We start from the raw sequence: 56233 nt of genomic DNA on the forward strand, positions 1-56233 counted from the left end.
TGATTACGGCTATGAGTTCGAGGAGCGGCACCGGGCCTGACCCGGTACGGTAAGGCAGATGGCAGTAGGCATATTCGATTCGGGACTGGGCGGGCTGACCGTTCTGAACGCCGCGCAGACGCGGTTGCCCGATGTGGAGTTCCTGTATTTCGCGGACAGCGCCCACGCACCATATGGCGTGCGGGACGCAGAAGATATCTATCAGCTGACCCGTTCGGCTGTGAATGATCTGTGGAACCGGGGGTGCAACCTCGTGATCCTTGCCTGCAACACCGCGAGCGCCGCCGCCCTGCGCCGGATGCAGGAAGAGGGCGTGCCCGAGGGCAAGCGTGTGCTGGGTGTGTTCGTCCCGCTGATCGAGGCCTTGACTGAACGGCAATGGGGCGACAACTCGCCACCTCGTGAGGTTGAGACCAAGCACGTCGCGTTGTTCGCCACGCCTGCGACAGTCTCGAGCCGGGCCTTTCAGCGGGAACTGGCATTTCGGGCGATCGGTGTCGATGTCGAGGCGCAAAGCTGTGGCGGGGTTGTTGATGCCATCGAGGACGGCGACATGATCCTTGCCGAGGCACTGGTCCGGTCACACGTGGACGCACTGAAGCGCAAGATGCCTCACCCGCAGGCGGCTATTCTCGGCTGCACGCATTACCCGCTGATGGAAAAGAGTTTTCAGGAGGCACTGGGACCGGGGGTCAAGGTTTTCCGTCAGGGTTCGCTGGTGGCTGACAGCCTTGTAGACTATCTGGGCCGGCATCCAGACATGGCCGGCGCCGGCAAGGGTGGGTACCTCACCACTGGAGATCCCCGCAGGGTAAGCGACCGGGCAACGCAGTTTCTTCGACGACAGATCTCGTTTGAAGCGGCCTGAAGCCGGGTCGGCCGTGATCGATCTGACTTAGGTCAAGGCGGACGCCTGCGCGGCGTCCTATTGCAGCCGCAGCACTCCTGCGGTTTTGATGAACACCACGAAACATGAAGAGGTCTGACATGACCCACAAAATCGCGATCCTTGGCGCCAGCGGTTACACCGGCGCGGAACTGGTGCGGCTTCTGGCCGGTCACCCGAATATGGAAATCGTTGCGCTGTCGGCCGAACGCAAGGCCGGTCAGACCATGGCGCAAGTGTTTCCGCACCTGCGGCACATGCAGCTACCAACCCTGTGCAAGATTTCCGAAATCAATTTCTCCGGGATCGACCTGTGTTTCTGCGCATTGCCGCACAAGACCAGTCAGGAGATCATCCGAGAGCTGCCCAAGACACTGAAAATCGTCGATCTTTCGGCTGATTTCCGGTTGCGGGACCCGGCAGAATACCAAAAATGGTATGGTAACCCTCACGTCGCACTGGCCCAGCAGGCCGAGGCGGTATACGGCCTGACCGAATTTTACCGGGATGAAATCCGCGAAGCCCGGCTGGTGGCCGGAACCGGCTGCAACGCCGCGACCGGGCAATATGTGCTGCGGCCGCTGATCTCGGCCGGAGTGATCGACCTTGACGATATCATCCTTGATCTCAAATGCGCCGTTTCCGGTGCTGGCCGGTCGCTCAAGGAAAATCTGCTGCACGCGGAACTGAGCGAGGGCTACAACGCCTATGCAATCGGCGGAACCCATCGGCATCTGGGCGAGTTCGATCAGGAATTCTCAAAAATTGCCGGCCGTTCGGTCCACGTTCAGTTCACACCGCATCTGGTTCCGGCCAACCGGGGCATTCTGGCGACCACCTACGTAAAAGGCGACCCGCAAAGCGTATATGAAACGCTCTGCGCCGCCTATGAGAAAGAACCTTTCATCGAGATGCTTCCCTTTGGAGAGGCGCCGTCGACCCATCATGTGCGGGGCTCGAATTTCTGCCATATCGGCGTCACGGCGGATCGGATCGAGCGTCGCGCTATCGTGGTCGGAGCGCTCGACAACCTGACCAAGGGCAGCAGCGGTCAGGCCTTGCAGAATGCCAATCTGATGTTAGGTGAAGCTGAAACCACGGGGTTGATGATGCCCCCCCTGTTCCCATGAGGACGGTATGAAATCGCTGAAGAAACAACGCCGTATTCAAGTGGTCCTTCTCGCGGTGGTTGCCCTGATCGCGGCGACCGGCCTGATCGGTTACGCGATGCGCGACGGTATCAACTACTTCCGGTCTCCCAGCCAGCTGGTCGAGGAACCGCCAAAATCGACCGAGGTTTTTCGTATCGGCGGTCTTGTCGAAGAAGGCTCTTTGCAGCGTGGTCAGGGGGAAACGGTCCGGTTCTCGGTCACGGATGGCGGGGCCAGTGTGCCGGTTGTCTTTACCGGCGTGCTGCCAGATCTCTTTGCCGAGAATCAGGGAATGGTCGGGACCGGAAAGTTTGTGGACGGGGTTTTTGTAGCTTCGAAAATCCTCGCCAAACATGACGAGACCTACATGCCAAAAGAGGTTGTGGACGCGCTGAAAGAGCAGGGTGTCTATCAGGAGCCGGAAGGCAGCTGACACCTAACCGCCGGGGGCAGAGGCCCATCGGCGGGCAGATGCACATGTCTCCATTCGGGCGTTGCGCGGTCAGGCCGGGCAGCGCCCTTTCTGTTTCACCGTGGTTAACCGGGATGTTTCAGCTTTTGCGCCATCTCATTCCGGAGGGGCTTTGATGCAGGATGTGCGGCAGATGGCAGAAGAGATCGTGACGCGGGAAGGCGGGTTCGTGAACGACCCGGATGATCCGGGCGGCGCGACCCGATGGGGCGTTACCGTGCACACCATGCGGCGGCTTGGTCTGGATCTCGACGGAGATGGTCTTGTCGAAGCCAATGACGTGCGCAGGCTGAGCCGTGCCAAGGCCGTCGAGATCTTTCTGGAACACTATTTCAGACGCCCCCGGATTTCGGAGATGCCGGTGGCCTTGCAGGCCAGCCTGTTCGACATGCAGGTGAATGCTGGGACCAATGCCGTGAAGATCCTTCAGCGGCTATTGTGTGACATGGGATATCGGGTGGCCGTGGACGGTGTGATCGGCCCGCAAACATTGCAGGCGACGCGGGATGCGTCACGGCCGGACCCCGCAGCCTTGCGCGATGCGTATGGGGTGGCACGTCGGAACTACTATTTCCGGCTGGCAGACCGGCGGCCCGCGTTGCGGAAATACGTGCGCAGGCGATCGGGCGGCAAGGGGGGCTGGATCAGGCGTGCCGAAGAGTTCCTGTCACCACAGTTTCACCTGACCGGAAGCCAGTTTCGGGAAAGGATCTCGGCATGGGGATGATCGCGGGTCTATTCGATCTTTTGTTTGGGGGCGGGCGCAACCTTGTCCGCGAAACGGCCGAAGTGTTCGTCGAGAACTCGGAGGCGGAGGCACAGCGCGCCCATGACGCGGGGAATGCGGCCCTGCAGCAGTTTGCGGCCGAATTTGCCAGATCCCAAACTACGGGGTTCGATCGCTTCATGGACGGGCTCAACAGGGTGCCGCGCCCTGCCTTGGCGCTTGGCACGCTCGGTCTGTTTGTGGCCGCGATGGCAGACCCCGTCTGGTTCGCTGAAAGAATGCACGGGATTGCGCTGGTGCCCGAACCTTTGTGGTGGTTGCTTGGGGTGATCGTGTCGTTCTATTTTGGATCCAGGCATCAGCGGAAATCTCAGGAATTTCAGCGAGATATCGCCGCTACTTTATCTCGGACTCCGCAGGTTGTTCGCGGGTTGTCTGATCTTCGGTCTCGGACGGCGCAGAGCCCGGGCGCGGCTGGCAGCGGCACCGAAGCAAACCTGACGCTGGCAGCGATGGAGCCTGAACCGAACCCGGCGCTGGAGGCATGGCGGCGCAAGCGTTCGGCCTGAGCCATCAGTCCGCCCCGTTGAGATTGCGACAATCGGGCCGGGCGGACATGCGGTCACAATGCTGCGTTTGCCATTGGCCCCGCCGAGGTGTCGGACTATACATCCGAACATGATTATCGAGCTCGGACATTTCGCCCTCATCCTCGCCTTTCTGGTCGCCATCGTGCAAACGGTGGTTCCGATGGTCGGGGCCGCCAAACGCTGGTCGAACTGGATGGCGGTGGCCGAGCCGGCCGCAAACCTGCAATTCCTGCTGACGGCCTTTGCCTTTGCCGCCCTGACATGGGCCTTCGTGACTTCGGATTTCAGCCTGCGTCTCGTGGTTCTTAATTCGCATTCGCTGAAGCCGATGATCTACAAGATCTCGGGCACATGGGGGAATCACGAAGGGTCGATGCTGCTTTGGGTGCTGATCGTGACGCTGTTTGGCGCAATGGCGGCATGGTTTGGCGGTGGGTTGCCTCCGACTCTCAAGGCGCGGGTCCTGTCTGTTCAGGCGGCGATCGGTGTCGCCTTTTTTGCCTTTATTCTGTTTACATCGAACCCGTTCCTGCGGGTGCCGGTACCGCCCTTTGACGGACAAGATCTGAATCCGCTTTTGCAGGATCCGGGTCTCGCGTTTCACCCCCCGTTTCTTTACCTGGGCTATGTGGGCCTGAGCATGGCCTTTTCCTTTGCGGTCGCTGCCCTGATCGAGGGGCGCGTCGATGCGGCTTGGGCGCGCTGGGTGCGACCTTGGACCTTGGCGGCATGGATATTCCTGACAATCGGCATCGCGCTGGGATCGTGGTGGGCGTATTATGAGCTTGGCTGGGGGGGCTTCTGGTTCTGGGATCCGGTCGAGAATGCCTCGTTCATGCCGTGGCTGCTGGCGGCTGCGCTGCTGCATTCGGCCATTGTCGTGGAAAAGCGCGAAGCCCTGAAAAGCTGGACTATTCTACTGGCGATCCTTGCCTTTGGCTTTTCCCTGATCGGGACTTTCATCGTGCGGTCGGGTCTTCTGACGTCGGTGCATGCTTTTGCCAATGACCCCGAGCGCGGAGTATTCATCCTGATCATCCTCGCTTTGTTCACCGGAGGGGCCCTGACGCTATTCGCGGCGCGGGCGCAGGCGATGGAGGCCAAGGGTGTCTTTTCAATGGTCAGCCGGGAGAGCGCGTTGGTGCTCAACAACATCCTGCTGGCGGTCAGTGCCTTTGTGGTGTTCTTCGGAACGCTCTGGCCGATTGTCGCCGAGATGTTTTTTGACCGGAAGCTGTCTGTCGGAGCGCCATTCTTCAACATGGCCTTCACCCCGTTCATGGTGGCTATCGGGCTCGCCCTTCCGATCGGAGCGATGCTGCCGTGGAAGCGGGGGCGGCTGGGCCGTGTTGTCTGGTCGCTGCGGTATGCGCTGGGTCTTGCGCTGGCAATGGCAGGCCTTGTCTGGGTGATGCAGACGGGGCAGAGCCTTTTGGGGCCGGTCGGCCTGTTTCTCGGGGCGTGGGTCACGGCCGGGGCGCTCGTGGATCTCTGGTCTCGGTCTGGTCGGGGGATCAACCGGTTTGGCCGAATGTTCCGCCTGCCGCGCGCGGATTGGGGCAAGGCCGTCGCCCATATCGGGCTGGGCGTGACCATCTTTGCCATCGCTGGCCTGACAGCGTGGGAGCGCGAGGATATTCGTGTTGTGCAAACGGGTGAGCCCTATGAGGTTGGCCCGTATACCCTAGTGCTGGAAGGGGTCGAACGTGTGCGCGGGCCGAACTACCTTTCGACAATGGCCTCGGTGCGCCTGTCCCGCGATGGTCGCGAGATCGCGGTGCTGAACCCGGAAAAGCGGGATTATCCTGTTGCCCGGATGCCCACGACCGAGGCGGCCATCGACTATCGCATCATGCGTGACGTTTATGTGGTGATCGGCGACGAACAAGCAAACGGCGGGTGGACAGTGCGCACGTATATCAAACCGTTTGCAAACTGGATCTGGGGCGGCAGTATCCTGATGGCCTTGGGTGGTGCCCTCAGCCTGTCGGACCGGCGATTCCGGGTTGCGGCGGGTGCGCGCAAAACGCCGGCCGGAGGAGTGCCCGCAGAATGAGACTGTTTGCTTTTTGCATCATTCTGGCGTCGTTGGCGGCGATCCTGCTGAGCGTTCCGGCGCATGCGGTGCAGCCGGACGAGGTTCTCGAGGACCCCGCGCTGGAAGCCCGGGCCCGGGAATTGTCCAAGGATCTGCGTTGTCTCGTCTGCCGAAATGAAAGCATCGACGAAAGCAACGCCGATCTGGCGCGCGACCTGCGTTTGCTGGTGCGGGAACGGTTGGTGGAGGGTGACAGCAACGAAGAGGTCATCGACTTCGTCGTGGACCGGTATGGCGAATATGTGCTGTTGCGGCCAACCACCTCGGGCGCGAACTGGATGCTATGGGCGGCGGGGCCGATCATGCTGCTGATCGCGGGTGGCATGGGGTTTGTCTATCTGCGCCGCAGGGAACAGGCACCGCGCTCCGCCGAAGCCGGTTTGAGCGAAGACGAGCGGAAGCGGCTCCAGGAAATTCTCGACGAGTGACGCCGGGTTGGGCTTTTCCGATGCGCGGCTTTGCGGCACCCTGCACTGAAACCGGAGTTTCCGACAGAAACCCGTGCGCAATTGCAATGCAGGGACGACATCATGGAATATGAAACCATCACGCTGGAGCAAACGGACGGCCTTGCGGTTCTGACGCTGAACCGGCCGGACAAGATGAACGCGCTGACCAGCCAGATGCGCGCCGAGATCACCTATGCCATGGGAGAGGCAGCCAACACCGCGCGGGTCATCGTGATGACCGGCGCAGGCAGGGCGTTCTGCACCGGGCAGGATCTTGGCGACGCCGGTGCAACGGGCAAGGTCGATTTGGAGCGCACGTTGCGCGAAGAATACAACCCCATGCTCGAGGCGGTCTATGACTGCAAGGTGCCGACGATTGCCGCCATCAATGGACCGGCAGCCGGGGCAGGGGCCAATCTTGCTCTTGCGGCGGATGTGGTGATCGCAACCGAAAGCGCCTACTTCCTTCAGGCCTTTGCCCGGATCGGCCTGATGCCGGATGCGGGCGGCACCTGGCATATGCCGCGTCAGATGGGCATGGCCAAGGCGATGGGTGCGGCGCTGTTTGCCGACCGGATCACGGCCCGGCAGGCGGAGCAATGGGGCATGATCTGGGAAGTGGCCGAAGACGAAGCGTTTGAAGCATGCTGGCGCGGCCGTGCCAAGTTTCTGGCCGAAGGTCCGACCGAGGCATTCCGCGCGATCAAGGCCGCGATCCGGGGTACCTATGGCAAGACCCTGTCCGAACAGCTGACTGTCGAGGCTCATCTGCAGGGCGGTCTGAACCGGACCCGGGATTTTCAGGAAGGTGTTCTGGCCTTTCTCGAAAAACGGCCTGCGGCTTTCGAGGGGCGCTGAAGAAACCCGCCCGGACGTATCCGGGTTAGCATTTTTTTGATCCGGGTCACGCATCCAGCCCCGGGGACCCGGGAACCAAAAAAATCGGGCGGTCTGTTTTGCAGGCCGCCCGTAGCATTTTTGACATTCTGGAGAAATCCAGGTGTTGCTCAGGCGCGGCGGCGGCGCGACCGGCGCTTTGGAGCCTCCGATTCCCCGGTGCCGTCTGACGCGGACGAAAACGGGCCAATCTCGGCGGCAATCTGATCCAATGTCGGGCGTTCTCCGCGCGGTGTGTTATCGAGTGCGGCGCGCATGGCCCGCAGGTGATCGGGCATGGTGCCACAGCAGCCACCGACAATAGATGCACCGGCATCGCGGGCCAGAACCGCATAGCGGCCCATCAGCTCAGGCGTGCCATCGTAGTGGATGTGGCCATCGACATATTTCGGAATTCCGGCGTTGCCCTTGGAAATGATCGGGCGCTCGGTGCCCTGTGCGGCAAAGCCCAGCACCGTGCGAAGAATGTCGGAGGCGCCGGTTCCACAATTGGCCCCAAATGCCAGCGGGGGATTGGGCAGATCCTCAACCAGTTGCGCAAGATCAGCCGATGTCACGCCCATCATGGTGCGTCCGGCGGTGTCAAAGCTCATGGTGCCGCACCACGGCAGGTCAACCTTCGAGAAGGCCTCGGCAGCGGCGCGAAACTCTTCGGGTGCAGAGATTGTTTCGAGCCACAGGGCGTCGGCGCCACCTTCTTTCAGAGCGTCCGCCTGTTCGTGGAACATCTCGACGGCATCAGCATGGCTGAGCGAGCCCACCGGCTCCATGATGTCACCGGTCGGTCCGACCGATCCGCAGACTGCGATCGTGCGGTCGGCCTTGTCGGCGACCTCGCGCGCCAGCTCGACCCCGGCACGATTCAGTTCCCGCACCCGGTCCTGGGCGTCGTGCAGCTTCAGTCGCGATGCATTACCGCCAAAGGTGTTGGCCAGAAACAGGTCGCTGCCGGCATCTACCGCGCCCTTATAGAGTGCGCGGATCTTGTCCGGCTCGTCAGTGTTCCACAGCTCGGGTGCATCGCCCGATTGCAGCCCCATGTTGAACAGGTTGGTTCCGGTGGCCCCATCGGCCAGCAATGTGCCGCGTGCGGCCATCAATTCGGAAAGGACTTTGCTCATGATCTTGGTTCCACGCTGGGGGCCAAAACGCGCCCTGTTGACCGGGGCAGGTCGGCCAAAATGTGAGACGCCCCGTCTGTCATGAACGGGGCGTTTGATCAAACTCATAATCCTCATGAAGAATATGAGGGCAGCGCTCATGCACCTGAGCCGTCCGGGCAACCGGCCCGGGGCGGGCGCCTAGTCGCTTTCGCTCATCACTTGGGATTTGGCTTCGGGCAGCAACTCGGCCATCTTGGCGCGGACAGTGTCGGCGTCGGACAGCTCGCCCAGATCACCGGCCACCTTGCGCACCACGTCCTCGTGTCCGGCTTCTTCGAAATCAGCCAGCACGACGGTTTTGGCATAGTCTTCGGCGGCGTCGCCCGATTTGCCCATCAGGCCGGCAGCCCAGAGCCCCAGCAGCTTGTTGCAGCGGGCCTGTGCCTTGAACTGCATTTCCTCATCATGGGCAAACTTGGCTTCGAATGCGTTTTCGCGATCGTCGAAGGTGGTCATGTGGCGGACCTCATTTCACAAAATTGGAATATTCTTCATCCGAGATATGGCCTTGCGCGTCGGGCAGCGCAAGAGGAACTTCGTGCGGCAAAGCCGCCCGCGAACGGATGATCAGATCCTGTGGCAACATCTCGGCATGCCGGCCAGCTTGCGGCGCGGGGGCGCTTGCACTAAGAGGGCGCCAGACAGGGGGATTCCGCCTCCAGCAGATCCAGCCCGGAAAGGTCCGCAATGGCGCGTCGCAAGAAAATCTACGAAGGCAAGGCGAAGATTCTGTACGAAGGCCCCGAACCCGGTACCATCGTGCAGTATTTCAAGGACGATGCTACCGCCTTCAACGCCGAGAAACGGGACGTGATCGAAGGCAAGGGTGTGCTGAACAATAGGCTCAGCGAGTTCTTTATGCTGGGGCTTAACCAGATTGGCGTGCCGACTCATTTCCTGAAGCGGCTGAACATGCGCGAGCAGCTTGTGCGGTCCTGCGAGATCGTGCCACTGGAAGTGATCGTGCGCAATTTCGCCGCCGGGTCGATGTCCAAGCGGCTGGGGATCGAGGAGGGCACCCAGCTGCCGCGCCCGATCGTGGAGTATTGCTACAAGGACGATGCGCTTGGCGACCCGCTGGTCACCGAAGAGCATATCGCCGCTTTTGGCTGGGCCAGCCAACAGGACATGGACGACATCCTGAGCCTTGCGCTCAGGGTGAACGACTACCTCTCAGGATTGATGTATGGCGTGGGCATCAAACTGGTGGATTTCAAGATCGAGATCGGCCGGATCTACGAGGGAGATTTCATGCGCCTGATCGTGGCCGACGAGATCAGTCCCGACAGCTGCCGGCTCTGGGACATCGAAACCGGCCAGAAGCTGGACAAGGATGTGTTCCGGCGTGATCTCGGCGATCTCACGGATGCCTATTCCGAGGTTGCACGTCGTCTTGGCGTGATGCCGAAATCGGCGCCGGTGACAAAGCCGACGCTGATCAACTGAAGCCGATCAAATGAGGCCGCGCGCCCGGTGGCGGGCGTCGGCAATTGAGTATTTGGAAAAAGATGAAGCCCATCGGGGCTTCGGGACTGCTGCGAGGGCACGAGATGAAAGCACGGGTTCATGTAATGCTGAAGAACGGGGTTCTGGATCCGCAGGGCGAAGCGGTTCGCCACGCGCTTGGAGCCATGGGTTTTGACAAGGTCGAAGGTGTGCGCCAGGGCAAGGTTATCGATCTGGAGCTGGCAGACGGAGCCAGCGAAAAAGACGTCGCCGACATGTGCGAAAAGCTGCTCGCCAACACCGTGATCGAATCCTACAGCATCGAGATGCAGGGATGAAGGCGGCGGTCGTAGTCTTCCCGGGCTCGAACTGCGATCGTGATCTTGCGGTTGCGTTCGAACAGGCTGGGTTTGATGTGTCGATGGTCTGGCACAAGGATGCCAGCCTGCCCGACGGCATCGATATTGTCGGTGTCCCCGGTGGCTTTTCCTATGGTGACTACCTGCGCTGCGGTGCGATCGCCGCGCAGTCTCCGATCTGCAAGGCGGTTGTGAACCACACCGAGCGGGGAGGGTATGCCTTCGGTGTCTGCAACGGCTTCCAGATCCTGACCGAAACCGGGGTTCTGCCGGGCGCGCTTCTGCGCAACGCCGGGCTGAAATATATCTGCCGGACGGTGGCGCTGAAAGTCGAAACCGGAAGCAGTGCATTTACCGAAGGGTATGAGGTTGGATCGGTGATCGACATTCCGATTGCCCATCACGACGGAAACTACTTTGCCGATGACAGCACGTTGGCCGAACTGCGCGATCAGGACCGGATCGCCTTTACCTATGTCGATAATCCGAATGGCTCTTGCGCGGATATCGCTGGTATCCTCAGCAGCAACCGGCGAGTATTGGGCATGATGCCCCACCCCGAACGGGCGGCGGATGATGGCCACGGCGGAACCGACGGGGTGGCGCTCTTCCGCGCATTGGCGGGGGTGCTGACACCTGCGTGACTTGAGCCCGGCGACGCAGGCGCGTAGCTTGGGGCACATGACGCGTGACATTGAGAAACCGGATCAGGTTTCGGATCAGGTTTCGGGGCGAACTTCGGGCTGGTCCGTGGCCCGCATGTGGCCACAGTCCGGCTCTGTCAGCTGGCGCGTCAGGGCCGCGCTGGTCCTGCTCATGGTTGTGGCAGCCTCGACGGTGTGGATCACCAACAGGCTGCTCACGGATCGTTTCACCGAAAGCACCCGCAACCGGGCCGAGCTGCGGCTGGCGCTGTACGGCGGCAACCTGCTGAGCGAACTGCGCCGCAATGCCATCGTACCGCAGTTGCTTGCGCGCGACCCGAACCTGATCTCTGCCCTGCAATCCAAAGATTACAGCCGTTCGACCCAGCGGTTGATCTCGTTTGTCGAAGAGATCGGTGCGGCTTCGCTGATGCTGCTGGATCAAGACGGGCGCGTGGTTGCAGCCACCGACCGCAACCGGTTGGGTGAACAGCACAGGGCATCATCGTATTTCGTCGATTCGATCCGCGCTAACGCAACGATCTTTTCCGCGATCCAGAATGAGGCCGGGGGCTATCAGTTCGCCTATAGCCGGCGGCTCGAAGACGGTTCCGGCGTGCTCGGGGTAATTGTCGTAGAAGTGGATCTGCAAAAGTTCGAAAGGGCATGGGCCGGGATTTCAGACGCGGTTTTGGTGACGGACAGTTCCGGCACCATCATTCTTGCGACCGAGTCGCGCTGGCGTGGCCTGAGTGTCGACGAAGCGCTCAAGAGGCAGACCCCGCAGGGGGCCATCCAGCGGGCAATTCGGGTGACAACGGACTGGACCGCTCTGCCGCCAGATGCCTATCTGCGCGGCGAAGCAGTGATGCGGATGGAAAACCGCCTGCCGTTCCGCGGCTGGCAGATGACCTCGTTCACCACCTTTGCTTCGATCCGCGAGCGGGTGAATGCCGTACTGGCGTTGGAGATCATGGGCTTTGCCATCCTGCTGGCGCTGGCCTTCTACTTCCTCAGCCGCAAGAATGCGGTGCGAATGGCGTTGTTCCAACGGGAGTCGGCTGAACTTCGTGTTCTGAACGCCCGGTTGCAAAGGGAAATTGCCGAGCGCGAGCGGGTGCAGGAAACTCTCGCGGTGGCCGAGCAGTCGCTGGCTCAGAGTTCAAAGCTGGCGGCATTGGGAGAGATGTCCGCCGCTGTCAGCCACGAACTGAATCAGCCTTTGGCGGCGATGAAGACCTATCTTGCCGGCGCGCGGCTGTTGTTGCGGCGCAACCGGCCCGAAGAAGCGCTGGCGTCGTTCGGCCGGATTGATGACCTGATCGAACGCATGGGGGCGATCACCCGGCAGCTCAAATCCTATGCCCGCAAGGGGGCCGACAGCTTCTCGCCGGTGAATATGCGTGACGCGCTGGCGGCGTCGATCTCGATGATGGAACCGCAGCTGCGGCAGCGCCATGTAAAAATCACCCAGACCCTGCCGGAAGAACCGGTTCTGGTCATGGGCGACCGGATGCGGATTGAGCAGGTTCTGGTCAACCTCTTGCGAAATGCGCTTGATGCCACCAAATCTGTAGAAAGCCCCGAGGTCGAGATCATTCTGGCCAAGGGCGAGACTGCGACCCTGACGGTGCGCGACAACGGCGACGGGATCGAGGATCTCGATGCCCTCTTTGAGCCGTTCTATACAACCAAGCAGCCCGGTGATGGGGTTGGGCTGGGGCTGGCGATTTCCTCGGGGATCGTGAGCGATCTGGGTGGTCGACTGACAGCCCGCAACGGTCAACGCGGCGGCGCAGTGTTCGAAATGCAGCTGCCGGTGCTGGAAGACGGCATCGAGGCAGCAGAGTGATTAATGGATAGGGGATACGATCTATGGCACAGGCCATGAAGATTGCGATTGTCGACGACGAGCAGGATATGCGCCAGTCGATCAGCCAATGGCTGGCTTTGTCGGGCTACGACACCGAAACTTTTGCCAGCGCCGAGGATGCACTCAAGCAACTGGGACCGGACTATCCGGGTATCGTTATTTCCGACATCAAGATGCCGGGCATGGACGGTATGCAGTTTCTCAAGAAGCTGATGGGAAATGACAGCGCGCTTCCGGTGATCATGATCACCGGTCACGGCGATGTTCCGATGGCGGTCGAAGCAATGCGGGTCGGGGCGTTCGATTTCCTTGAAAAACCGTTCAGCCCGGATCGCATGTCCGAACTGGCAAAGCGCGCCACGGTGGCGCGCCGGCTGACACTGGATAACCGGGCCCTGCGGCGAGAGCTGAGCGACGGCACCCAGATCATGAACAAGTTGATCGGCGCCAGCCCAGACATGGTGCGGTTGCGTGAGGATATTCTCGATCTCGGGCAGGCAGACGGCCATGTGCTGATCGACGGCGAAACCGGGACCGGCAAGACTCTGGTGGCGCATGCGCTGCACGCCGTAGGCAGCCGGGCCGGCAAGAAGTTCGTTCTGGTTTCCTGTGCTGCACTTGAAGACGAGGCGCTGTCAAAGCGGCTGTTTGGGCCGATGCTGCCCGAAGATTCTCAGTTGCCTGCCATTGAGGAAGCACGCGGCGGTACTCTCGTTCTTGAGGATATCGAGGCGCTGTCCGATACATCTCAGGCCCGTCTGCTTTCTGTGATCAACCAGCAGGGCACTCCGGCCGAAACCCGGATCATTGCCATTTCCAACCTGCAGGAAGCTGGGAAAACCTGCGAGGACGCGCTGCGTCCGGACCTGTTTTACCGCCTCGCAGCCCTGCGTCTGACCATGCCACCGCTGCGCCAGCGCGGCGAGGATATCCTGACGCTGTTCACGCGGCTGTCCGAACAGTTTGCCGAGGAATATGGCTGTGACGCTCCAAAGGTCAGCGCTCAGGAAGCGGCGCAATTGCTTCAGGCACCGTGGCCGGGCAATGTGCGGCAGCTGATCAATGTTGCGGAACGCGCGGTGCTGCAATCGCGGCGCGGCTCGGGCACCATCGCCTCGCTCTTGATGTCGGACCATGAAGAGATGCAGCCGGTTATGACCACCGAGGGCAAACCCCTGAAAGAGTATGTCGAAGCGTTCGAGCGCATGCTGATCGACAACACGATGCGCCGCCACAAGGGCTCGATCGCTTCGGTGATGGATGAACTGTGCCTGCCGCGTCGGACCTTGAACGAGAAAATGGCAAAATACGGCTTGCAGCGGGCCGACTACCTGTGACTCAGCGCGCGGTTCTGGAAACGGTTCCGGGTAAAGCGGCCGAAATCAGCCGTTCCCCGGACAATCCGGACGCATGGGCGAGCTAAGGGCTAAATGCTGCAAATCAGGCTGTTTGGCAGGGCGTCGCCCCAATTTGGCACACTTTTAGCGTGTGCCAAGGATCTGCCTTTGCGTTTTGCCCATTGTCATTTGACCGGACTCTCCCTTAATGTGGATAAACGGGCCTGCGCCAGATGCGCCAGAGGTCCGGATATTTGAGTTTCGCTGCTTCGGGTTTGAACCGGCAAGGAGCCGGCAGTCCGAAGCAGACCGATCACGCTCCCGATTGGGAGCATTGCAACGCCTTCGCTTGCGGGACACTCGCAGGTGAGAGGAATAAACGGGCAGGCGCCGGACATATTCGCGCCTGTCGGAGAAGAACCGCGATGACGCGCGCGCGCAACTTGAGCTTACGGGCAGGGGGCCGGATGGCCGAACCCTACGTGGCCGGACCCAATGTGGCCGGCTCTCCCGTAGCCGGTAATTGGCATGCGCCGTTCAATATCGCCCAGACAAGACACCCCGCCAAACGTAATCTCCCGAAATCACTGTGCCCGCCAGGGCGCAGGCGGCGAGCGCGTGTGGCGCGGTGCACCAAGGACATATGGCTAAGAAAATGCTCATCGATGCCACCCACGCGGAGGAAACCCGCGTTGTGGTGGTCGACGGAAACAAGGTTGAGGAATTCGACTTTGAATCCGAAAATAAGCGCCAGCTTGCCGGCAACATCTATCTCGCCAAGGTAACACGGGTCGAACCGTCCCTTCAGGCAGCATTCGTTGACTACGGTGGAAACCGACACGGGTTTCTCGCCTTTTCCGAGATCCATCCGGACTATTATCAGATCCCGGTCGCTGACCGCGAAGCACTGATGGAAGAAGAGCGCGCCCACGCCGAAGCGATGCGCGCGCGGGACGAGGAAGAAGAAGCCAAGCCCGGCAAGTCGCGCCGGTCCCGGTCTCGCCGGGGCAAGGGCGACGCAAAGGCTGACAAAAAGGCTGAAATGAAATCCGAAACCCTGGCCGAGGGGTTGAAATCCGATGATGCGGTCGAGACCCTCGAGGTCGAAATCCGTGGCATGGAAACCATCGATCTGGACGGGACCGAAATCGCCGAAGGTGCCGATCCGCGTGATGTGCCCGAAGGCAGCTCGCCGATGGAAACCGTGGCCGACACTCCGGTGGAAGAGCCCGAAGATAACGGGGCTGCGCAGGGTGATGACGGTGCCGACGCAGCGAAACAGGCCGTTTCGGGTGACGGCGAAAAAGACGCCGCACCGGAAGCCTCTGTTTCGGATGATGCTGCCGACAGCACAGAAGACGGCGAACCAGTTGTAGCCGAGACTGCGGCGGAAGATGATTCCAGGGCAGAAGATGTTGCCGAGGGCGACGCCGAAGCCAAACCAGCCGAAGCCGGTGCAGAGGAATCCGCATCAGACGAGGCCGACAAAACGACCGCGAAAGAGGCCGAAGCCGAGGATGAAGATGCCCCGCAGCGGGCCGACGCGACCTCGAAGGATGACAGCATCGAATCCGTCGCCGACGAGGATGACAGCGAAGACATTCGCCCGCCGCGCAAACCGCGCGCGCGCCGCTACAAGATCCAGGAGGTCATCAAGGTCCGGCAGGTTCTGCTGGTGCAGGTGGTCAAAGAAGAGCGCGGCAACAAAGGGGCTGCGCTGACAACTTATCTGTCGCTGGCTGGTCGTTACTGCGTTCTTATGCCCAACACCGCGCGCGGTGGCGGCATTTCCCGCAAGATCACCAATGCCACCGATCGCAAAAAACTCAAGGACATCGCCGCCGAAATCGACGTGCCGACCGGCGCGGGTCTTATCGTGCGCACTGCCGGGGCCAAGCGGACAAAGGCCGAAATCAAGCGGGACTACGAATACCTTCAGCGGCTCTGGGAACAGATCCGCGAATTGACGCTGAAATCGATTGCCCCCGCCAAGATCTATGAAGAGGGCGACCTGATCAAACGCTCGATCCGCGATCTGTACAGCCGCGAGATCGACGAAGTGCTGGTCGAAGGTGAGCGCGGATATCGTACGGCCAAGGACTTCATGAAGATGATCATGCCGTCCCACGCCAAGAACGTGCAGCAATACTCAGGCGGTTTGCCGCTGTTTGCGCGTTATCAGGTCGAAAGCTATCTCAGCTCGATGTTCAACCCGACGGTTCAGCTGAAATCCGGCGGCTACATCGTGATCGGTGTGACCGAGGCACTGGTGGCCATCGACGTGAACTCGGGCCGCGCCACCAAGGAAGCCTCGATCGAGGAAACCGCACTCAAGACCAATCTGGAGGCGGCCGAGGAAGTGGCCCGCCAGCTTCGGTTGCGCGACCTCGCAGGCTTGATCGTGATCGACTTCATCGACATGGACGAGCGCAAGAACAACACCGCCGTCGAAAAGCGGATGAAGGACAAGCTCAAGACCGACCGCGCTCGCATTCAGGTGGGTCGGATCAGCGGTTTTGGTCTGATGGAGATGTCGCGTCAACGTCTGCGCCCGGGTATGATCGAGGCCACGACCCAGCCTTGCCCGTCCTGCCACGGGACCGGACTGATCCGGTCGGATGACAACATGGCGTTGTCGATCCTGCGTCAGATCGAGGAGGAGGGCACTCGCGGCCGCTCGCGCGAGGTATTGGTGCGCTGCCCCGTGACCATTGCCAACTTCCTGATGAACCAGAAACGCGAGCATATCGCCCAGATCGAGGCCCGCTATGGTCTGTCGATCCGGATCGAAGGTGATGTGCATCTTGTCAGCCCGGATTTCTCGCTTGAAAAGTTCAAGACAGCAACGCGTGTGGTGCCCGAGGCCACCGCGCCTGTGGTGTCGGTCGATACCCGGTTGATGGAGCAGATCGACGCCGACGAAGAGGCGCCCGCCGAGGAGGTGTCTGAGACACCCGAGGGAGACGCGAAACCCAAGCGCAAGCGTCGCCGTCGCCGGCGCAAGTCCAAGGCCGCTCAGGATGAGAATGGGGGCGATACGGCCTCCGAGAACGGCGCGGAGGCAGGGGCTGAGGCGTCCGAAGACGTATCGGCAGAGGGTGCCACCGCCGACGAGGCAGAGGCTCCGGAGGCCGAAGTAACCGAAAAGCCCGCCAAGAAAACACGCACCCGGACCCGCAGCCGGTCGCGGTCTCGCAAGAAGGCCAGCGAAGCGGAGGAAGTCCCCGCGGAAGAGGCCGCAGACGCCGCTTCGGAAACGCCCGCCGAAGAAACAGGTGCGGAACGGGCCGAAGAAGAAGCCAAGGAGAAAGCCGGTGAAATCGGCGACGCGGTTTCGGCTTCGGCAGAGGATCAGGCCGAGGCAACAGCCACTGAAGCGCCGGTTGAAGCCACGTCCGAGAGCGCCCCGGAAGAAGCCGCACCAGCCGAGGTCATTACGGCCGAAGTGCAGGCTGAACCCGCAGCCGAAGAACCGGTTTCTGTAGTTGCCTCGGCAGAGGAGCCGTTCGCAAACGGAACGGCTGTTGACGAGGGGACGGAACCGGAACTCGAAACGGTGTCCGCCGAGCCGGAAACACCGGATCCTTCCAAGCCGAAACGTCGTGGCTGGTGGTCGATCGGTCGCTGAAGTAAATCACATTCAGATCGGGCGGGCCTGTCAGGGCGCGCCCGATTTCGTTCGTGACAACAGTTCTGTGGGCGCGCTTTCGGGGCAGGGTGACCGGCTTAGCTGCCTTTGCGGATAAGGTAAATCTGCTGCCCGGAGTCTTCGCTCTGCGATATCAGTTCATGTCCGGCTTCGGTACAGAAATGTGGCACGTCAATGATCGCAGCCGGATCGTCGGCCAGCATTCTTAGAACAGCGCCATCGGGCAGGGATTTCAACCGTTTGCGGGCCTTAAGAACAGGCAGCGGGCATAACAGTCCCAATGCGTCCAGCGTTTCGGTGATCTCGGTCATGGCTCGCAGATAGGACGGATTTGTTCCCCTGTCCACAGGGTTGTGACTGCTTGCCGCGTGACGTGCCCGCGACAATGGCATATGTGCGATACTATGTTCGGAATCGATATCATCGACGCGGCCTTGCTGCCTGCCATGATCGTGGCCCTCATGGCCGGGGTCATCAGTTTCCTGTCACCTTGCGTTCTTCCGATCGTGCCGCCGTATCTTGCCTATATGAGCGGTGTATCGGTCAGTGAGCTGAGCGAAGGGGAAGGGGCCGCCAACAAGGCGTTGGGCCCGGCGGTTTTCTTTGTTCTGGGCCTGTCGACCGTTTTCCTGTTTCTGGGGTTCACCGCTTCGGCGATCGGCACCGTGTTTTTGCAGTACCAATCCACGTTCAACACCCTTGCCGGGCTGTTGGTGATGATCTTTGGCGCGCATTTTGTCGGGGTCTACCGGATCGGGTTTCTGGACCGCGAGGCACGCATCGACGTGGGCGACCGGGGTGGAAGTGCCTTTGGTGCCTACATTCTCGGCCTCGCTTTTGCCTTTGGATGGACCCCCTGTATCGGGCCGCAGCTGGGCGCGATCCTGTCGATGGCGGCCTCTGAGGCGTCGGTGACCCGTGGCACGCTCCTGCTGGCGGTCTATGCGATGGGGCTGGGTATTCCGTTTCTGCTTGTGGCTGCATTCCTGCCGCGCCTGACCGGGCTGATGGGCTGGATGAAGCGTCACATGGAGCAGATCGAGCGGGTCATGGGGCTGCTGTTGTGGACCATTGGCCTGCTGATGCTGACCGGCGGTTTTTCGGCCTTTTCCTACTGGCTGCTCGAAACCTTCCCGGCACTGGCCACGTTGGGCTGAAACGGCTGACCCATCCGGGATGGTGGCACCATGCTCACGATCCGCTGAAAGGGCAGGACAGCCAAGAAAAACGAGCGGAACTCTCTCCGGGTCTTACTCTTGCCCGAATGCTGCGCTAGCCTCTGCCTAACGAGGCGAAAGACCCGGCGAGGCGTTTAGGAATGAGCGGTCAGTCGCAACTGCTGAAGGAAAGGGATGCCGAACGACAGGTGCGGCGGCGCCGGGTGTTCTACATTCCGGGCTATGATCCCATCCATCCGCGCCGTTACCGCGAGCTCTACCGCAAGGAAGGGGCGGCGCAGGCAAAGATCTCGGGGTATCAGATCGACCTGAAACCCAAGACCACGAAGGGTCCATACGGCTGGCACGTGACCTCGAGGCAGCACGGGAAGGAAACTGACACCGACGTCGACGTGCTGGTCTGGTCCGACATTGTCCGGGGCAGCATGTCCAACACCATACCTGCCACATATCTTCAAATGCTGCGCACGGCCTGGTGCTACATCGGTTCGGGGGCGCTGTGGCGCTTGATGCGGCTCAGAAAGGGCCCGGTCATCGCGGCGCTTTATCCGGTTGGTGCACTGATCCTGCAGGCGCTGCTGGCTGTTCTGCTGGCATGGGGCGTGGCACGGGCGGTGGCATTGATTCCACTGCCCCTCATGTCTTTGGCGGGGCTGGTTCTCGGGGGCGGGGCGGGTATCGCCCTTCTCAGATGGTTCCGGGTGCGGGATGGAAAGTTCTTTATTTACTACCTGATGCACGACTATGCCTATTCAGCCCAGTTCAGGGGCGCCAATCCACCCGAGCTTGAGGTGCGAATGGCAGAGTTCACAGAGCAGATCGCCGAGGCGTTGCAGAGTGAGGTGGATGAGGTTCTGGTGGTTGGTCATTCTTCAGGTGCCCATGTTGGGGTTTCGGTTCTGGCCGATCTGATCCGATCCGGGCGGGTGTCTGAAGATGGACCTGTGCTTTCCTTCCTGTCTTTGGGGCAGGTGGTGCCGATGGTCTCGTTCCTGCCCGACGCACACCGGATCAGGGCGGATCTGCAGTTCCTGTCGGGGCGAAATGAACTGGCTTGGGTCGATGTCTCGGCCCCCGGCGACGGCTGCGCCTTTGCGCTTTGTGATCCGGTCGGCGTCAGCGGTGTGGCCCCGGAAGGCAAGCATTGGCCATTGGTGATTTCGGCCGCCTTCACCCAGACGCTGAGCCCCGAGCGCTGGAAAGAACTGCGCTGGCGCTTCTTCCGGCTTCATTTTCAATATCTCTGCGCTTTCGACCAGCCCGGAGATTATGACTATTTCCGGATCACCGCAGGGCCACGGGTGCTGGGGGATCGGTATGCCGGGCGCGCGCCGTCGAAATCCCGGATCACGAAAACCGTGTCAAAGTTCACTTCGGTGGCACCGTGACTGCACCTTTGCCTCCGAAACCGCCCGCGCGGCCGGACAAGGTTTCGCTTTTGCGATACCTGCGGCTGTTTCGCGACGATATCCTGTCCGCCCAGCCAGCAAAACTCTATCGCGCCTGGATGGCCGAGTTTCGGACGCCGTTTTTTCGGTCTTTTCTGCTGAATCAGCCCGATCTGATCCAGACCGTGCTCAAGGAGCGGCCCGATGATTTTCCCAAATCTGGTCGGGTCAGCGAAGGGCTGCGTCCGCTGCTGGGTAATTCGGTCTTTCTGACCAATGGTGAAACATGGAAACGGCAGCGGCGCATCATCGACCCGGCATTTGAGGGTGGGCGGCTGAAGGATACTTTTCCTGCCATGTGGGCCGCGTCCGAGGCGGCGGTTGGGCGGCTGGCACAAGCGGGCGAGACAGTTGAGATCGAAGAGGTCACAAGCCACGCGGCAGCGGACGTGATCTTTCGCACCCTGTTCTCAATCCCGATCGAACATGAGGTCGCCGCGCAGGTCTTTGCCCGGTTTCGCGCCTACCAGCGGGCGCAGCCGATCCTGAACATCGCGGCCTTTGTGCCTCTGCCCCGCTGGATGCCGCGGTTTCATTCCCGCGAAACGCGGGCCAATGCAGCCAAAATCCGGGGTCTGATCGCACATCTGACAGCCGAGCGCATGAAGGCAATCACCGCAGGCGCGGCCCCGGACGATCTGGCCACAAAGATCATGACCACGGCGGACCCCGAGACCGGAGAACGCTTTGACACCGATGAGATGGTCGATCAGGTGGCGATCTTTTTCTTGGCGGGACATGAAACTTCGGCTTCGGCACTGGCCTGGACGCTCTACCTGATGGCGCTTTACCCGGAGTGGCAGGAGCGGCTGGCACAAGAGGCAGAGCAGCTTGGTGCTGGCGAGCCGGGCTTTGCCGTGATGTCAAAACTGCGCCTCAGCCGCGACGTGTTCCGCGAGGCGCTGCGGCTCTATCCGCCGGTGCCGATGATGGTCCGTCAGGCAAGCTGCCCCGAGCGGTTCCGCGACCGCGACATTCCCAACGGTGCGCAGCTAGTGCTGAGCCCGTGGCATCTGCATCGCCACGAACGGCTCTGGGATAACCCCGATGGATTCGACCCGACCCGCTGGCAGACCGAGAACGGAAAAACATGCCAGCGCACGGCCTATATGCCGTTTTCTGCAGGTCCACGTGTGTGCACCGGTGCAGGGTTTGCTATGGTCGAAGGCCCGCTGATCCTGTCGATGCTGTTGCGCCGCTTCCGATTCGAGCGCATCGAGGGGCGTGACCCGGTTCCGGTGGCCCACCTTACGGTCCGCGCAAAGGATGGCATCTGGTTGCGGGTGATGCCGCGCAACTGACCCCAGCATTGTGTATCCGGGCATTCCCGGCCCGTTCGGGAACTGAACACGCTACCATCGCGCGCAGGCTTGTTGTATCCGGGTGCCAACGAGAATCAGATTACGGGAAAAAGTCATGTCCAAGGCAGATCAGCGCAAACAGATGGCGGAAGGTGCAGGGTTCATTGCGGCCCTTGATCAGAGCGGCGGCTCGACACCGAAGGCGCTGGCGCTTTATGGCGTGGACGCCTCGGGCTACGGTTCCGAAGAAGAGATGTTCGACGAGATCCAGCGCATGCGCGCGCGGATCATCCTTGCCGACGGCTTCACCCGCGACAAGGTGATCGGGGCGATCTTGTTCGAGCGCACCCTTGGCGAAGCAATCAACGGCAAGAAGGTTGCAGACTATCTGTGGTCCGAGAAAGGGATCGTCCCTTTCCTGAAGATCGACAAGGGGCTGGCCGACGAGGCCAATGGCGTGCAGATGATGAAGCCGATCCCGGGACTGGCGGAAACGCTGGCCAAGGCCGACGGCGTGTTTGGCACCAAGGAACGTTCGGTGATCCACGAGGCCAACGCAGAAGGGATCGCCGCCGTTGTGGCGCAGCAGTTCGACGTCGCCCGTGAAGTGATTGCCGCTGGCATGGTGCCGATCGTCGAACCCGAGGTGAACATCCATTCCGAGACCAAATCCGAGGCCGAGGACATCCTGAAAGCGGAGATCCTGAAAAACCTCGACGCGCTCGAAGACGGGCAGGACGTGATGCTCAAACTGACCATCCCGAACAAGGAAGGTCTGTATGACGATGTCGCAGATCACGCCCGCGTTGTGCGGGTGGTGGCGCTGTCGGGTGGCTATTCCACCGCAGATGCCTGCGAAAAGCTGAGCCGGAATGCCAAGATGATCGCATCATTTTCGCGCGCGCTGACCGAAGGTTTGTCCAAGCAGCAGTCGGACAGCGAATTCAACACGGCGCTGGGTGGCAACATCGACAAGATCTATCAGGCCTCTGTCTGAGCGTTTCAACTAAGACGTTGAAAGCCGCCTTCGGGCGGCTTTTATTTTGTTCAAAAGGTCTTACGCGGACTTCCTGATGTAAGAGATGCGATAATTCCCTATGCCGGTCGTGCAAAATCCTGCCGCAGCCGAGCCGCTTTTGCGCGCATGACGCAACCCTCGGCGTGGTCATTGACCAACCCCATTGCCTGCATGAAGGCATAGACCGTTGTTGGGCCGACGAATTTCCAGCCGCGCTTCTTGAGATCCTTGGACATGGCCACCGAATCGGGCGTGGTGGAAACGGTTTGCGGCGGCGGCAGGTTGTCCGGGTGGGGCTCGAACCGCCACGCATAGGCCGCCAGTGATCCCTCCTGCGCCACAAGTTCCCGCATCCTGCGTGCATTGTTGATTACCGCCTCGATCTTGCCCCGGTGGCGGATGATACCGGCATCCTGCAACAGCCGCTCAACGTCCGCGTCCCTGAACTCGGCCACTCTTTCATAGTCGAACCCCAGAAAAGCCGTCCGGAAATTCTCTCGCTTCGCTAGGATCGTGCGCCAGCTCAGCCCGGACTGGAAGCTTTCCAGACACAGCTTTTCAAAAAGGCGAATGTCATCGTCGACCGGGTATCCCCATTCAGTGTCGTGATAGGCAAAGAACTCAGGGGCGGCCTGGCACCAGCGGCAACGCGGTTGCCCATCCGGGCCGGGAACGGTTTCGGTCATGGCGGTAGTTCCCCCTTTGTTCTGAGAGCTCTGAGCATACAGCCAGTATTTCGCGTCTTCCGCAAGCCTCAATCGCCGTTGCGATACCAGTTCAGAACAAAGACACGAATAGCAGAGGCAAGGCCGGTATCGGGATCGCGCGAAACATCAATTTCGGCGGCTAACACATTGATCGGAAGGTCTTTGGCGCTGGCGATTTCGCGAAAGGCCTGCCAAAACTCATCCTCGAGAGAAACCGAAGTGCGATGCCCTTTGAGCGTCAGGGAGCGTTTGACGGGCGGCCTGCTCATCCGTCGCGCTCGTGCCCGTCCAGATCCTTGCGGGCTTTGTCGGCGCGCGCCCTGTCCAGATCCTTGTCGGCCTTGCTGCGGCCGAACTTTGCCGCGTTGGCGTCTGCGCGGGCCTTTTTCTCGGCCCGCGCCTTTTCTTTTCGAAACCGGTTCAGGTTGACCGGCTTTCCCATCAGTCCTTGGGCCCGATCATCTGTTCGGGACGCACGACGGCGTCAAAGGTCGCCTCGTCGACAAAGCCGAGTGCGACGGCCTCTTCCTTGAGTGTCGTGCCGTTCTTGTGGGCAGTCTTGGCAACCTTGGTGGCGTTGTCATAGCCGATGGTCGGAGCCAGCGCGGTCACAAGCATCAGCGATTCTTTCATCAGCTTGTCGATGCGCGGTTCATTGGCCTTGATGCCGTTGAGCATCCGCTCGGTGAAGCTGTCGGCCACATCCCCAACAAGCTGGATCGACTGAAGCAGGTTGTAGCTCATCATCGGGTTATAGACGTTCAGCTCGAAATGCCCTTGCGATCCAGCGAACTTGATTGCGGCATCGTTGCCCATGACATGAGCCGCCACCTGCGTCATCGCTTCGGCCTGGGTCGGGTTGACCTTACCGGGCATAATCGAAGAACCGGGCTCGTTCTCGGGCAGGATCAGCTCGCCCAGACCGGAACGCGGACCGGACCCGAGAAAGCGGATATCGTTGGCGATCTTGTACATCGCCCCCGCCACAGTAGACAGCGCTCCGGACATGAACACCATCGCGTCATGTGCCGCCAGTGCCTCGAACTTGTTTGGCGCGGTGACGAAGGGCAGGCCGGTGATCTCGGCCATATTGGCAGCCACGGCCTCGCTCCAGCCCTTCTGGGTGTTGAGACCGGTGCCAACGGCGGTACCGCCCTGTGCCAGTTCATAGATGCCCGGCAGCGCGGCCTCGACCCGGGCGATGCCCTGACGGATCTGATGCGCGTAGCCACCGAACTCCTGTCCCAAAGTCAGCGGCGTGGCGTCCTGCGTATGGGTGCGGCCGATCTTGATGATGTCCTTGAATTCTTTGGACTTGGCTTCGAGCCCCGCCAGAAGCTTGTTCAGGCCGGGCAACAGCACGTCGCGCACGCTCATTGCGGTGGCAATGTGCATGGCGGTCGGGAACGTATCGTTCGAGGATTGCCCCATGTTGCAATGATCGTTCGGGTGCACCGGATCCTTGGAGCCGATCACGCCGCCGAGGATCTCGATCGCGCGGTTCGCGATCACTTCGTTCGAGTTCATGTTCGACTGGGTGCCCGATCCGGTCTGCCAGACCACCAGCGGGAAATTGTCGTCGAACTTTCCGGCCACCACTTCGGATGCGGCCTGAATGACGGCATCGGCGATCTTTGCGTCCATCTTGCCGGTGGCCTTGTTCTGCATGGCGCAGGCCTGCTTGATGACACCCAGCGCCCGCACAATGGCAACGGGCTGTTTTTCCCATCCGATGGGAAAGTTCATGATCGACCGTTGAGTCTGCGCGCCCCAATACTTGTCAGAAGGGACTTCCAGAGGACCAAAGCTGTCGGTTTCAGTGCGGGTTGCGGACATGCGTCACTCCATATGGTATGCGGTTGTATGCCGTTTAGCCAGAAGCCCGGTTCGGCGCAATTGGCCAGTTGCGCGCACCATAAGAGCGGGTAGAAAAAAGCGCCAGACGTCAGGGCGATATTCCGTCACGGATGACGCTGGACACCGTTTGGTGAAGTGGGCTGTGTTGTTCCTGTGCGCCTGCAGTGTAGTATGATCAGGCAACCGCAGCCGAGGAGGCCTTTCATGACGCTCTCTGTTTTCGCCGTCCGTCCCGTGACCTTGGTCTTTGGGATGGTCTTGGCGCTTGGTCTTTCCAGTCTGGCGCAGGCCGGAGAAGCGTTGATTGAACCCTTCGTTGGGGAATACGCGGGGTCCGCTTCGCTGGACAACGCCGACGGATCGACCACGCCGCGCGACATGAGCGTGTCTATCTCGGAAACCAAGGACGGATTCAACGTGAGCTGGACCTCGACGACCCACAAGCCTGACGGGCGCATCAAAGAAAAGTCCTATAGCATCGACTTTTTGCCAACGGACCGGGACGGGATCTATTCCGCCGCCATGGAGCGCAATGTCTTTGGCCATGCCGTGCAACTCGACCCGATGAAAGGGGAGCCCTTTGTCTGGGGCCGGATCACAGGCGATGTGCTGACGGTGTTCTCGTTGTTCGTCGACGATCAGGGTGGGTATGAGATGCAGCAATTCGACCGCAGGCTTGCAGATGGTGGGCTTGATCTGGAGTTCTCGCGGTTGCGCGATGGCGAACCGATGCGCAGCGTATCGACCTTCCTTGAAAAACAGTAGAACCGGACGTCAGCCGTGAAACTTTGGCCCAGCGAGGTCAACGATCAGGGTTTTCGGAAACTGTCCAGCGATACAACCTCCGCGTCATGCGGTTCGGTCTCTTCCCTCTCGTCCAGATCGGCGACCTCATCCTCATCCGGATCCTGGTCGTCCTCGTCATCTGCGTTCTCGAAACGAAGCCCGAACTCAACCGATGGATCCACGAAAGTCTTGATCGCGTCATACGGCACGTAAAGCGGCTCAGGTGCGTCGCCGAAATTCAGAGTTACGGCGAACCCGTCATCCCCCACATCGAGATTTTCGAACCAGTGCTGCAGAACGATCGTCATCTCTGTCGGATAGCGGTCTATCAACCAGTCCGCCATCTGGGCGTCGGGATGGGTGGTGTTGAATGTGATGAAAAAATGATGCGCACCCGGCAGGCCGGATTCGGACACATCGGTCAGCACGGTCTTGATCAGACCACGCATCGCCGTGTGCATAAGGTTACCGTAATCAATATCTCGGGACATGCCTTTACCCCAGTCTTTTGAGGTTCAGCATAAGCTGTTTTTTCGGAAACGAAAGAGCGTGCGAGAGAATTTCGGTCATGTCGCAGAAAGCACCAGATGCAGCGCCAGCCCGGTCACGGCGCAGATTAGCAGCACGCGGCCAAGCCCTTGTTTAAGAACAAGCATCAAGGCAGCTGCGAGCAGGGTCAGCGTCAGGGCGCGCGGGTCGAGCGTAAACCAGTCGGGCGCCGGGAAAGAGAGCGGTCCGACGCTCTGCGTGTTGATCCCGGAAAACAGAACATTCAGTCCGAACCAGACCGAAAGATTCAGGATCACGCCAACCACGGCTGCGGTGATGGCTTTCATTGCGGCGCCAAGCCGGGGCAGGGCAGAGATCTGCTCCAGATAGGGTCCAGCGAGGAAGATCCACAGGAAACAGGGGACGAAAGTTGCCCAGAGCGCGACAACTCCCGCAGCGATGGCAAGCCCGGGTCCGCCTTGCAAAGAGCCAGTCAGCATGGCGACAAACTGAGTGACGAGACTCAGCGGCCCCGGTGTGGTTTCGGCCAGTCCAAGCGCGTCGATCATCTGCGACAGCGAGATCCATTGATAACTGTCGACAACCGTTTGCGTCATATAGGCCAGAACCGCGTAGGCGCCGCCAAAGGTTACAACCGCAAGCCATGCAAAGAACCAGCCGACCTGGGCCAGCAATGTCTGCCCGGTCAGCGTCAGTGCCGCCAATGGCAGCAACCAGAGCGGTAGCCATATCGCGATCACGCGCAGCGGTGAGGCAAGGGTCGGGATCATGGGGTCCGGGGAACCCGTAGGTAGCTCGGCGGGTGGACGCATCGCACCAATCAATGCCGCAAGTCCGATGATGATCGGGAAAGGCACGTTGAGCGTGAAAACCGCAAGAAAGCTGGCAACCGCAAGCGCATAGCTGAGCCGCGTTCCAAGCGCTCTTCGCGACACCGCCAGCACCGCCTGTAAAACGATCACGATGACAGCGGATTTGATGCCCAGAAAGGCGGCTTGAACCGCAGGCAGAGTGCCGAACCGGACATAGAGTGTCACCAGTCCCGCGATCACGGCGGCACCGGGCAACACGAACAGGCCGCCCGCAATCAGTCCGCCAGCGATGCCGCGCAATCGCCAGCCTGCGTAGGTGGCCAGTTGCATGGCTTCGGGGCCGGGGAGCAGCATACAGAATGACAGAGCCCGCAGAAACTGGTCTTCGTCCAGCCAAGACCGGTCCTCTACAAGTTCCCGGTGCATCAGCGCGATCTGCGCGGCCGGTCCACCGAATGACAGCAGGCCGATCCGCCCAAAAACACGGGTAAGTTCGCGCGTCGTGGGGCGCAGAGGATGTGAATCGCTGTCCATACCCCTTGCCACCACGGCCAGCGCCGGGGATCAAGCCCGCATCGGCCGACCGTGTCAGGCGAAATCCAGCTTCTGACCGGTCATGGCGATCGGGAGTGTATCCGGGGGCATCTGACCCAGTTGCTCAAAAAGCGAGACATAGTCGAACTGGTTGTAGGCTTCGACAATCCTCTGCCCATTGGTGCGCACCATGGTCATGCCGGTAACCGTGACCGGAGCACCGTTGTCGGCCCGTTTCATGTCGGCCTTGAGGATCGCGCTGGCCCAGTCGCCCTGTTCCACGATCATCGGCATCTCGAACTTGATGTCTTCCAGATGCATCTGGAACGCCCCGACCAGATCCCGGAAATCGTCGATCCCCACCCGCATTTCCGGGATAATCCCGGCGGCCTTGGTGTCCGGGGTGAAGTAATCGTCAATCGCGTCCAGGTTTCCGTTGACCCAGACCTCTTCATACCACTTGTGGAGCAGTTCCGCGTTTGTCATGTTAGCCTCCGTCGCTTGGACAGGAGACTGAAGCAAAAGGGTCAACATTTTCTGAATGCGGAATGGCCGCCAACTAAGATCGCGCGCTTCCCGACCGAGTATTGACCAAGGCAGCCTAAACCTAGTTTCTATTTGGCAGCACACAGAGGGAACCCAGATGCGCATTGCAAAACTTCTGACGACGACGGCGGTCTTTATGGTCTTGGGGTCAACCGCAATTGCAACCGGGCATCAGGATAATCCCTATGCCACACATCACGAGCTGGGTTTGATGCAGGGGTTCCCACCGCCGGCTGACAGGCAGGTCGACCGGTCGAACGGGCTGTTCGGTGTGCCTTACAATCGCTGGTCCTATCAGAATATGCGGACAATCTGGCCCTCTGCGAACATTCCCTCGCCCAAAGCTTCGATGCCGCTGAAGATCGACCCGGACGGAGGCATCGAGCGGCTGGCGGTTCCGCGTCTGGACGGTTCAATCGCCACCATGGATGATTTTCTTCGCGAGACTTTCACTGATGCCTATGTGGTCATCAAGGGAGACGAGATCGTTTTTGAACGCTACCTCAACGGGATGCATGCAGATCAGCCGCACCAGATGATGTCGGTCACCAAATCCTTTGCAGGGCTGTTCGGGCTGATGGCCGTCGAGGAAGGGCTGGTATCGGAAGATGACAGTCTCACCGAGGTTATCCCAGAGTTCGAGGGGGCCGGTGCCTTTGGCGGCGATGCAACCTTCAGGCACGTACTGGACATGACTGCATCGATCAATTTCTCGGAGGATTACGCCGATCCCAACTCCGGTATCCAGCAATATGGCCGCGTGCTTGGCCTGCTCGAAGCCTCTGCCGACGAGCGGGTCGCAAATACGATCTACGAGTATCTGCCTATGCTGCCCAAGGATGACGCACACGAACATGGCGAGGTCTTTCACTATCAGACGCCCAAAACGGATGTTGTGAACTGGGTGACCAATCGGGTCACGGGCCAATCGTTTCAAGATCAACTGACCGAGCTTATGGCGGGTATCGGCGCAAAGGGCGAAACCTATGTCCTCCTGGACCGGAACGGAACGCTGTTCGCAGGCGGCGGGTTGAACGCAACGCCGCGCAATCTGGCCCGTTTCGCGGTGATGATGCTGAATGATGGTCAGGCCGGTGATGCACAGGTAGTGCCGGAAACCGTGATCGCGGCGCTGGAGGCCGGGGCCAGCCGTGACGCATTCTCAAATGGCCCGAACGGCAAAAAGGTCTATGGCGACGGCAACTGGAGCTATCGGGCGCAATGGTGGGTGCGCCATACCCCGGGCCGTGAGGCGATCAACGCGCTAGGTATTCATGGCCAGTGGATCACCATCGACCGCAAAAACGACATTGCGATCATCAAGCAATCATCGGATCCAATCTCTTCAGATGAGGATATCGACGCGTACCACTATAACGCTATCGATGCGGTTACCGACTATTTGACCGGCTCATAAGGCGGCATTCCAAAGCCGAGCAATTGTTTCTGTCTGCAAATCCTTTGCAACACAGATCTGCATCGGAATGACCTCGGCTGGTGACCCGAATGCAAACGGGCGAGGGTTTGGCATTTCATGCCAATGTGCTTTTCCTGTTGAGCACCGGGGCGGGCTCGCCTAGAAATTCAACAACGATTTCAGAAGCCAAGGGGTTTTCATATGGTGGTTCGTTTCACTTCATTTGTTATCGCATTCACGCTTGTCTTTCTGATGATCAACGGCCCGGCGATGGCCCATACCGGCGAGGGTTATGGCGGCGGGTTCGTTGCAGGCTTTACTCATCCGATCCTCGGCTGGGATCACGTCGCGGCAATGGTCGCCGTTGGCCTTTGGGGCGCATTCCTTGGCGCGCCTGCAATCTGGATCCTGCCCGTGGTGTTTCCACTTGTCATGGCCTTTGGTGCCGTGGCCGGGATCGTTGGCATCCCGGTTCCTGCGGTCGAAACCGGGATCGCGCTATCGGCTGTTGTCCTTGGCCTGATGATTGTCTTTGCAGTCAAGCCGCCGATCTGGGTTTCGGCCGTTCTTGTCGGCGCTTTTGCGATCTTTCACGGATATGCCCACGGGACCGAACTCCCCGCGACCGTCAACGCCTTTGCTTACGCCGTGGGATTCGTGATCTCAACCGGCCTGCTGCATCTCATCGGTATCGCGTTCGGTCTGCTGGTGAAATGGCCTGCGGGCCGGGTCGCCGTTCGCGGGGCCGGCGGATTGATTTCACTGGCCGGTGTCGCGTTTCTCACCGGGATGGCATGAAAAAAACCATATTCCGCTACCTGGTCTGGCTGCCGCTCGTTCTGGCGGCCGGTCCGGTGCATGCGCATGCTCCCATTCCGGGGATCAAAGGATTCTATGTCGGATTGTTGCACCCGTTTTCGACGCCGTCACAAGCCGTGCTGATGCTGGGTCTCGGGTTGTTGGTCGGGGGTTTTGCCGTCGCAAAAGTGCGATGGTTCCTGGGCGCGTTTCTTGTTTTCAGCGTGCTGGGCGTGGTCTTCGGCTCTGCCAATCTCGGGCTTGATGCAGCGCTGTTCTCGGCCGCTGTCGCGGCTTGCTCGCTCGCGGCTCTGGCTCCGGGAAGATTGATGCCGCTCGGGGTTGTCCTGACGGCTGTTGGCGCCGTTTTGATCGGCTTTGTGTCGATTCCGGATGCTGGGCTGCAACGGGACAGGGTAATTACAATGTCCGGCTCGTTGGTCGGGGCCAACATCGGTCTGCTGTATCTGTGGGGGTTCACATACTTTGTGAAACAGCGCCTTTTATGGCCATGGGTCGGGATTGGTTTCAGGATTGCAGCGGCCTGGGTGGCCGCGATCGCACTTCTGATGCTCGCTCTTGGTCTTGCCGCCGTGGACACCGCGTCGTGACGGGCCGATTGGCGGCCATACCCAAAATCCGGGAGTTTTCGCCGTAACCCTTCTGCCGGTAAGAAACCGGCTTGGGGTTTCAGCTTGGTCCCGCGGTCAAGCAATACGCTGAAAGCTGAAGTGTAGGCTTCTGTTGCCAGGTGCCTACGAACCCCGCCTGAAGCTGCTAGGCGTCAGGGCTTAGATTTCGGTGTTAGGCACTGCTTACGCAGCGACTGCTACCGGAGCACGATTGTCATTTGCAATTGTACTGTTTGGGCCGGTACGGTGGCACCCCGCCGAGACAAAGCTAACCCCTTTAGACGTCCGTCGATCCTGTTTCGGCCCCATGATCCCCAAATGAAGGATTTTGGTGGAGCCGCCGGGTACCGCCCCCGGGTCCGATCCGTTTATTACGAGCGCGTTTATGTCCATAGTCCCGAAGGACGATCCGAATATAGGTATACTTGCCCGTAAATGCCAACCCCGGAACGACGATAATCTCGCCCTCCGGAACACACCGCATATGAGGGTAGGAATCGGTCAAATCAGGCCGGAATGGCTCGGAATAGCCAACAATACCGGTAAAACCGACCTGATTGTTGCCAAATCCGTGGGGTGTTGGGCGTTTTTTGCCCTCGATTTGCCATGTTTTTGGCCGAGGCCCCGGAATGCTGTACATTACTCTTGCCGGTCCGGATCCCATGGATTTCCCGGGTTGGGCGGTATTTGCTTGGGCAGAGAAGCTGCCCGCAACTGATTTTGTTAGCGAGGTTTGACATGGCAGACCTGAACGGTCCCATTGATACGCAGAGTGTTACCGATGTTCCGATTGATCCGGAGTCAAACAATCCGATCGAGGTGAATCAGACTTCTATTGTATCCACCACCGATACCGGCGGTGTCCCGCGTGACAACTTCCAGCTTGCGGTGAATCTGACCGGCGCAAATGTCGCCGAACATGTCAATGTCAGCATCGTGATTGACCAGTCTGGCTCGACCCGGAATGATTCCGGCACGGATTTCACCGGGGACGGAAACACGGATTCGATTCTCACGGCGGAACTCTTCGCGGCGCTCGAACTGTTCGACGCCTATGTTGCTGCCGGATATGATCCGGATGAGATCACGATCTCGCTTGTCACTTATACCAACGATGCCGAAGTCCGTGGCTCGTTCGGACTGGATGAGCGGGATGCATTCATGGACTCGCTGGATACGATTAGAGTCGAAGGCCCTCAGTTCACGACCAACTATGTGGCCGGTCTCGATGCGGCGGGCGATTCCTTCACCAATGCGGGCGCCAGCCCGGACGATACCAACATCGTGGTGTTCCTGTCCGACGGTTTCCCGGTGCCCGGAGGGCAGGACATCGCGGGCGCGGCCAGTGACCTCGAGGATGATTGGGGTGCGCTGATCACCGGTGTCGGACTTGGCGAGAATTCCAGCCTTGATGCGTTGAACGAACTGGACAACACCGGCGGTGCCACGCAGGTGCTGAGCGGCGATGAGCTGCTTGATATCGTTGTCGAACCGTTGACGGATGCCGACTTCCTCAGGTTTGAAATCCTGATCGAAGGTGTGGACGACGCCGGCAACCCACTGACCCAGCGGCTGGTCTTCGAGGAAGGTGACCCCGAGGTTATCACAACCCAGCTTGGCTGGAGCATCGACTGCATCGACATCGATCCGAATTTCGCTCCGGGTCAGGACGTCACGATCACCGTCAACGGCATCTTTGCCGAAGATCCCGGCAATCCGGGCAGCGGCGAGCAGGTGGTTACCACCCAGCATGAGCTGCCGATCGTGGTCTGTTTCACTCCCGGTGTGCGGATCCTGACGCCCGGCGGCGCCGTGGCGGTCGAGGAACTTGAGGTCGGGGATCGTGTTGTAACCCGCGATCACGGTGTCCAGCAGATCGCGTGGATCGGCCAGACCATTGTCAGCGCAGGTCGTCTGGCGGCCAGCCCGACCTTACGCCCGATCCTGATCCGCAAGGATGCTCTGGGGCCCGGCCAGCCAGAGCAGGACATGCGCGTATCCCGGCAGCACCGGATGCTGGTTCGCGATTGGCGTTCGGAAATGCTGTTTGGCGAAGAGGGCGGCGTTCTGGTTCCTGCCTTTGCACTGTGCAATGGCTCGACGGTTGTTCAGGACCTGCCCGAAGGCGACGTCACCTATATCCATATCGCCTTTGAAAGCCACGAAATTGTCTATGCCGATGGCGTTGAGACGGAAAGTTTCCACCCGGCCGACCGGACCGTGTCTGGGCTGAGCTCGGAACAACGTGGAGAGCTGCTGACTCTGTTCCCGCATCTGGCTGAAGACGAGGAATTTGCCTATCGCATAGCCCGGGATCAGATCCGTGGCCGCGAAGGACATCTGTTCCGGGGCTGATCCCGGAAAACATGATGGGGACCGTCGGGGGACGGGGTTGGGCGCGAATTGCGGGGGCAAATTCGCGCCCATACCTACATCTGCCCCCCCCCCGGAACTGGCATTTCTGGCTCGAGCTTTCGTAGACGTCAAGCTTTGAAATTGAAAGAAATTACAATGTGGTGCGAGGCGATGCTCAACCAATCTCGGAGAGTGGCGCATCAAATGCACCAACCCTTGCCGAGGTCTGGCGAGCGATCAGGGCGTGTCGGCCTGTTGGTTGCGACGCTCCCGCGCGGCAAAGACATTTCCGGCCAGTTCCCGCGTATAGCTGTCCAGCGCGGCCAGGGCATTGTCTGCGGTGGGCGCGTCACCGGCTTCGATTGCGTCCGCCAGACGGGTGTGCAGAGCCACGATCTCTTCGCGTGACCGGGCGGTGAAGGTAATCATGTTCATCAGGGGCTGCATGGCTTCGACCGCGCCGGCAAGCTGGTAGCTGAGCACCGGGTTGCCCGCACCATCAACCAATGCCCGGTGAAAGGCGACATCGGACGCGCAGAACGCTTCGTCCGTCAGGCCGGGCTGCGCCTGCCGGACGATCTCGGCCCGCATGGTTGCAAGGTGATCCGGCGTCCGCCGTTCCGCCGACAGCGGTGCGCAGGCCCGTTCCAGCGCAAACCGCGCCTCGCAGGCAGTGTCGAAACTGACCGCGTTCATAGACAGCAGAAGGGTTGATGTGGTGATTTGCTGCGAATAGGCATCTTCAAAATTCAACCGGTTCACAAACGCTCCACCAGCCGCTCCGCGTTGTGTGCGGATGAGAGATTGTGCCGCCAGCCGTTTCAATGCTTCGCGCACAGTAGGGCGAGACACCTGAAATTGCTCGACAAGTTCCGCTTCGGACGGCAGGCGCTCATCCACAATCAGATCGCCAGAAACGATGGCGTCACGGATTGCGTTGGCGATCTGGGCCGAAAGGTCGGCAGAGCTCCGTGGGTCGATTTTCATGGTTTTGCAGTCCTGCGGGAAACTTTTCAATTGTCTGACATTTAAAAGTCTGACATTTCTTCTTTCAAGAGGCGAGTCGTTTTTCGTCTTACAGGGATGCATCAATGCAGGCCAGTGGGCCTGCATCTCGCGCGAGGGGAGAGACAGCGTGAAGGCCATTCTGACCGACAGGATCCGAGCCATGGGAGGCTGGCACTGGCTGGCGCTCTTTGGCGGGATTCTCGCGGCCTGGCTTGCGCTGTATCTGATGGCTGCGCCGGCGGATCTGCGCGAGGCGAGTGCCATCTATGGGGCAGGGTTCTGGCGTGACTTGTGCACGCTGACACCGGATGCTGCGGGATTCGTGCGGATGGTGCTAATGTGGGGGCTGATGTCGGCTGCGATGATGGCTCCAACGGCGCTTCCAGCCTTTGCCACCTATGACGATCTGGCGCATTCCACGCCTGATACGCGGTTTTCCCATCTGGTCGCTGGCTATCTGGTGGTCTGGATCGGGTTTTCGGTGCTCGCCGCCGCCCTGCAGATGGTTCTGTTCAGGGCCGGGTTGCTGAGCGCGTTTGGCGACAGTGTTTCGCGGACCCTGTCCGCCGGTCTGCTGATCGTTGCCGGCCTGTATCAGTTCAGTGCCTTCAAAGAGGCGTGTCTCAGCAAGTGCCGCCGGCCGCTCACGTTTTTCATGCAACACTGGGAAGAAGGACCATGGCGCAACGGGTTGCGGCTTGGGGCGGTCTGTCTTGGGTGCTGTTGGGCGCTGATGTTGCTGGCCTTTGTCGGCGGAGTCATGAATCTGGCCTTTATGGGGCTGGCAACGCTGATCATGGTTTTTGAGAAATTGCCCGATCTCGGGCGCTATATCACCCGCCCATTGGGAATGCTGCTGATCGCGGCGGCACCAGTGGTCGGGTTGGGATTGATCTGAAGAGAGGACAAGAACATGGCAAGCGACAAAATCGAGGTTGCCGCTAAGATCGACAGCCGCCATCCGGCCGCCGAGCGAAAAGACCCCGGGCTGACCCCGTGGGCGATCAAGGGAGAGCTGGTGCTGAACTGCAATTGCACCGTGTTCTGCCCCTGTGTCGTTTCGCTGGGCCTGCACCCGCCAACCGAGGGTCACTGCCAGACCTGGGGTGGTGTTCGCATCGACAGCGGCCATTATGGCGACGAAGATCTTTCAGGTCTCAATATCGGCCTGCTGATTGAAATCCCCGGCATGATGAGCCGCGGCAACTGGAAAGCAGCAGTCTTCATCGACGACCGCGCCAGCCATGCCGCATTCGAGGCACTGGTCAAGATATTTTCGGGGCAGGCGAAAGGGACAACCGGGCTGTTTTCGGTGCTGGTCGGAGAGTTCCTTGGCGCCGAGCGCCAGCCTGTCAGCTATGTCAACGAAGGCAAGAACCGCCACATCACTGTGGGCCGCAAGATTCAAGGCACCGTGTTCCCGGTTGAAGGCAAGAACCCCGACGAAGAAATCGTGATCTCGAACACGAAATACTGGATGGGTCCGGACATTACCGTCGGCACGGCCAGCAAGGGCAAGGTGCGCGCCTATGGTCGCGTCTGGGATTTTGACGGTCGATCTGCAGAGATTTGCCAGATCGACTGGCACGGTCCAAAATAAGGACCGCAAAGATGATCTCGGCCGGATATGCCCGGATGATGGCGCGCTACAATGCGTGGCAAAACAGCCAGTTATCAGAGCGACTTGAAGCATTGGGCCCGGTCGAGCTGTTGCGGGACCGGGGGGCGTTCTTTGGCTCGATCCAGGGAACGCTCAACCATCTTCTCTGGGGGGATGGGATGTGGATGGCCCGCTTTGACGGTGGTGCGCCGCCGTCCGGGGACATAACCCAGAGTGCGAGCCTGTGCGCGGGCCTGCCGGATTGGATGACGGACCGGCTCGCGATGGACCGGCGGATCGTGAAATGGGCTGATGGCTTGTCCGATGACCGGCTTGACGGGGATCTGAGCTGGTTCTCGGGTGCCGCCGGGCGGCAGGTCTCGAAACCTTTGGGATTGCTGGTCGTGCACATGTTCAACCATCAGACCCACCATCGCGGCCAAATCCACCAGATGCTGACAGAGACTGGGTCAGACGCTCCGGTTTCCGATCTGTTCTTTCTGCCCGAGGAGACGTGACATGGCAGAGATCTACCCTTCGCGACGAGTGCGCAAGACGCCCTTCAGTGCCGGTGTCGAAGCCGCCGGGGTCAAGGCCTATACGGTCTACAATCACATGTTGCTGCCGGTGTGTTTCGACAGTGTCGAGGCAGATTGCGCACACCTGAAACAGCATGTGCAGATCTGGGATGTTTCTTGCGAGCGGCAGGTCGAGATCCGTGGGCCGGATGCGCTGCGTCTGATGAAGATGATCAGCCCCCGCGATATGGACAGGATGGCAGCCGATCAGTGTTATTATGTCCCGGCGGTGGATCACAACGGGGGCATGTTGAATGATCCGGTGTCGATCAAGCTGGCAGATGACCACTACTGGCTGTCGGTAGCTGATGGCGACCTCTGGCAATATGTGCTGGGGCTGGCCATTGCACATGGCATGGATGTCGAGATCGGCGAGCCGGACGTTTCGCCACTGGCGGTTCAGGGGCCGAAAGCCGACGATCTCATGGCGCGGGTGTTTGGCGACGTGGTGCGCGAGATCCGGTTCTTCCGCTACAAGCGGTTGCCCTTTGAGGGGCGCGACTTGGTGGTGGCGCGGTCCGGCTGGTCAAAGCAGGGCGGTTTCGAGATCTATGTCGAGGGTACGGAGTACGGCATGCCGCTGTGGGATGCGCTGTTTGCCGCGGGCGAGGATCTCGGTGTGAGGGCAGGGTGTCCGAACAACATTGAACGGATCGAAAGCGGGTTGCTGAGCTTTGGGTCGGACATGCGGCGTGAAAACACGCCATATGAATGTGGGCTGGGCCGGTTCTGCAATTCGCCCGAAGATTTCATTGGCAAGGTGGCCCTGGCGGATCAGGCTAGGAATGGCCCGCCGCGGCAGATCCGGCCGTTGGTTATCGACGGTGAGATTGGCCCATGCACGGGCTCGTGGCCGCTGTTGGCAGGAAGCAAGCAGGTTGGACAGGTAGCTTCGGCAGTCTATTCGCCCGAATTCGGCGTCAACGTGGCCATCGGCATGGTGGACCGGGCGCATTGGGACGCGGGATCGGTGCTGGAGGTCGACACGGAACATGGGATGCACCGGGCGGTGGTGCAGGATCGGTTCTGGCGGTGAAAGAAGAGAGTTGGGGAGGGGGCTCTGCCCCCGTCGCGCGCGGCGCGACTCCCCCGGAGTATTTGGAAAAAGATGAAGGTCAGGGGGCAGGTGGCCCCCGCAACGGAGGATGAGGATGTTCAACGCACTGGTGATGGAAAAAGACGAAGAGAGCGGCAAGGCGACCGGCTCCGTGAAACAGCTGGGGTTGGAGGATTTGCCCGAGGCCGATGTGACCGTCGCGGTGGAGTATTCCACCGTGAACTACAAGGACGGGCTGTGTCTGAGCTCTCATGGTGGCGGGCTAGTACGCAAATATCCCCATGTGCCTGGTATCGATTTTGCCGGCACAGTCGAAGCGTCTTCCGATGATCGCTACAAGCCGGGTGATAAGGTGGTGCTGACCGGTTGGCGCGTGGGAGAGGCTCACTGGGGTGGCTATACCCAGAAAGCCCGTGTGCGCGCCGACTGGCTGGTGCCGCTGCCTGGTGGGCTGGACACCCGACAGGCGATGGCGGTGGGAACGGCAGGATTCACCGCGATGCTTGCTGTCATGGCGCTGGAAGATCACGGGCTGGAGGCCGGACATGGCCCGGTTCTGGTAACGGGGGCTGCCGGTGGCGTCGGATCCGTTGCCACTGCGATTCTTGCCGGGCTCGGCTATGAAGTGGCCGGTGTAACCGGCCGTCCGGAGACCGCGGATTACCTGAAATCGCTGGGCGCCACGCAGATCGTGGCCCGCGAAGACATCAACGAGACCACCAAGCGGCCGCTGGAAAGCGAGACCTGGGCCGGCTGTGTTGACGCCGTTGGCGGAGCAATGCTGGCGCGGGTTCTGGGGCAGATGAAATACGGGGCATCGGTTGCCGCTGTCGGCCTTGCGGGTGGCGCGGGTTTGCCGGCGACGGTGATCCCGTTCCTGCTGCGTGGCGTGAACCTGTTGGGTATCGACTCGGTGATGCAACCCTATGACAGCCGGCTGAGGGCCTGGCAGCGGATCGCAAGTGACCTGCCGATGGACAAGCTGGAGGCGATGGTCCAGCCTGCGACGCTGTCAGACCTGCCGCAGCTTGGCGCCGACATTCTCAACGGTCAGGTGAAAGGACGGGTCGTTGTGGACGTGAATGCCTGATCCTAGATGAACCGGACAGGTGCGGCCGCCTCGGGTGAGGGCGGCCGCATTTTTTTGTTACCACACCGCAGACAGTTTCGGCCGGATCAAGCGCGGTTCGGCTGACCCGACACGTCCGCGCCAATGCGCCGCCTCAAGCCTGTCTTGACGTGGATGTGAATGACCGCGACAACTTGGGCCATGACACTCGATCTTGACTTCGTACGGGCGCAATTTCCCGCTTTTTCCGAGCCTTCCCTGCAGGGGCAGGCCTTTTTTGAGAATGCCGGTGGCTCTTACACCTGCCAGCCGGTGATTGACCGGCTGACCCGGTTTTACACCCAGCGCAAGGTTCAACCCTATGCGCCTTACGAAGCAAGCCGGCTGGCCGGAGAGGAGATGGACGAGGCGCGCACCCGGATGTCGGCGCTACTTGGTGTCGATCCGGATGAACTGAGCTTTGGGCCGTCGACCACGCAGAACACCTTTGTGCTCGCGCAGGCTTTTCGCAAATGGATGCAGCCGGGCGAAGCCATCGTTGTGACCGATCAGGACCACGAAGCAAATACCGGTCCGTGGCGACGGCTGGCCGAGGAAGGGATCGAAATCCGAGAGTGGAAGCTGGACCCGGTGACCGGCCATCTGAACCCCGAGGATCTTGACACCTTGCTGGACGAAAAGGTTCGGTTGGTCTGCTTTCCGCATTGCTCCAATGTGGTGGGCGAGATCAACCCGGTGGTCGAGATCACGGCCATGGCGCACGCTGCCGGGGCTTTTGTATGTGTGGACGGTGTCTCCTATGCACCGCACGGCTTTCCCGATGTCGGTCGACTGGGGCCGGATATCTACCTGTTTTCTTCATACAAGACCTATGGTCCGCATCAGGGCCTGATGGTAATCCGGCGGGCTTTGGGGGAATTGCTCCCGAACCAGGCGCATTTTTTCAATGCCGGAGATCTTTACAAGCGGTTCACTCCGGCCGGACCGGATCACGCGCAGGTCGCTGCCTGCGCCGGAATGGCCGATTACATCGAGGCGTTGCACGACCATCACGGCGGCGGCAGAGAAAGCCTCGAGGATAAGGGCAGTTTTGTGCATGACCTGATGCGGGCGCACGAAATTCATCTGCTGCAACCGCTGCTGGACGCGGTGAAAACGCGGAATTCGGTGCGGCTGCTTGGTCCGGACCGGGCTGAAAACCGTGCGCCAACCGTGGCGCTTGCACTTGGGCGTCCGGGCGAGCCCGTGGCGGCCGAACTGGCGGCGCACGGGATTATGGCGGGTGGCGGAGACTTCTACGCGGTTCGTACCCTGCGCGCGCAGGGAATTGATCCGGAGGAAGGCGTGCTCAGGCTCAGCTTCACCCATTACACGTCACCGGACGAAATCAAAAAGTTGATTGAGGTGCTCGACCGGGTGCTGTGAACAAGTTCGGCCTGAGGTATCGTAACCTGTGATTGCGGAACAACCTGATGTCTCTGTTCGCGAAACAAGACGTTTCGCGGACTAAGTCACGCAAAACTTGCCAGAAACGGGAAGTCGTCTTAGCCTTTGTCTCGAACCGCAAGGGGAGAGCGGATGATCCTGACCAGCACTGAGGGGCAGTCTGACCTGCCTCGCTATTTTGATCGCGTGATGACCATGCTGAAGGACATGCAGGTGGGCCGTCTGGACATTAAACTGCCAGACGGGCGGGTCTTTCGGGCCGAAGGCAGCAAACCGGGACCGGTGGCTGAGATCCATGTCCACAACCGCGACCTGTTCGCCCGATTGATCCGCGAAGGCGATCTGGGTTTTTCCGATGCATATCTGGAGGAATGGTGGTCCACTCCGGATCTTCAGACCTTCATGGACCTCGTTCATAGGGGCGAGGAAACGGTTTATGACGATTTCCCCGGCATGGGGTTCGTCCGGGCCTATGAGCGATTGCGCTTCTGGCTGCAGCGCAATCACAAGCAGCAAGCCAAGAAGAACATCTCGTATCACTATGATCTTGGGAATGATTTTTACAAGCTCTGGCTTGACGATACGATGACCTATTCAAGCGCCATATTCGAAACCGGACAGGAAAGTCTCGAGAACGCGCAAATCGCCAAATATGCCAGTCTGGTTGACGAGATGGGGGCGAAACCCGGAGATCACATCCTTGAAATCGGCTGTGGCTGGGGCGGGTTTGCGGAGTATGCCGCGCGCGAACGTGGGCTCAGGGTGACAGGTCTGACGATCTCGCGAGAGCAGTTTAATTATGCGCAGGAGCGTATTGAAAAAGCAGGGCTTTCCCACATGGTTGAGTTCAGGATGCAGGACTACCGGGATGAACGCGGCAGCTACGACGGCATTGCGTCAATCGAGATGTTCGAAGCCGTCGGCGAGAAATACTGGCCTGTTTATTTCCAAACCATACGGGACCGGTTGAAGCCCGGGGCAAAAGCAACGCTGCAGATCATCACAGTGGCGGACCGCCGATGGGAGATCTACAAGCATGGCGTCGACTTCATCCAAAAGCACATATTCCCCGGTGGTATGTTGCCAGCGCCGAAGATCCTGAAAGAACAGGTTCAGAATGCCGGGCTGGATTATGTCGGATCCAAGGAGTTCGGCGCGAGTTATGACCAAACCCTGCGCCGCTGGCACGAAACTTTTAACGAAAAGTGGGATCAGGTGGCCGCAATGGGGTTTGACGACCGGTTCCGCCGGATGTGGAATTTCTACCTGACCTCCTGCGCGGCGGCCTTTGACAGTGGCACCTGCGATGTGACACAAATGACAGTGGCCCGACCGGAGCAATAACCCGAGCAGATTAACCAAGCCGATCAGGACATCAGATGCCCGATGCAGCCCGCCTAGTTGCCGCAATATCCCTTGCGATCATTGCATTCATCGTCTCCCTTCAGGTTATGCCGTTGATGCCCGAAGGCACCGATTTCGGTTATTTCGTTCCGTTGAACATCGCCATAGGTGTGGTCTGCGGATGGGTGGTGATGGGGCGACGCGCAGGCAAGGGGATCACTCCCGCGATTAACAACGGTCTGACTGGCGTCGCCGTGATGATGTTTTGGGGCCTGTTCGTTCAAGGTGCCTACAAGATGTTTCGCCAATCCATGCGACACCTCTATAACGGGCCGTTCGAGGCCTTGAGCGACATCTTTCGCATCGGCCTCGAATACGGAATGACAATTGCGGTTCCCAACATCATCATCACCCTGCTGGTGGGGGCTCTGGTCGCTGGGCTCGCAACCGAATATGCTTGGCGCACATGGCGCTGATGCATTTAGGGGCACGCTGTAAGCTCTTGTGAAAAGGTATCTTAAAAAGTGCCAGACCTGTTCTTTTTTGGCACGCTGCGCCATATGCCTCTGCTCGAGGTGGTGCTGGGGCGCAGCGCAGATGATCTTGCTCCGGTGGCGGCAAGCCTGCCCGGGTATTCCGTTCACACCGTTCACGATATGCCGTTTGCGACGATCCACGAAAGGCCCGGCGAACGCGCGGATGGCGTGCTGCTGCAGGGACTGTCTGCGTCGGACGTTGCCCGGCTCGAGTTTTATGCGGGCGGGTTCGCCGATGGCCTGAAACCCGTTACGCTGGATATCGCAGCTGGCGGGCAGGCGCGGGCGCAGGTCTGTTTCCCCGAACGGTTCCACCGAACACGGGGAGAGCCTTGGGATCTCGGCGATTGGGCGCGGGACTGGGGCGATTTGAGCGTGCGGACCGCACGGGAGGTGATGGCGGGGTTTGGATCTGCCACCCGCCAAAACATTGCCGAGCGGTTGCCAGCCATCCGACGCCGCGCCGCGTCCTGGGTCGCGCTCCAGCAGCGCGCAGGCAGCCCCGATCGGAACGTGCACCGTGACGTCGAGATTCTGCGCCGCGACATACCCCATGATAATTTTCTGGCCATGGAAGAGATGGATCTGCGCTTTCGCCGCCATGATGGGACGATGAGCGATGTGGTCAACCGCAGCTCCATGATGACCGGCCGGGCGGCGGTGGTGCTGCCATATGATCCGGTTCGAGACAGGGTTGTTCTGGTCGAGCAGTTTCGCGCGCCGGTCTTCATGGCAGGAGATCCGGCTCCGTGGGTCTGGGAGGCGGTGGCCGGGCTGGTCGATCCCGGTGAAACACCTGAACAAACCGCCATCCGAGAGGCGATGGAAGAGGCGCACGTTGAACTGACTCGGTTGGAACCTGCCGGCGAGGCATTCTCGTCAACCGGGAATTCAAACGAATTCTGCCATCTCTTTGTCGGGCTTGGCGATCTGGACAGCACGGTCTCTGGCGCCGGAGTCGAAAGCGAGCACGAAGATATCCGCAGCGAGATCCTCGACTACGACATCTTTCGGGAAAGGTTGGATTCCATGGCTTACAAAAGCCTTCACCTGAATGCTCTGGGGCACTGGTTGGCACGTCACCGTGCGCGGCTAAGGGCCGAAGTTGGTATTGATGATTGACCCCGCGATGTGCATCGCCGCTTGAGGTCGCGGCACGGCACCGCTACATCGTTGAGTCAGGTTTGAAATTGTGAGGACACCATGCGCATTGCACGCGATTTGGCCGAGGCCGTCGGACACACTCCTCTGATCCGGTTGCGCCGGGTCAGCGAGGAAACCGGTTGTGAGATCCTCGGTAAGGCCGAATTCATGAATCCCGGCCAGTCGGTCAAGGACCGCGCCGCTCTCTATATCATCCGGGATGCGATCGCTCGGGGTGAACTGAAACCGGGTGGAACCATCGTCGAAGGCACGGCCGGAAACACAGGTATCGGTCTGGCACTGGTGGGCGCATCGATGGGGTTCAAGACGGTCATCGTGATCCCGGAAACCCAGTCTGAAGAGAAAAAGGATATGCTGCGCCTGGCGGGGGCGCAACTGGTGCAGGTACCGGCAGCGCCGTATCGCAACCCCAACAATTTCGTGCGCTATTCCGAGCGGTTGGCTGCAGAACTGGCCAAGACCGAACCGAACGGCGCGATCTGGGCGAACCAGTTCGACAACGTTGCCAACCGGCAAGCTCACGTTGAAACCACAGGCCCCGAGATCTGGGAGCAGACCGGTGGAAAGGTTGACGGGTTCGTTTGCGCTGTGGGGTCGGGCGGGACACTGGCGGGGGTGGCAGAGTCGCTGCAACCCAAGGGCGTCAAGATCGGTTTGGCCGATCCCATGGGTGCTGCGCTCTACAGCTACTACACGACAGGTGAGCTGGCGATGGATGGCGGTTCGATCGCCGAAGGCATCGGGCAGGTCCGGATCACCAAGAACCTCGAAGGGTTCACCCCGGATTTCTCGTATCAGGTCACCGACAACGAGGCACTGCCCTTCATTTTCGACCTGCTGCACGAAGAGGGGCTGGTGATGGGCGGTTCAACCGCAATCAACATTGCGGGTGCCGTGCGCATGGCCAAGGAAATGGGGCCGGGTCATACCATCGTCACCGTGCTGTGTGACTATGGCACGCGCTATCAGTCCAAGCTGTTCAACCCCGAATTCCTGCGTGAAAAAGAGCTTCCGGTGCCCGACTGGATGACCGCCGCTCCGCGCTCGATTCCGGGTGTGTTCGAGGACGTGTAATGCAAGAGCTTCGCCGCCTGCTGGTTGCCGTGCTGGCGGCGATGCTTATTGGACTGCTCGGTTTTGTCGGGGATGTCTCGGCGCAGCTATCGGATACGAACCGGCAGTATTACCTGAACTGGATGAAAACGGCACAGCGTGCCGAAGAGGTTGTGGATGCCAATCGCGCGTCCAATGCCGCACTTGAGAACCTGCGCAAGGAAATCGGCGGTTATCGCGATATCTTCAGCGGCGCCCGCACCGAGAACACCGAGCGGATTCGCACGCTGGAGAGCCAGATCGAGGCGCTCGGCCCGGCCCCTGAGGGCGATGCCGAGGAAGCCAAAGATATCGCCGCATTGCGCGAACACCTCAATGAACAGCTCGACAAGCTGCGGGTGCCGCGCATCATCTCGGAAGAGGCGTTCACCCGTGCCAACGGTCTGATTCACGAAATCGACCGGATTATCCGGGACCGGCAGGCCAAGGAGTTGATGACACGTGGGCCGTCGCCCCTGTCGCCGAAATACTGGGGCATGGCGTGGAGGGACATTCAGGAAGCCAGCCGGGCCCTGGTCAGCGAGACTACCACCAACCTGAGTTCCGCGACCATCCGTGAACAGGCGCGCGAGCGTCTGCCAGTGATCGTGACTCTGCTGGCAATCGGTTGTGTGCTGATTGCGCGCGGACGGCGCTGGTCCGAGAGGATGGGGGACTACCTCAGGACACTCGGGGGATCGGGAACCGGGGTCTGGTCCTTTGTCGTGTCGCTGCTGCGCATCTTTATGCCTTGGATTGGGGTTCTTGCACTGTCGGCGGCCTTGTTGATGACCGGTTTCCTTGGTGTGCGCGGAACACTGTTGCTGGAACAGGTCCCAATCTGGGCCTTTACCATCTTTGCGTTCAACTGGATTGGCCGTCAGGTTTTCCTGAACCGCTCGAGCGAAGGCCTCAAACTGTTGCCGGCCGGTCAGATAGCGGAATTGCGGCTGCTGATCGACATGCTGGCTGTGATGCTGGTTTTGTACGATCTGGTGCTGCATTTCGAACAGATCGAAAACATCCCGGAAACGACCCGTTCGGTCATCAGTTTCCCTGTTGTTCTGACCACGGCCTTGCTGTTGTTGCGGGTGCGGCGGCTGCGCGGTGCGGACGAGGCGGGTGATGGCGTAAAGGTGAGCCGAGCTGGTTTCGGCAAGGTCATCGAAGGTCTGCGGACCACGCTTTTCCTGATGTGCATCGTTTCGCCGGTTCTGTCGTCATTGGGATATTACTACGCAGCCGAGGCACTGGTGTTTCCTGCCGTCGAGTCTCTGGCTGTGATTGCCTCGATGATCATCCTGCATCGCTTTGTCGGCGGTCTCTATTCGTGGATCACCCGCACTGGCGAGGCGGGGAGGGATTCGCTGTTTACAGTCTTGGCCGGCTTTGTTCTTGCCATCGCGACGCTGCCGCTTTTTGCGCTGATCTGGGGCGCACGCCCGGCTGATCTGACCGAAGTCTGGCAGCAATTGCTTGAGGGATTTGATATCGGCGGAGTGCGAATCTCGCCGACAAATTTCCTGACTTTCGTGCTAATCTTTGCGATCGGGCTTGGCCTGACCCGCCTGCTTCAGGGCGGCCTGCGCAATTCCCTGCTGCCCAAGACAAACATCGACCCGGGCGGGCAGAACGCGATCGTATCCGGCACCGGTTATGTCGGAATTTTCCTGGCGGCGCTGGTGGCAATCACAGGGGCAGGGTTTGACTTGTCGTCGCTGGCGATTGTTGCCGGTGCACTTTCTGTCGGTATCGGTTTCGGCCTGCAGACAATCGTTTCGAATTTCGTGTCCGGGATCATCCTGCTGATCGAACGACCGATCTCCAAGGGAGACTGGATCGATGTGAACGGGCAGATGGGTTACGTCCGCGACATCTCGGTGCGATCGACCCGGATTGAAACCTTCGACCGGACCGACGTGATCGTGCCGAACTCGGACCTGATCAGCGGCTCTGTCACCAACTACACCCGCGGCAATACAGTTGGCAGGGTGATCGTGCCCGTGGGCGTGGCCTATGGCAGCGATACGCGGCGGGTCGAAGAGATCCTGCGCGAAGTGGCCAACGCGCATCCAATGGTTCTGATCAACCCCGCGCCTTCCGTCGTATTTCAGGGATTTGGCGCCGACTCGCTGGACTTCGAGATCCGCGCGATTCTGCGCGACGTGAACTGGGTCTTGTCGGTCAAGTCCGATATGAACCACGAGATCAACAAGCGGTTCACCGAAGAGGGCATCGAGATACCATTTGCACAGCGCGATGTCTGGCTGCGCAATCCCGAAGCGTTGCTCGATCCCACCAGTCAGGCGGGTCAGGCAGAGACCGGCAGCCCGGACGAGCGGGATACAGACGAGCCGGCCATGCTGACCGAGGCAGATATGGACGCAGGAGACCCCGATGAAGTCTGAGCCGTTGTTTCGCGATGACGCCTATCACAGGGTCGCCCCGGCCACCGTGGCCGGGCATGATGGCGATGGAGTGATCCTTGACGCGACCCTGTTCTATCCCACCGGGGGCGGGCAGCCCGGAGACAGCGGCTGGTTGCGCTGGGACGGTGGTGAGATGGAAGTGGCAAACACCATCAAAGGCGAAGGCGAAGCGGTTGTGCTGGTCCCGGCCGAGGGCAATCCGCGTCCGGAGCTCGGGCAGCCTGTCGAACAGGAACTGAACTGGGATCGACGGTTTGAGCATATGCGTGTTCACACCGCCCTGCATTTGCTGTCGGTGGTTATTCCGCTGGACGTGACCGGAGGCCAGATCGGGGCTGGCAAGGGACGGCTGGATTTCAACATGCCTGAGGCACCGCAGGACAAGCAGGCCCTGCAGGACGAATTGCAGGCCCTGATCGACCGGGATCTCCCGGTTGGTGAAACCTGGATTACCGATGCCGAACTTGACGCCAATCCCGGACTGGTCAAGACCATGTCAGTAAAGCCGCCAAGCGGCGCCGGCAAGGTGCGGCTTGTGCGGATCGGGCAGGGCGACGATCCGGTCGATCTGCAACCCTGTGGCGGAACACATGTGGCAAGAACCGGCGAAATCGGTCGAATCCGTCTTGGAAAGATCGAGAAGAAGGGGCGCCAGAACCGCCGCGTCTACCTGCATCTGGACGATTGAAGCGTTCGTCTGTTCCCGACGAATTTGCCGAAATACCCTCTTGCAAATCCCGGCATGTTCCTCCAAATATCCGCGGCACGGAGAGGTGGCCGAGTGGTCGAAGGCGCACGCCTGGAAAGTGTGTAGGCGGGAAACCGTCTCCAGGGTTCGAATCCCTGTCTCTCCGCCATAACATCCCTTCGGATCCGAATAGCAAATTCCCTATCCTGCAGTCCATCCGGCTGTCTGGACCCCAACTTGGTGCCGGTAGTTTGTGGCAACCTCGATCGGGCAGCTCGGCCTCGTCCGGCTGGGTCGCTCCGCCCTATGATCCCATCGGGTATTTGGCGCAACCCAGCAACGCCGCCGCGTCGTCGCGGATCAGGAACACCGGGGCGGGTTGCAGGTTGTTCAGATCGAAGGGCAGGCTGTAAACATCGACAAACCGGTCGCGCGCGGGTGTATCCAGAAGACTGCGGGCAACGCCGCCTGCAAAGAAAATCCCGGATGAAGGCAGAAAGGTCAGCATCAAGCTGCGAGCCAGAGTTCCCAGCAGCTTGGTATAGAACGACTGAAAGCCTTTGTCGGTTGTGTTGCCGGCAACTGATGTGTCGCCGTGCAGACCGGAAAGCGCGGCATAACCCCGGCCCGAAAAAACCTCTTCGACAGTCCGGAAATCCGCTGCAGCGGCGCCAAACTGATCGGTAAGGATCTCCGCGATGTCGCTGGGTAGGGGAGCATGCCCGAGTTCGGCGTTGAGGCAACGCACTTGCCCTGCGGTGTTCACGACAGGCGAGACATTGAACCCGGTACCAATGCCGACGATCAGGGCCTGCCCCGACGCGCGGTGCGGGGCATCGGTCATAAACACGGTATCAAGGCGCCCCGGATCGAGAAATGGCGTCGCATACCCCAACGCATTGAGATCGTTCAGCAGGCAGACCCGATCCGCTTTCAACCGCGAGGACAGGGCGGTTTCGTCAAAACGCCAGTCGCGATTCGTCAGGCGGGCAGTGCCCTCTGACACCGGGCCCGCCACCGCAACTGCGATTTCATCGATGGTCAGCGGCCCGGTTTCCGAAAGAAAGGCATCGGCGACGGAAAAGAAATCCGCGTGGTCATCATTCCTGTAACTGCGCACTGTCGCGGCAATCAGCACACCGTTTCCGGCCAGCCCGATACGCGAGTTGGTGCCGCCGACATCTGCTACCAACCTGATTTGCTTCAATTCAGCCGTTCTCCGGTTTCCGGAGTGAAATAGGAAACCTTGCTGAGGTCAAAAGCAAGCTTCAGGGTTTCCCCCGGAAGGGCACTTGTCTCGGCGTGCAGGCGGGCCGTGACCTGCCGCCCGCCGAGCATCGAAACCACATATGTGTCGGCGCCGGCCGGTTCTACCATGTCGATCAGGCATGACGCCTCCTGTATGTCGGCGCCGGCGCGAAACCCGGCTTCGGCGATATCCTCGGGGCGCAGGCCGAGGATGATGTCGTCCGGCAGGTTCCCGCAATGGGTATCGGTCAGGACAAGCGGCGCATGACCTTCGCGGGCGATCTCGATCCGGGCCCCGGCATCGCTTGTTGTCGCGCGGGCCGGAATCAGGTTCATCGCCGGGCTTCCCATGAAATCGGCGACAAACAGGTTGGCCGGTTTGTTATAGATCTCGGCCGGAGACCCGATTTGCTGAACGACACCGTCCTTGAGTACGACGATCTTGGTCGCCAGCGTCATTGCCTCGATCTGGTCATGTGTCACGTAGACCATCGTGGCGCCGAGGTTGAGATGCAGTTTCTTGATCTCGGTTCGCATCTCGACGCGCAGTTTGGCATCAAGGTTAGACAGAGGTTCATCGAACAGAAACAGCTTGGGATCACGCACCAGCGCCCGCCCCATCGCTACCCGCTGTCGCTGACCGCCTGAAAGCTGGCCGGGTCGGCGGTTCAGCAGGGGCTCGATCTGCAGTTGCCGCGCCACCTCGGTGAGCTTGCGATCCTGTGTGGCCGGATCGACGCCACGCACCTTCATCCCGAAGGTGATGTTCTTGGCCACGCTCATGGTCGGATACAGTGCGTAAGACTGGAACACCATGGCGATATCGCGGTCTTTCGGGCTGACATGAGTCATGTCGCGCCCGCCGATTTCGATGCTGCCCGAGGTGATCGGCTCAAGGCCTGCAATGCAATTCAGAAGGGTCGACTTGCCACATCCTGATGGGCCGACAAGAACCAGAAAGTCGCCCGGTTCGATCGCGACCTTGATGTCTTTCAGGATCTCGACTGCGCCATAGTTCTTGTGGAGGTTCCTGATATCCAGAATCGAAGTCATCGATCTATCCTTTCACCGAACCCGCAGTCAGACCGCGGATGAAATACTTGCCGGCGACAACGTAGACTACAAGCGTCGGCAGCGCGGCTATGATGGCAGCGGCCATGTCGACGTTGTATTCCTTCACGCCGGTTGTCGAGTTGACGATGTTGTTGAGGGCAACGGTAACGGGTTGCGTTCCGGCCTGGCTGAAACTCACACCGAACAGGAAGTCGTTCCAGATCTGGGTGAACTGCCAGATGATCGTGACCACGACGATCGGCAGCGACAGGGGCAGGAAGATTGACCAGAATATGCGGAAAAATCCCGCGCCGTCGACCTTGGCCGCTTTGACCAGTTCCGAGGGAATGGTGACATAGTAGTTGCGGAAGAACAGCGTCGTGAACCCGATACCATAGACGACATGGACGAAGATCAGCCCGGGAATGGTGCCGGCAAGCCCCATCAGCCCCAGCATCCGTGCCATCGGCAACAGAACCACCTGAAATGGAATGAAGCAGCCGAACAGCAGAAGTGAGAAAATCAGGTTGGCGCCGCGAAAATTCCACTGTGCGATAACATAGCCGTTCAGCGCACCCAGAATGGTTGAAATCAACACGGCAGGAATGGCCAGCATGACCGAGTTCCAGAAATAGGGCCGCAGGCCCTCGCACTGGATGCCGGTGCAGGCACCGGACCAAGCAGTGCGCCACGCGTCAAAGGTCACTTCTCGCGGAAACGCCACAAGGCTGCCGGTGCGGATTTCTTCAAGGCTCTTCAGCGATGTGGTGACCATCACGAACAGCGGCATGAGGTAAATAAGCGCAAAAAGGCCCAGCAGGGTGAAAAGCAGCCAGCGCAGGAAAATCCGGCTCCAGTTGCCGGAACGGGTCGGGTTAAGGGGCGTGTCAGTCATGTTTCGCCCTCAGCTCCGAGTAGAGATAGGGAACGACGATGGCAAAGACGACAGCCATCATGACCATTGCCGAGCTCGCTGCTTGTCCCAGATCTCCGCGCGAGAAAGCCATGGCGTACATGTATGTTGCGGGCAGGTCGGTGGCATAACCCGGACCTCCGCCGGTCAGGGCGATGACAAGGTCAAAGCTCTTGATCGCCAGATGGGCCAGCACGATGAAGGCCGACAGGAAGATCGGTGCCATCGAAGGAATAATGATCGCCGAATAGACGCGCCACGTAGGAATACCGTCGACCTGCGCGGCCTTGATGATCTCTCCGTCCACACTGCGCAGCCCGGCCAGGAACAGGGCCATGACAAAGCCGGACGCCTGCCAGACGCCTGCGATCACAACCGCATAGATTGCCATTTCGGGGTTGATCACCCAATCGAAACTGAAGGTTTCGTATCCCCAGCTCCGAACCAGGCTTTCGATGCCGAGGCCCGGATTCATGATCCATTTCCACGCGGTTCCGGTGACGATCATGGAAAGGGCCATCGGATAGAGATAGATCGTGCGTAGAACGCCCTCTGTTCGGATATTCTGGTCAAGCAGAATGGCAATGAGCAGCCCAAGGGCCATTGCGATCACGATAAACAGCACACCGAAGACAAGGAGGTTGTTCATCGCAGTATCCCACCGCGGAGACGCGAACAGGCGTTCATACTGGATGAAGCCCTCGATTTCATATTTGGGCAGCAGGCGTGAGCGGGTCAGCGATACCCAGGCTGTCCAGATTATGAAGCCGTAGACAAATACAAGGATGGCCACGAAAGACGGCGCAAGAACCATCTTGGGAACATGGCGCTCCAACCATTCGGTCATGGGGTCGCCCCTCTGCAACAGAAAAGCCCCCGCCGGCATATCGCTGGCGAGGGCAGGGGGTTACATCGAGTTTGCGACGGCCTCGGCCAACATCTTGACCGCATCGGCCGAAGACATATCCGAGTTGAAATGCGCCGTGACAACATCGGTGATCGCGCCCGACTGGGCACCGCGCAGGGCCATGCCGTGGGCATAGCTGGGCAACAGTGAGCCACCTTCATTGCTGGCTGCCATGTCATCGGCAGAGAGATGCGCGCAGCTGTCGAAATCGTCCAGCGCGACGTCGACACGGGCAGGAATCGAACCCTTGTTCAAGTTGAAAACCTTCTGGAAGTTCTGGCCAACGATCAGCTTGGCAAGCAGCAGCTGACCCTCAGCCTTGTCATCGCCGTCCACCTCGAACATCGCAAAGCTGTCGACGTTGTAGAGAAAACCTTCACCCGGCACGGAAGCACACAGGAAATCCTTGCCCGGTGCCTTGCCGGCGGCGAGGAATTCGCCCTTTGCCCAATCTCCCATGATCTGGAACGCGGCTTCGCCGTTCATGACCATTGCGGTGGCAAGGTTCCAGTCACGCCCCGAGAAATTGTCATCTACATAGCCACGCATCTTTCGCATCTGGTCAAAGACGGCCACCATCCCATCGGATGTCAGCGTCGCCTCGTCCAGTTCGACAAACGCCTTGCGGAAGCCATCCGGACCGAGAACGCCCAGAGCAACGGCTTCGAACACGGTGGCATCCTGCCAGGCCTGACCGCCATGGGCCAGGGGCGTGATCCCGGCAGCCTGTAGCTTGTCGGCTGCGGCGTTGAACTCATCCCAAGTGGTGGGCATGGCTATGCCGTTGGATTCAAGTACATCAGCGTTGGCCCAGATCCAATCGACCCGGTGGACGTTCACGGGGGCCGCACACCACGTGTCCTCGCACATCATGTGACCGGCAATCGAGGCCGGAAGCACTTTGGCCCAGCCTTCTGCCTCGGCCACAGCGGAGATATCGGCCAGAACGCCTTCTTCGTACCATTCCTGGATCGCCGGCCCTTTGAGTTGTACCGCAGCGGGCGCATTGCCCGACAGAACTCGGGCGCGCAGGGCCGTCATTGCGGCGTCGCCGCCGCCGCCTGCGACTGGCATATCCGTCCAGGTGCCGCCATTTGCCGCGAATTCCTCCTGCAGAACCGCAACCGATTTGGCTTCGCCGCCTGAAGTCCACCAATGCAGGACTTCGGCCTGCGGCTCGGCCACCAGCGACGTGGCGCTTGTCAATGCCACGGCTGATACAGCCGCGAACATGGATCGTTTCATGTCATTTCCTCCCGATATGGGCCAATTGCTTTGAGTGGCCTATTGAAACAGGCTGCCGGTTTTCGGGGGTGCGAAGCAATGGAGGATCGTCGCTGCACTATGCCAAGACGCCGAAAAAAACAGGCTCAGCTGTTACAAGCTGTTACCCGGCGATTGATTTTGTTGCACGATGTTACAAACAGAGGTCAAAGGGGTGATCCGCGCGCGGCCCAGAAAAGGAACAGTGATGGCGATTCCACGGCTCCTTGTGGTCGAAGACGATACGGAAACCCGATCGATGATGACGCAGTTTCTGCGTCAAAACGGGTTCATCGCTTTGCCGGCCGAATGCGAGCAGGACATCCAAACGCATCTCGACAGCGGGCGAGTCGATCTGATCCTTCTTGATGTGATGCTGGGCGATGAAAACGGCGTCGAGATATGCGCACGTCTGCGGGCTGATCAGGACGTTCCCATCATCCTTGTGTCCGCCCTCTCGGCTGACCATCATCGCATGGCGGGCTACGCGGTCGGGGCCGACGACTATATCGCGAAGCCCTTCAATCTTCAGTTGCTACTGGCCCGTGTGCGGGCTGTTCTGCAACGAGCGCACCGTAGCGCATCTCTCGTCTATCGTCGCCGCACGTCGACCTTTCGTTTCGGCGGTTGGGTCTATGATGGAAAACGCGATGAGGTCCGGTCACCCCAGGGGTTTCAGGTCGCGCTTTCGAAAAGGGAAACCGGACTGCTCAAGGTTCTTCTCGCCAACCCTCATATCCCGCTGACCCGCGACGAAATCGCGTCCGCTCTGGATGTGACCGGCGAAGGGTATGCGATTGATGACGGCTCCGGGCGTGCGATTGACGTGCTGGTGGGTCGATTGCGGTCCAAGATCGAGGACAACCCAAAAGATCCCCGCATGCTGCGAACCGAACGCGGCGTCGGGTATGTGCTCGCGGTTGATGTGCGGGTCGAGGCCGGTTTATGACCTTGGAGCCGCGCCTCCGGACCGTGGGCATCGCGGCAATGTTTGCGGCCTTTGCCATTGGCCTCGGTGTTGCCGCCGTTTGGTTCTGGTCGACACAGGCTTGGCAGGCGCATCTGACCAAAAGCTACGTGGCCGGCTTTTCGGTCCACGAAGCTCTGCGAACGGGGTCAGAATTGCCTGATGGTATCCGGGCAGAACCGTTGCCGGAGGAACAGGCCGAAATTGCCAGCCAAGGAGCCTTTTCCCGGTTGCCGGCGCTTCCCAAGCCGGCCCATGTCACCAACCTGTCCATACTGACACTGGGCAGCGATCCGGTGGCCGGACAGATCCTTTCGGTGGCGATCGTTTCGGACAGTCTTCGCTATGAAGTGTCAGAGCTTTCAACGGGCTCAGGGCAGTCTTCGGCAGAAAAGTTCGGAAACCTGACCCGTCTTCTTGCAACCTACTGCAACGAACCGGTGATGTTCGTGGGCCTTGCCAACGAAAAGTGGTGGCGCGTCGATGGCAACGCTGTCTGGGGGTGCGCAGCCGCGCCACGTGACCTGCGGCTTGTCGCCGTGTTGATCGCGGGCGTGGCCCTGGCCGCGCTGGGAACGGTGATCGCCGATATCTCTGCCTATTTCAGCAGGTTCGCGCAGGCGCTTCGGTCGCGCCGGCGACTGGGCGGACCAGAATCCTATTCGGCAAAAGGCCCGGCCGAACTCCGCGAAATCGTGTCCGCCGTAAACTTGTACCTCGAAGAGGAACGCGATCAGCTCTCTAATCGCGCCATGGTCCTGTCCGGCGTCAGCCATGATCTCGGAACGCCGGCCACTCGGCTGCGCCTGCGTGCAGCCCTGATCGATGACCCGGATCTGCGGGAAAAGCTGGAAACCGATATCGACAGCATGACTGGCATGATCGAAAGCGTGCTGACCTACACAAGGGCCGAACTGAGCTCGGAAGATCCGCGGCAGGTGTCGCTGACATCACTGGTTCAGGCAATTGTCGACGATTACCGGGATCTCGGCAAGCCGGTCGAACTTTGCACCGATCAGCCCCGTCAGGTCGCGGGCGGGCGTTCCGTCTTTACCTCACATACAGGTCGCAGTTCGATCCCCGACGGGCAACCCATCCTTGTCGTCGGGCGGCCGATTTCGCTGCAGCGTGCGGTGTCGAACCTGATCGACAATGCACTGAAGTATGGTCGTCGGGCATCGGTCGAACTGACGGCCACCGCCGATCACGCTGTTATCGTCGTCGAAGACGAAGGCTCGGGTATGACCGCGGCGGACATCGAAGCTGTCATCGCGCCCTTCAGGCGGGGGGCAAACACGTCGGCGATTGACGGTTTCGGATTGGGACTGACCATTGTGGCGACAGTGGCCGTCCAGCATGGTGGAGAGCTGTATTTCGAAACCGGCAGGAACGGCATGCGAGCCTGTCTGGAGATTTGCAGAAACTGAGAAGGGACAGCGAAGAGGGTCTTGCCAGTAAATGGCGCGCAAACGGTCGCAATCTGCCATTGGGTGACGCAATCTGATCGCCCGCAATTCCGATAGATCGCCAAAATGTCTGGCGAAGGGCATGGCCCACCGGTTTGATCCGCGCGATTTTCCCCTACATTCACGGTAGGTGGTGCCAATCGAACCGGGTGCCGCAACCCAGATGGTATCGCAAGGCGGCCCGGACAGGTCCTTCTCTTGCAGGTATTTCTAGAACCAGGGATCGAAACTTTTTTGCGGCAGGAGAAAAAGCACCGCGATTGAAAAAATCAAGGTACTAACAACAAAAGAAAAAATGGACTTATTGTCGGAAACTGAAAAATTTTTTCAAAAATTGTCTCAAATCGCGACAAAACCTATAATGGCCGCAAACCGTCATAGGAGAAGAGCGTCATGAGCTTTCAGAATCCCGTATTTATCCCTGGTCCAACGAACATGCCGGAGGAGATCCGCAAGTCGATTTACATGCCGACGATTGACCACCGTTCTCCCTTGTTTGGAGAGATTCTTCATCCTGCGCTTTCGGGTGTAAAGAAGGTTTTGAAGAGCGAGACGGCTGAGATTTTCATTTTCCCGTCGACTGGGACGGGCGGCTGGGAGACGGCTTTGACGAACACGCTGAGCGCTGGCGACAAGGTTCTTGCTGCGCGCAACGGGATGTTCAGTCACCGCTGGATCGACATGTGCCAGCGTCATGGTCTTGATGTTCAGGTTGTCGAGGCGACCTGGGGCACGGGTCTTCCTGCGGATCGTTACGAAGAGATC

General features: G+C 60.0%; 55 protein-coding genes, 1 tRNA gene and 1 other RNA gene (2 of these 57 running past the window's edge). 40 read left to right on the top strand and 17 right to left on the bottom strand.

The genetic code is table 11. From position 1 onward, the window contains the following. The 9 genes from ACP15U_RS12595 to ACP15U_RS12635 form a co-directional block, all read left to right on the top strand. Positions 1–40: the final stretch of a lysophospholipid acyltransferase family protein gene (locus tag ACP15U_RS12595; protein WP_425045495.1), read on the top strand. 839 nt of this gene lie to the left of the window's left edge; the window shows 40 of its 879 coding nt (coding positions 840–879); its start codon lies beyond the left edge, outside the window; its stop codon occupies positions 38–40. Positions 41–58: 18 nt separating this feature from the next. Beyond that, positions 59–868, top strand: a complete 810-nt coding sequence (locus tag ACP15U_RS12600; RefSeq protein WP_425045496.1) for a glutamate racemase — start codon at positions 59–61, stop codon at positions 866–868. Between the two features lie 119 nt (positions 869–987). Further along, positions 988–2016 (top strand): N-acetyl-gamma-glutamyl-phosphate reductase, encoded by a 1029-nt coding sequence (gene argC / locus ACP15U_RS12605; protein WP_425045497.1) that lies wholly within the window; start codon positions 988–990, stop codon positions 2014–2016. 7 nt (positions 2017–2023) lie between these two features. Then, the gene (gene ccmE, locus ACP15U_RS12610) at positions 2024–2470 is read left to right on the top strand and encodes a cytochrome c maturation protein CcmE (RefSeq protein WP_425045498.1); all 447 of its coding nucleotides are present in this window, start codon (positions 2024–2026) and stop codon (positions 2468–2470) included. A 154-nt stretch (positions 2471–2624) separates the two neighbouring features. Next, entirely contained in the window at positions 2625–3236 is a 612-nt protein-coding gene (locus ACP15U_RS12615) for a holin-associated N-acetylmuramidase (RefSeq protein WP_425045499.1), read from the top strand. Continuing rightward, positions 3227–3805, top strand: coding sequence for a holin family protein (locus ACP15U_RS12620; protein ID WP_425045500.1), 579 nt, complete (start codon positions 3227–3229; stop codon positions 3803–3805). Before ACP15U_RS12615 ends, ACP15U_RS12620 begins: the two co-directional genes overlap by 10 nt. Positions 3806–3914: 109 nt before the next feature. After that, positions 3915–5882, top strand: coding sequence for a heme lyase CcmF/NrfE family subunit (locus ACP15U_RS12625; protein WP_425045501.1), 1968 nt, complete (start codon positions 3915–3917; stop codon positions 5880–5882). Beyond that, on the top strand, positions 5879–6352 hold the full coding sequence (locus ACP15U_RS12630; protein ID WP_425045502.1) for a cytochrome c-type biogenesis protein: 474 nt from the start codon (positions 5879–5881) through the stop codon (positions 6350–6352). Before ACP15U_RS12625 ends, ACP15U_RS12630 begins: the two co-directional genes overlap by 4 nt. A 102-nt stretch (positions 6353–6454) precedes the next feature. Continuing rightward, a complete protein-coding gene (locus ACP15U_RS12635) occupies positions 6455–7231 on the top strand; it encodes an enoyl-CoA hydratase-related protein (RefSeq protein ID WP_425045503.1) in 777 nt (258 codons plus the stop codon). A gap of 149 nt (positions 7232–7380) precedes the next feature. On the opposite strand, the gene bmt is transcribed toward ACP15U_RS12635, so the two are convergent. Next, a complete protein-coding gene (gene bmt, locus ACP15U_RS12640) occupies positions 7381–8391 on the bottom strand; it encodes a betaine--homocysteine S-methyltransferase (RefSeq protein ID WP_425045504.1) in 1011 nt (336 codons plus the stop codon). 180 nt (positions 8392–8571) lie between these two features. Next, positions 8572–8889 (bottom strand): DUF1476 domain-containing protein, encoded by a 318-nt coding sequence (locus ACP15U_RS12645; protein WP_425045505.1) that lies wholly within the window; start codon positions 8887–8889, stop codon positions 8572–8574. A gap of 231 nt (positions 8890–9120) precedes the next feature. On the opposite strand from ACP15U_RS12645, the gene purC reads away from it, so the two are divergent. From purC to ACP15U_RS12675, 6 genes are all read left to right on the top strand, one after another. Then, complete coding sequence (gene purC, locus ACP15U_RS12650) at positions 9121–9879, top strand: phosphoribosylaminoimidazolesuccinocarboxamide synthase (protein ID WP_425045506.1); 759 nt, start codon at positions 9121–9123, stop codon at positions 9877–9879. Between the two features lie 104 nt (positions 9880–9983). Continuing rightward, positions 9984–10217 carry a phosphoribosylformylglycinamidine synthase subunit PurS gene (gene purS / locus ACP15U_RS12655; RefSeq protein ID WP_425045553.1) on the top strand — a complete coding sequence of 78 codons (234 nt, stop codon included), beginning with the start codon at positions 9984–9986 and terminating at the stop codon, positions 10215–10217. Beyond that, entirely contained in the window at positions 10214–10882 is a 669-nt protein-coding gene (gene purQ / locus ACP15U_RS12660; RefSeq protein ID WP_425045507.1) for a phosphoribosylformylglycinamidine synthase subunit PurQ, read from the top strand. The genes purS and purQ overlap by 4 nt, the downstream gene beginning before the upstream one ends. A gap of 115 nt (positions 10883–10997) precedes the next feature. Further along, a complete protein-coding gene (locus ACP15U_RS12665) occupies positions 10998–12734 on the top strand; it encodes a sensor histidine kinase (RefSeq protein ID WP_425045554.1) in 1737 nt (578 codons plus the stop codon). A 23-nt stretch (positions 12735–12757) separates the two neighbouring features. Next, positions 12758–14092, top strand: coding sequence for a sigma-54-dependent transcriptional regulator (locus tag ACP15U_RS12670; RefSeq protein WP_425045508.1), 1335 nt, complete (start codon positions 12758–12760; stop codon positions 14090–14092). 643 nt (positions 14093–14735) lie between these two features. Next, on the top strand, positions 14736–17720 hold the full coding sequence (locus tag ACP15U_RS12675; RefSeq protein WP_425045509.1) for an Rne/Rng family ribonuclease: 2985 nt from the start codon (positions 14736–14738) through the stop codon (positions 17718–17720). Positions 17721–17818: 98 nt separating this feature from the next. Here ACP15U_RS12675 and ACP15U_RS12680 read toward each other — a convergent pair whose 3' ends face one another. Continuing rightward, a complete protein-coding gene (locus ACP15U_RS12680; protein WP_425045555.1) occupies positions 17819–18052 on the bottom strand; it encodes a sulfurtransferase TusA family protein in 234 nt (77 codons plus the stop codon). Positions 18053–18145: 93 nt separating this feature from the next. On the opposite strand from ACP15U_RS12680, the gene ACP15U_RS12685 reads away from it, so the two are divergent. From ACP15U_RS12685 to ACP15U_RS12700, 4 genes are all read left to right on the top strand, one after another. Continuing rightward, a complete protein-coding gene (locus tag ACP15U_RS12685; RefSeq protein ID WP_425045510.1) occupies positions 18146–18898 on the top strand; it encodes a cytochrome c biogenesis CcdA family protein in 753 nt (250 codons plus the stop codon). Positions 18899–19059: 161 nt separating this feature from the next. Next, entirely contained in the window at positions 19060–20307 is a 1248-nt protein-coding gene (locus tag ACP15U_RS12690; protein WP_425045511.1) for a hypothetical protein, read from the top strand. Continuing rightward, the gene (locus tag ACP15U_RS12695) at positions 20304–21668 is read left to right on the top strand and encodes a cytochrome P450 (RefSeq protein WP_425045512.1); all 1365 of its coding nucleotides are present in this window, start codon (positions 20304–20306) and stop codon (positions 21666–21668) included. Before ACP15U_RS12690 ends, ACP15U_RS12695 begins: the two co-directional genes overlap by 4 nt. Before the next feature lie 115 nt (positions 21669–21783). Continuing rightward, positions 21784–22665, top strand: coding sequence for a fructose bisphosphate aldolase (locus ACP15U_RS12700; RefSeq protein ID WP_425045513.1), 882 nt, complete (start codon positions 21784–21786; stop codon positions 22663–22665). Positions 22666–22763: 98 nt separating this feature from the next. On the opposite strand, the gene ACP15U_RS12705 is transcribed toward ACP15U_RS12700, so the two are convergent. From ACP15U_RS12705 to fumC, 4 genes are all read right to left on the bottom strand, one after another. After that, the gene (locus ACP15U_RS12705) at positions 22764–23372 is read right to left on the bottom strand and encodes a DNA-3-methyladenine glycosylase I (RefSeq protein ID WP_425045514.1); all 609 of its coding nucleotides are present in this window, start codon (positions 23370–23372) and stop codon (positions 22764–22766) included. A gap of 68 nt (positions 23373–23440) precedes the next feature. After that, positions 23441–23662, bottom strand: a complete 222-nt coding sequence (locus tag ACP15U_RS12710; RefSeq protein WP_425045515.1) for a ribbon-helix-helix domain-containing protein — start codon at positions 23660–23662, stop codon at positions 23441–23443. Further along, the gene (locus ACP15U_RS12715; RefSeq protein ID WP_425045516.1) at positions 23659–23835 is read right to left on the bottom strand and encodes a DUF4169 family protein; all 177 of its coding nucleotides are present in this window, start codon (positions 23833–23835) and stop codon (positions 23659–23661) included. Before ACP15U_RS12715 ends, ACP15U_RS12710 begins: the two co-directional genes overlap by 4 nt. Then, positions 23835–25229, bottom strand: coding sequence for a class II fumarate hydratase (gene fumC / locus ACP15U_RS12720; protein ID WP_425045517.1), 1395 nt, complete (start codon positions 25227–25229; stop codon positions 23835–23837). The genes ACP15U_RS12715 and fumC overlap by 1 nt, the downstream gene beginning before the upstream one ends. A gap of 225 nt (positions 25230–25454) precedes the next feature. Here fumC and ACP15U_RS12725 point away from each other — a divergent pair, with 225 nt between their 5' ends. Next, on the top strand, positions 25455–26015 hold the full coding sequence (locus tag ACP15U_RS12725; protein ID WP_425045518.1) for a hypothetical protein: 561 nt from the start codon (positions 25455–25457) through the stop codon (positions 26013–26015). 44 nt (positions 26016–26059) lie between these two features. On the opposite strand, the gene ACP15U_RS12730 is transcribed toward ACP15U_RS12725, so the two are convergent. The 3 genes from ACP15U_RS12730 to ACP15U_RS12740 all read right to left on the bottom strand — a co-directional run bounded on the left by ACP15U_RS12730 (position 26060) and on the right by ACP15U_RS12740 (position 28378). Next, entirely contained in the window at positions 26060–26527 is a 468-nt protein-coding gene (locus tag ACP15U_RS12730) for an SspB family protein (protein WP_425045519.1), read from the bottom strand. Positions 26528–26602: 75 nt separating this feature from the next. After that, on the bottom strand, positions 26603–27892 hold the full coding sequence (chrA, locus tag ACP15U_RS12735) for a chromate efflux transporter (RefSeq protein ID WP_425045520.1): 1290 nt from the start codon (positions 27890–27892) through the stop codon (positions 26603–26605). Positions 27893–27946: 54 nt separating this feature from the next. Continuing rightward, on the bottom strand, positions 27947–28378 hold the full coding sequence (locus tag ACP15U_RS12740) for an ester cyclase (protein WP_425045521.1): 432 nt from the start codon (positions 28376–28378) through the stop codon (positions 27947–27949). A 157-nt stretch (positions 28379–28535) separates the two neighbouring features. On the opposite strand from ACP15U_RS12740, the gene ACP15U_RS12745 reads away from it, so the two are divergent. The 3 genes from ACP15U_RS12745 to ACP15U_RS12755 all read left to right on the top strand — a co-directional run bounded on the left by ACP15U_RS12745 (position 28536) and on the right by ACP15U_RS12755 (position 31264). Next, entirely contained in the window at positions 28536–29855 is a 1320-nt protein-coding gene (locus ACP15U_RS12745; RefSeq protein ID WP_425045522.1) for a serine hydrolase domain-containing protein, read from the top strand. Positions 29856–30056: 201 nt separating this feature from the next. Then, positions 30057–30653 carry a HupE/UreJ family protein gene (locus ACP15U_RS12750; RefSeq protein WP_425045523.1) on the top strand — a complete coding sequence of 199 codons (597 nt, stop codon included), beginning with the start codon at positions 30057–30059 and terminating at the stop codon, positions 30651–30653. Next, positions 30650–31264, top strand: a complete 615-nt coding sequence (locus ACP15U_RS12755; protein WP_425045524.1) for a hypothetical protein — start codon at positions 30650–30652, stop codon at positions 31262–31264. The genes ACP15U_RS12750 and ACP15U_RS12755 overlap by 4 nt, the downstream gene beginning before the upstream one ends. 119 nt (positions 31265–31383) lie before the next feature. On the opposite strand, the gene ssrA is transcribed toward ACP15U_RS12755, so the two are convergent. Next, positions 31384–31730, bottom strand: a transfer-messenger RNA (tmRNA) gene (ssrA, locus tag ACP15U_RS12760). A 293-nt stretch (positions 31731–32023) separates the two neighbouring features. Here ssrA and ACP15U_RS12765 point away from each other — a divergent pair. Then, positions 32024–33640, top strand: a complete 1617-nt coding sequence (locus ACP15U_RS12765) for a Hint domain-containing protein (protein ID WP_425045525.1) — start codon at positions 32024–32026, stop codon at positions 33638–33640. 237 nt (positions 33641–33877) lie between these two features. Here ACP15U_RS12765 and ACP15U_RS12770 read toward each other — a convergent pair whose 3' ends face one another. After that, on the bottom strand, positions 33878–34627 hold the full coding sequence (locus tag ACP15U_RS12770) for a FadR/GntR family transcriptional regulator (protein ID WP_425045526.1): 750 nt from the start codon (positions 34625–34627) through the stop codon (positions 33878–33880). 181 nt (positions 34628–34808) lie between these two features. Here ACP15U_RS12770 and ACP15U_RS12775 point away from each other — a divergent pair, with 181 nt between their 5' ends. The 13 genes from ACP15U_RS12775 to ACP15U_RS12835 all read left to right on the top strand — a co-directional run bounded on the left by ACP15U_RS12775 (position 34809) and on the right by ACP15U_RS12835 (position 47820). Then, entirely contained in the window at positions 34809–35546 is a 738-nt protein-coding gene (locus ACP15U_RS12775) for a DUF2182 domain-containing protein (RefSeq protein WP_425045556.1), read from the top strand. Positions 35547–35561: 15 nt separating this feature from the next. Continuing rightward, positions 35562–36248 (top strand): DUF1326 domain-containing protein, encoded by a 687-nt coding sequence (locus ACP15U_RS12780; RefSeq protein ID WP_425045527.1) that lies wholly within the window; start codon positions 35562–35564, stop codon positions 36246–36248. 11 nt (positions 36249–36259) lie between these two features. Continuing rightward, a complete protein-coding gene (locus ACP15U_RS12785) occupies positions 36260–36766 on the top strand; it encodes a DinB family protein (protein ID WP_425045528.1) in 507 nt (168 codons plus the stop codon). Position 36767: 1 nt separating this feature from the next. Beyond that, complete coding sequence (locus tag ACP15U_RS12790; protein WP_425045529.1) at positions 36768–37862, top strand: dimethylsulfoniopropionate demethylase; 1095 nt, start codon at positions 36768–36770, stop codon at positions 37860–37862. Between the two features lie 115 nt (positions 37863–37977). Next, a complete protein-coding gene (acuI, locus tag ACP15U_RS12795; RefSeq protein WP_425045530.1) occupies positions 37978–38973 on the top strand; it encodes an acryloyl-CoA reductase in 996 nt (331 codons plus the stop codon). A gap of 180 nt (positions 38974–39153) precedes the next feature. Then, positions 39154–40377: an aminotransferase class V-fold PLP-dependent enzyme gene (locus tag ACP15U_RS12800; protein ID WP_425045557.1), complete on the top strand. Its 1224-nt coding sequence runs from the start codon at positions 39154–39156 to the stop codon at positions 40375–40377. Between the two features lie 153 nt (positions 40378–40530). Next, positions 40531–41742 carry a class I SAM-dependent methyltransferase gene (locus ACP15U_RS12805; RefSeq protein ID WP_425045531.1) on the top strand — a complete coding sequence of 404 codons (1212 nt, stop codon included), beginning with the start codon at positions 40531–40533 and terminating at the stop codon, positions 41740–41742. 35 nt (positions 41743–41777) lie between these two features. Further along, positions 41778–42218: a TrgA family protein gene (locus tag ACP15U_RS12810; RefSeq protein ID WP_425045532.1), complete on the top strand. Its 441-nt coding sequence runs from the start codon at positions 41778–41780 to the stop codon at positions 42216–42218. A 48-nt stretch (positions 42219–42266) separates the two neighbouring features. Beyond that, the gene (locus ACP15U_RS12815; RefSeq protein WP_425045533.1) at positions 42267–43400 is read left to right on the top strand and encodes an NUDIX domain-containing protein; all 1134 of its coding nucleotides are present in this window, start codon (positions 42267–42269) and stop codon (positions 43398–43400) included. A gap of 81 nt (positions 43401–43481) precedes the next feature. Beyond that, positions 43482–44516 carry a cysteine synthase A gene (locus ACP15U_RS12820; RefSeq protein ID WP_425045534.1) on the top strand — a complete coding sequence of 345 codons (1035 nt, stop codon included), beginning with the start codon at positions 43482–43484 and terminating at the stop codon, positions 44514–44516. Next, entirely contained in the window at positions 44516–46942 is a 2427-nt protein-coding gene (locus tag ACP15U_RS12825) for a DUF3772 domain-containing protein (protein WP_425045535.1), read from the top strand. Before ACP15U_RS12820 ends, ACP15U_RS12825 begins: the two co-directional genes overlap by 1 nt. Then, the gene (locus ACP15U_RS12830) at positions 46932–47651 is read left to right on the top strand and encodes an alanyl-tRNA editing protein (RefSeq protein WP_425045536.1); all 720 of its coding nucleotides are present in this window, start codon (positions 46932–46934) and stop codon (positions 47649–47651) included. Before ACP15U_RS12825 ends, ACP15U_RS12830 begins: the two co-directional genes overlap by 11 nt. A 79-nt stretch (positions 47652–47730) precedes the next feature. Beyond that, a tRNA-Ser gene (locus tag ACP15U_RS12835) sits at positions 47731–47820 on the top strand. Positions 47821–47955: 135 nt separating this feature from the next. Here the strand turns inward: ACP15U_RS12835 and ACP15U_RS12840 are convergent. The 5 genes from ACP15U_RS12840 to ACP15U_RS12860 are packed head-to-tail and all read right to left on the bottom strand — an operon-like array spanning position 47956 to position 53017. Further along, positions 47956–48858, bottom strand: a complete 903-nt coding sequence (locus ACP15U_RS12840; RefSeq protein ID WP_425045537.1) for a glucokinase — start codon at positions 48856–48858, stop codon at positions 47956–47958. Continuing rightward, complete coding sequence (locus ACP15U_RS12845) at positions 48855–49952, bottom strand: ABC transporter ATP-binding protein (RefSeq protein WP_425045538.1); 1098 nt, start codon at positions 49950–49952, stop codon at positions 48855–48857. The genes ACP15U_RS12840 and ACP15U_RS12845 overlap by 4 nt, the downstream gene beginning before the upstream one ends. Before the next feature lie 4 nt (positions 49953–49956). Next, positions 49957–50847, bottom strand: coding sequence for a carbohydrate ABC transporter permease (locus tag ACP15U_RS12850; RefSeq protein WP_425045539.1), 891 nt, complete (start codon positions 50845–50847; stop codon positions 49957–49959). After that, positions 50840–51712, bottom strand: coding sequence for a carbohydrate ABC transporter permease (locus tag ACP15U_RS12855; protein WP_425045540.1), 873 nt, complete (start codon positions 51710–51712; stop codon positions 50840–50842). The genes ACP15U_RS12850 and ACP15U_RS12855 overlap by 8 nt, the downstream gene beginning before the upstream one ends. Positions 51713–51772: 60 nt before the next feature. After that, positions 51773–53017, bottom strand: coding sequence for an ABC transporter substrate-binding protein (locus tag ACP15U_RS12860; RefSeq protein WP_425045541.1), 1245 nt, complete (start codon positions 53015–53017; stop codon positions 51773–51775). Between the two features lie 226 nt (positions 53018–53243). On the opposite strand from ACP15U_RS12860, the gene ACP15U_RS12865 reads away from it, so the two are divergent. The 3 genes from ACP15U_RS12865 to bhcA all read left to right on the top strand — a co-directional run. After that, positions 53244–53984, top strand: a complete 741-nt coding sequence (locus ACP15U_RS12865) for a response regulator transcription factor (protein ID WP_425045542.1) — start codon at positions 53244–53246, stop codon at positions 53982–53984. After that, complete coding sequence (locus tag ACP15U_RS12870) at positions 53981–55429, top strand: sensor histidine kinase (RefSeq protein WP_425045543.1); 1449 nt, start codon at positions 53981–53983, stop codon at positions 55427–55429. Before ACP15U_RS12865 ends, ACP15U_RS12870 begins: the two co-directional genes overlap by 4 nt. Before the next feature lie 432 nt (positions 55430–55861). Further along, positions 55862–56233 carry the beginning of an L-aspartate--glyoxylate aminotransferase BhcA gene (gene bhcA / locus ACP15U_RS12875; protein WP_425045544.1) on the top strand. 819 nt of this gene lie beyond the right edge of the window, so only the first 372 of its 1191 coding nucleotides appear in the window; the start codon lies at positions 55862–55864; its stop codon lies beyond the right edge, outside the window.

The organism is Primorskyibacter sp. S87, from assembly GCF_049801055.1.
In the GTDB taxonomy this organism is placed as follows: domain Bacteria; phylum Pseudomonadota; class Alphaproteobacteria; order Rhodobacterales; family Rhodobacteraceae; genus JBNAGF01.

What these genes read in the sequence shown, in the direction of transcription:
- ACP15U_RS12765 (WP_425045525.1), top strand. Translation starts at nt 32,024, where the DNA reads ATGGCAGACCTGAACGGTCCCATTGATACGCAGAGTGTTACCGATGTT.
- ACP15U_RS12730 (WP_425045519.1), bottom strand. Translation starts at nt 26,527, where the DNA reads ATGTCCCGAGATATTGATTACGGTAACCTTATGCACACGGCGATGCGT.
- argC (WP_425045497.1), top strand. Translation starts at nt 988, where the DNA reads ATGACCCACAAAATCGCGATCCTTGGCGCCAGCGGTTACACCGGCGCG.
- ACP15U_RS12810 (WP_425045532.1), top strand. Translation starts at nt 41,778, where the DNA reads ATGCCCGATGCAGCCCGCCTAGTTGCCGCAATATCCCTTGCGATCATT.
- ACP15U_RS12675 (WP_425045509.1), top strand. Translation starts at nt 14,736, where the DNA reads ATGGCTAAGAAAATGCTCATCGATGCCACCCACGCGGAGGAAACCCGC.
- ACP15U_RS12725 (WP_425045518.1), top strand. Translation starts at nt 25,455, where the DNA reads ATGACGCTCTCTGTTTTCGCCGTCCGTCCCGTGACCTTGGTCTTTGGG.
- bmt (WP_425045504.1), bottom strand. Translation starts at nt 8,391, where the DNA reads ATGAGCAAAGTCCTTTCCGAATTGATGGCCGCACGCGGCACATTGCTG.
- ACP15U_RS12745 (WP_425045522.1), top strand. Translation starts at nt 28,536, where the DNA reads ATGCGCATTGCAAAACTTCTGACGACGACGGCGGTCTTTATGGTCTTG.
- ACP15U_RS12770 (WP_425045526.1), bottom strand. Translation starts at nt 34,627, where the DNA reads ATGAAAATCGACCCACGGAGCTCTGCCGACCTTTCGGCCCAGATCGCC.
- ACP15U_RS12785 (WP_425045528.1), top strand. Translation starts at nt 36,260, where the DNA reads ATGATCTCGGCCGGATATGCCCGGATGATGGCGCGCTACAATGCGTGG.
- ACP15U_RS12700 (WP_425045513.1), top strand. Translation starts at nt 21,784, where the DNA reads ATGTCCAAGGCAGATCAGCGCAAACAGATGGCGGAAGGTGCAGGGTTC.
- ACP15U_RS12855 (WP_425045540.1), bottom strand. Translation starts at nt 51,712, where the DNA reads ATGACCGAATGGTTGGAGCGCCATGTTCCCAAGATGGTTCTTGCGCCG.
- ACP15U_RS12665 (WP_425045554.1), top strand. Translation starts at nt 10,998, where the DNA reads ATGTGGCCACAGTCCGGCTCTGTCAGCTGGCGCGTCAGGGCCGCGCTG.
- ACP15U_RS12600 (WP_425045496.1), top strand. Translation starts at nt 59, where the DNA reads ATGGCAGTAGGCATATTCGATTCGGGACTGGGCGGGCTGACCGTTCTG.
- ACP15U_RS12715 (WP_425045516.1), bottom strand. Translation starts at nt 23,835, where the DNA reads ATGGGAAAGCCGGTCAACCTGAACCGGTTTCGAAAAGAAAAGGCGCGG.
- acuI (WP_425045530.1), top strand. Translation starts at nt 37,978, where the DNA reads ATGTTCAACGCACTGGTGATGGAAAAAGACGAAGAGAGCGGCAAGGCG.
- ACP15U_RS12685 (WP_425045510.1), top strand. Translation starts at nt 18,146, where the DNA reads ATGTTCGGAATCGATATCATCGACGCGGCCTTGCTGCCTGCCATGATC.
- ACP15U_RS12755 (WP_425045524.1), top strand. Translation starts at nt 30,650, where the DNA reads ATGAAAAAAACCATATTCCGCTACCTGGTCTGGCTGCCGCTCGTTCTG.
- ACP15U_RS12680 (WP_425045555.1), bottom strand. Translation starts at nt 18,052, where the DNA reads ATGACCGAGATCACCGAAACGCTGGACGCATTGGGACTGTTATGCCCG.
- ACP15U_RS12805 (WP_425045531.1), top strand. Translation starts at nt 40,531, where the DNA reads ATGATCCTGACCAGCACTGAGGGGCAGTCTGACCTGCCTCGCTATTTT.
- ACP15U_RS12625 (WP_425045501.1), top strand. Translation starts at nt 3,915, where the DNA reads ATGATTATCGAGCTCGGACATTTCGCCCTCATCCTCGCCTTTCTGGTC.
- ACP15U_RS12865 (WP_425045542.1), top strand. Translation starts at nt 53,244, where the DNA reads ATGGCGATTCCACGGCTCCTTGTGGTCGAAGACGATACGGAAACCCGA.
- ACP15U_RS12635 (WP_425045503.1), top strand. Translation starts at nt 6,455, where the DNA reads ATGGAATATGAAACCATCACGCTGGAGCAAACGGACGGCCTTGCGGTT.
- ACP15U_RS12780 (WP_425045527.1), top strand. Translation starts at nt 35,562, where the DNA reads ATGGCAAGCGACAAAATCGAGGTTGCCGCTAAGATCGACAGCCGCCAT.
- ACP15U_RS12740 (WP_425045521.1), bottom strand. Translation starts at nt 28,378, where the DNA reads ATGACAAACGCGGAACTGCTCCACAAGTGGTATGAAGAGGTCTGGGTC.
- purC (WP_425045506.1), top strand. Translation starts at nt 9,121, where the DNA reads ATGGCGCGTCGCAAGAAAATCTACGAAGGCAAGGCGAAGATTCTGTAC.
- ACP15U_RS12710 (WP_425045515.1), bottom strand. Translation starts at nt 23,662, where the DNA reads ATGAGCAGGCCGCCCGTCAAACGCTCCCTGACGCTCAAAGGGCATCGC.
- ACP15U_RS12690 (WP_425045511.1), top strand. Translation starts at nt 19,060, where the DNA reads ATGAGCGGTCAGTCGCAACTGCTGAAGGAAAGGGATGCCGAACGACAG.
- ACP15U_RS12860 (WP_425045541.1), bottom strand. Translation starts at nt 53,017, where the DNA reads ATGAAACGATCCATGTTCGCGGCTGTATCAGCCGTGGCATTGACAAGC.
- ACP15U_RS12620 (WP_425045500.1), top strand. Translation starts at nt 3,227, where the DNA reads ATGGGGATGATCGCGGGTCTATTCGATCTTTTGTTTGGGGGCGGGCGC.
- ACP15U_RS12750 (WP_425045523.1), top strand. Translation starts at nt 30,057, where the DNA reads ATGGTGGTTCGTTTCACTTCATTTGTTATCGCATTCACGCTTGTCTTT.
- ACP15U_RS12705 (WP_425045514.1), bottom strand. Translation starts at nt 23,372, where the DNA reads ATGACCGAAACCGTTCCCGGCCCGGATGGGCAACCGCGTTGCCGCTGG.
- ACP15U_RS12630 (WP_425045502.1), top strand. Translation starts at nt 5,879, where the DNA reads ATGAGACTGTTTGCTTTTTGCATCATTCTGGCGTCGTTGGCGGCGATC.
- ccmE (WP_425045498.1), top strand. Translation starts at nt 2,024, where the DNA reads ATGAAATCGCTGAAGAAACAACGCCGTATTCAAGTGGTCCTTCTCGCG.
- ACP15U_RS12820 (WP_425045534.1), top strand. Translation starts at nt 43,482, where the DNA reads ATGCGCATTGCACGCGATTTGGCCGAGGCCGTCGGACACACTCCTCTG.
- ACP15U_RS12850 (WP_425045539.1), bottom strand. Translation starts at nt 50,847, where the DNA reads ATGACTGACACGCCCCTTAACCCGACCCGTTCCGGCAACTGGAGCCGG.
- fumC (WP_425045517.1), bottom strand. Translation starts at nt 25,229, where the DNA reads ATGTCCGCAACCCGCACTGAAACCGACAGCTTTGGTCCTCTGGAAGTC.
- ACP15U_RS12870 (WP_425045543.1), top strand. Translation starts at nt 53,981, where the DNA reads ATGACCTTGGAGCCGCGCCTCCGGACCGTGGGCATCGCGGCAATGTTT.
- ACP15U_RS12615 (WP_425045499.1), top strand. Translation starts at nt 2,625, where the DNA reads ATGCAGGATGTGCGGCAGATGGCAGAAGAGATCGTGACGCGGGAAGGC.
- ACP15U_RS12845 (WP_425045538.1), bottom strand. Translation starts at nt 49,952, where the DNA reads ATGACTTCGATTCTGGATATCAGGAACCTCCACAAGAACTATGGCGCA.
- ACP15U_RS12830 (WP_425045536.1), top strand. Translation starts at nt 46,932, where the DNA reads ATGAAGTCTGAGCCGTTGTTTCGCGATGACGCCTATCACAGGGTCGCC.
- ACP15U_RS12790 (WP_425045529.1), top strand. Translation starts at nt 36,768, where the DNA reads ATGGCAGAGATCTACCCTTCGCGACGAGTGCGCAAGACGCCCTTCAGT.
- chrA (WP_425045520.1), bottom strand. Translation starts at nt 27,892, where the DNA reads ATGGACAGCGATTCACATCCTCTGCGCCCCACGACGCGCGAACTTACC.
- ACP15U_RS12800 (WP_425045557.1), top strand. Translation starts at nt 39,154, where the DNA reads ATGACACTCGATCTTGACTTCGTACGGGCGCAATTTCCCGCTTTTTCC.
- ACP15U_RS12645 (WP_425045505.1), bottom strand. Translation starts at nt 8,889, where the DNA reads ATGACCACCTTCGACGATCGCGAAAACGCATTCGAAGCCAAGTTTGCC.
- purQ (WP_425045507.1), top strand. Translation starts at nt 10,214, where the DNA reads ATGAAGGCGGCGGTCGTAGTCTTCCCGGGCTCGAACTGCGATCGTGAT.
- purS (WP_425045553.1), top strand. Translation starts at nt 9,984, where the DNA reads ATGAAAGCACGGGTTCATGTAATGCTGAAGAACGGGGTTCTGGATCCG.
- ACP15U_RS12670 (WP_425045508.1), top strand. Translation starts at nt 12,758, where the DNA reads ATGGCACAGGCCATGAAGATTGCGATTGTCGACGACGAGCAGGATATG.
- ACP15U_RS12825 (WP_425045535.1), top strand. Translation starts at nt 44,516, where the DNA reads ATGCAAGAGCTTCGCCGCCTGCTGGTTGCCGTGCTGGCGGCGATGCTT.
- ACP15U_RS12775 (WP_425045556.1), top strand. Translation starts at nt 34,809, where the DNA reads ATGGGAGGCTGGCACTGGCTGGCGCTCTTTGGCGGGATTCTCGCGGCC.